Here is a 57,671-nt window from a genome sequence, read left to right as displayed (position 1 = left end):
ACAACTGCTACAGAGCATTGCCACAAATCCGGTACTCAATAAGGTGTGCGGTCTATAACCCTGTTGCAGCAACATGCCTGCGCCAAAAGTGCCCCCAGATTGGCCAGCACGACCATCGAGACCAGCATCCCTGCACGTTTTAAGTCCAGCCCCTGTTCAACATACAGTGTAGGCAGGAAGCCCGTGACAGTAATCCATTGACTGGTATAACAGGCGAAAATAATCGCCAGACAGATAATGGGAGGATGGGTCAGGGTAATTTTAACAATCTGCCAGAATGAGGTATTTCCGTAGTTGCCTGGGAAAAGTCGGGCTGTGTTATCAGGACAGGTTCAATATTTAAATATTGTTTGATCATGCCAGCAATGATAAGGCACAGGCAGCCCAAAATGGCCCAGATCGTTTGCCAGTCCAGATATTCAAGCAGGAGAGGAATCATCAATACGGCCAGACTGACACCGATGCCCATATAGGAACTCCAGAGTCCCATCTTGAAATTCAGGGTTTCAGCGCGGCTGGTACGTTTTAAAATTGCTGGCGCACACAAGGATATGGTTAAAAACCCGATTCCTTCCATAAAACGCAATACATATAAAGTGGCAGGCTGCGTAATCCAAAGCCCGGCAAGACTGCTCAGCCCTAAAATGATTAAGGCCATGATCAGGCAGCGCTTTAATCCCATTTTTTCCGAGAAGGCGCCAATGCATAGCGCAAACAGCATTCCGGCAGCCTGCACCACGCTAATGAAAAACCAGCCTGAGTAAAATTCAGGTTTAAATCCTGCTGCAACACAGGAATCACGGCCGAAAGTTTGCCGACATGGATCGCAGCCAGATAACCGGCCAAGATAATCCATACATCACGACATGATATTTTTGACATCTATCCGAATTGAGTCCATTTAAAGCATCTGCTTGTACATCAAGCATCATTCATATAGAGATATGAATAACATGAAAGTTTTATAAAATTTATAGGATTTAAGCCTAAGCTCATTAGTCGATAATAGGACATGGATTGACCGGGAGTGAGCTGTAAATGGTTCTAAATAAAGCCCTGTCCGTGGCAAGATTATTGATAATATAATGAGAAAATCATTTAAAATTGCTATGATATGTCACTTAAGTCGAAGGTAAAGTGCAGATCTTATAAATAAAACGAGTCTAAACTTGGAATTTGCATGAAAAAAACAATTAAAGCCTTGTTGAAATAAAGTAAATAAACTTTCATGGCCTGAGGTTTGTGATTACAATTGATTACTTAAATCAGATTTCCTGCTCCATTTTTTGAATTGAAGAATTAGACCGTGACCGACGCTCAGCAAAAACAGCCTAAACATGTCATGATGATGGCCGCAGGTACAGGTGGACATGTGTTTCCAGCGTTAGCTGTTGCCAAAGATTTACAACAACAAGGTATACAGGTCTCCTGGTTGGCCACACCCGCAGGCATGGAAAACCGTCTATTAAAAAACCAGAATATTCCCATTTATCAGATTGATATTCAGGGTGTACGGGGCAATGGTTTTGTACGTAAAGCCTTGGCCCCTTTTAAAATTATGAAAGCAACCCTGAGCGCCATGAAGTTCATGAAACAGCTCAAGGTCGATGCCGTCGCCGGCTTTGGTGGTTATGTAGCCGGGCCGGGTGGTCTGGCTGCGCGTATTTTAGGTATTCCGGTGCTGATCCATGAGCAGAATGCAGTCGCCGGTTTTACCAATACCCAATTGTCGCGTGTGGCAAAAACAGTGTGCCAGGCTTTCCCGAATACTTTTCCGGCCCAGGAAAAAATCGTCACCACCGGCAATCCGGTACGACAGGAAATTAGCGAAATTTTAAATCCGTCCTGGCGTTATCAGCAGCGTGACAAGGCTGGATTGTCTTTACGTATTCTGATCGTTGGCGGGTCCTTGGGGGCGCAAGCCTTAAATGAACGGGTTCCGGAAGCCTTAAAGCAACTGAATGTACCTTTAAATGTCTATCATCAGTGTGGGCAAAATCATGCCGAGGCGACACGGGCACGTTATGAAAATGCACCGGCCAATCTGCAAGTTGAAGTCCAGCCCTTTATTGAAGATATGGCCAACGCCTATTCTGATGCCGATCTGGTGATTTGCCGTGCCGGTGCATTGACCGTGACTGAAATTGCCACTGCCGGGGTCGCTGCGATTTTTGTGCCGCTGCCAAGTGCGGTCGATGATCACCAGACGGCCAATGCCGGTTTCCTGGCCAATATCAATGCGGCAAAGATTTGCCCGCAGGCCACTATGACCCCGGAAAGTTTAACAACATTATTAGAGCCGATGCTGAATCGCCAGCTGTTAATGGAAATGGCCGTGAAAGCACGCCGACAGGCTCAACCCGATGCGACTCAACATGTGGTCCGTTTAATTCAAGAATTGTAATCCGAGTAAACTATGTCTCCAACAACCCCAGCTGAACAAGCGAAAAAGTTAATTAAAGTGCCGGAAATGCGCCGTATCAAACACATTCATTTTGTGGGGATCGGTGGTGCAGGCATGTGTGGTATTGCGGAAGTGCTGAAAAACCAGGGCTATAAAGTTTCCGGTTCAGATATTAAGGCATCCAATACCACCGCACAGCTGGAAGCGAATGGCATTAAAGTCTATATCGGACATACTGCAAATAATATTAAGGGCGCCAACGTGATCGTGGTCTCTACCGCGATTGATAAAGAAAATCCGGAAATTAAAACCGCGATTGAAAACCGTATTCCTGTGGTTCGCCGTGCGGAAATGCTGGGTGAACTGATGCGTTACCGTCATGGAATTGCCGTTGCCGGCACGCATGGCAAAACCACGACCACCAGTCTGATCACCTGTATGCTGGCTGAAGAAAACATGGATCCAACCTATGTGATCGGTGGTTTGCTGAACCGTACCGGTATGAACGCAGCCTTGGGCGCCAGCCGCTATATCGTGGCCGAAGCCGATGAGTCAGATGCTTCTTTCCTGCACCTGGAACCGATGGCTGCTGTGGTAACCAATATTGATGCCGATCATATGGATACCTATGGCGGTAGCTTCGATGTCCTGAAAGATACTTTTATCCAGTTCCTGCAAAAACTGCCATTTTACGGCTTGGCTGTAGTCTGTGGTGATGATGCCAATATCCGTGAAATCATGCCGCGGATTGCACGTCCGTTACTGACTTATGGCTTCAATGAGGACAATGACATCCGCGCAGTAGATGTTGATCAGGATGGCATGCAAACCCACTTTACCGTATTGCGTAAAGAGCGTGAGCCATTGCGTGTAACGGTCAACCAGCCAGGTTTGCATAATGTGCTGAATGCCTTGGCCGCGATTGGTATAGCAACCGATGAAGGTGTGTCTGATGCTTCAATCTGCCGTGCACTGGAAGGTTTCAGTGGTGTGGGTCGTCGCTTTGAGGTTCAGGGTGAGTTTGCGATTGAGGGCGGTGACGTGAAACTGGTGGATGACTATGGTCATCATCCAAAAGAAGTCGAAGCGACGATTAAAGCTGCGCGTCAGAGTCATCCGGACCGTCGTCTGGTAATGATGTTCCAGCCACACCGTTATAGCCGTACCCGTGACTGTTTTGATGATTTTGTGGAAGTACTTTCTACTGTAGACCAGTTATTGTTATTGGATGTTTATCCTGCCGGTGAAAAACCGATTGTAGGGGCGGACAGCCGTACTTTAGCCCGCAGCATTCGTTTACGTGGCGAAGTTGAGCCAATTCTGGTCGATGCGGTGGACGGTAATCTGAATCAGATCATGAGAAAAGTATTGCAAGCAAATGACTTGTTATTAACCCAAGGCGCAGGTAATGTTGGAGCAATCTCAGTCGAACTTGCGCAAAATCACTTATATATAAAATAGTCATCTTGCATGACTGAATTGAATTGACCAGATTGAAAAAAGTTTAAGGATATAAACGTGTCAAATGCTTCAAAATTCGGAAAAGTTGCCGTGTTGCTTGGTGGTAAATCTGCAGAGCGTGAGGTTTCTCTAGACAGTGGTACGGCGGTACTTGAGGCATTAGTGCGTTCAGGGGTCAATGCGGAAGCTTTTGACCCGCAGCAACGTAGTGTCACAGAACTGGTAAATTATGACCGTGCTTTCATTGTATTGCATGGTCGTGGTGGTGAAGACGGTCAGATTCAGGGTGTACTGGAATGGCTAAATGTGCCCTATACCGGTACGGGGGTACAAGGCTCTGCAATCGGCATGGACAAGGTCAAGACCAAGCAGGTCTGGCAGGGTTCGGAATTGCCGACAGCGCCTTATCGTATTGTTACCAAAGATTCCGATGCGGCTGATATCGTCAATTCTTTAGGCCTGCCTTTGATTATCAAACCGGTACATGAAGGTTCCAGTATCGGCATGAGCAAGGTTGAAAAAATTGAAGACTTTGCAGAAGCAATTGCCAAGGCAACTGAACATGATGCCGTGGTGATGGCAGAACAATGGATTACCGGCCGTGAATTCACCATTGTGGTTTTAAATGGTCAGGCGCTGCCTGTGATTCGTCTTGAACCACCTCAAGATGTTGCTTTCTATGATTATGAAGCCAAATATAACCGTAATGATGTGCAATATGGCATTCCATGTGGTTTGACCGAAGCTGAAGAGCAACAGTTAAAAGCCCTGAGTCTGCGTGCATTTCAGGCAGTCGGTGCCAGCGGTTGGGGCCGGATTGATGCCATGCAGGATGAACAGGGCAACTTCTGGCTGCTGGAAGTGAATACCGTACCGGGCATGACCAGTCATTCTTTGGTGCCAAAAGCGGCAGCTGCAGTCGGTTATAGTTTTGATGACCTGTGTGTTGCGATTCTGGAACAGACCCTGACCGGGTCGGCACACTAAATATGGCTCAACTTCCTGTTTCCATGCGCCGTAAACGTGCTGCGATTACCTCAATTCACGACAAGCCGCCGACACGCAAAGAAAAGCTGTCCAATTTTGGTGGCTGGTTATTGTTGTGTATTGCAGTGCTGGTGCTGGCCTTTGGAATATTGGGCTTATATAAAGTCATGACCAATACTGAAGTGGCAGAGCTGGGCGTGTTAGGTACCCGCTCGGCTGCTGAACAGCGTCAGGTCATGCAATATGTGTCACCGGTTGTGACCGAAAACTATTTTACTTCGGATCTGGAAGCGATCCGCGATCGTACCCTGGAGCTGTCCTGGGTGGATCGGGTGGTGGTTTCCCGAGCCTGGCCAAATGGCATTCGGGTACGGATCATGCCGCATCATGCGATTGCACGTTGGGGTACAGGACGTTTATTGAGTGACAGTGGTGTCATTTTCACTGAAGTCACACCCAAGAATTATGAGGCATTACCGTTGCTACATGGGCCGGCGAGCCATGCAGAAACCATGATGCGTCGTTATAATGAAATTAATCAGTTATTTTTGCCACACGGCATTCGTCTAAAAGAACTCTATCTCACCGAGCGAATGACCTGGTTTATGCAGTTTGATTCGGGTTTAAGAATAATTGTTGATAAAGATCAGACCATGAGCAAGTTACAGCGCTTGAGCTATCTATCTCAAAGCGACTTAAAGCCGGTCTGGTCTAAAATTTCGGCCATCGACCTGCGTTATCGCAATGGATTGTCGATACAGTGGAAAAATTCAATTCCGCCTAAAATTGTAAATGGGCATTTTATTGTAACCATTGATGACACGGGCGTTGAGAATAATGTAACAGTAAAGCCATAATGATCGGCTTTAAAAAATAGAGGCATTCAAGCCATAAATCTAACAAACATGTAATGGTAGTAGTGAATAATGAGTGAAGCTGTTCCCTCGGTTGTGGCGATTGACATTGGGACACACAAAGTTTCAGTTTTGATTGGCAAGGTACACGCGCCAGACAATATCCAAGTGATTGGTATGGCCACCGCTCGTAACCGAGGCATGAGTAAAGGGAAAATTGTCAGTCTCGATAAAGTTATTACTGCAATTAAAAATGCCGTTCAAGAAGCAGAAGATATGGCGGAATGTCGTGTACATTCTGCCTGGGTCTCTATTCCAAGTGCCGAATTAAAAAGCTTTTATGCTTCAGGTCGCACCTCGATCGACAATAGCGAGCATGCGATTACCACCAGTGAAGTGGTGCGTGCACTGGAATTGGCTAAAGCTAGTCATTTGACTTCAGATCATTATCTGGTCAGTGCTGTGCCTCTGGGTTTTGAGCTGGACGACTCACCGGAATGGGTGTTAAACCCGATTCGGATGTCGGCACATAGCATGACCGGACACTATCATTTGATGATGCTGCCGATCAGTACCATGCAGAATATTGATCGCGCCCTGAAAGGTGCCAATATTGGTGTAGAAAAAATGGTGGTGTCGAGCTTGGCTACTGCTGAAGCCAGCCTGCTGAAAGACGAAAAAGAATATGGCGTATGCTTAGTAGATATCGGTGCCGGCACGACCAATGTTGCAGTGTATGTGGATGGTCGTTTGGCCTTAACCCATACCTTCCAACGTGGCGGTGAACATGTGACCCGTGATATTGCAGCAGTATTGCAAACCACGACCGAAGAAGCTGAACGTCTGAAATTATTGTATGGCTGTGTCGACCTGAAAGTGGTCAAGCCTGACCATATGATTCAGTTCCAGGGGATTGATGGGCCACAAACCATCAGCCGGATTGAACTGACTGAAATTATTATGGCTCGTTATGAAGAAATTCTGGGTCTGGTACGTGATGAGCTGGTGAAAAATGGTGCCATCCAGGGCTTGTATCATGGTGTGGTATTGACCGGTGATGCCAGTCATATCGAAGGGATGGTGAGTTTTGTTCGCCGTACCATGGGGGTCTCGGCGCATTTAGGTAATCCGCCGACTCAGGTGTATGCAGACGAACAACATCAGGCTGCTTTACGTCGCTCGCAATATAGTACGGTGGCTGGCTTGCTGATGTTTAGTCAGAGTGATACCCAGGACACGATTGTGGAACAGGATGATGTAGAGCGGTTGTCATTGGCTAAGCGGGTCAAAAGAGCCTTGTTTGGCTTTAATGACACCCTGAAATCAATCTTTTAAGTCGATTTTTATTGTGAATATTGTTGGGAAGATGTAGTTAATCGGGCTTGTACTTGACAAGTGAACGCATGAGCAGCATTCTTAAAAACAATTTTATTAAGATTAAGGCAGTATACGGGCTTAGTGACTGCCAATTATGAATTAGGAATATTATAGGTCATGGCCTCATTTGAATTTTTCGAAGACGATCATAGCGATAGCAATGGTCAAGCCCGTTTCACTGTATTTGGTGTAGGTGGTGCGGGTGGTAATGCGGTACAACATATGTTGCAGTCCGATATCCAGGGCGTAAAATTTGTTTGTGCCAATACGGACAAACAGGCATTGGATCGTATGGAAGCCGAATTTAAAATTCAGCTGGGCGAGCAAAGTACCCGTGGTCTGGGTGCAGGTGCAAATCCGCAAGTCGGCCAGACCGCAGCAGAAGAAAGCCGTGAACTGATTCGCCAACAGCTTGAAGGGACCGATATGGTCTTTGTAACTGCGGGTATGGGCGGTGGTACCGGTACCGGTGCAGCGCCAGTGGTTGCTGAAATTGCGAAAGAAATGGGTATTCTGACCGTTGGTGTCGTGACCACGCCATTTAACTTTGAAGGCAAACGCCGTCTACAGTCTGCTGAAAAAGGGATTGAAGCGCTAGAGCAGCATGTAGACTCATTAATCATCATTCCAAACCAGCGTCTATTGAAAGTCTTCCGTGATATTTCAATGAAAGATGCCTATAAAAAAGCGGATGATGTATTGTTGAATGCAGTACGCAGTATTTTTGATTTGGTAGTCCGTCCTGGCCATATCAACCTTGACTTTGCTGACTTAAAAACAGCCATGAGCACTCGTGGTTATGCCATGATGGGTGTCGGTCTGGGTCGTGGTGAGAACCGTGCACGTCAGGCTGCTGAGCAGGCAATCCGTAGTCCATTACTCGACAACGTGACTATCATGAATGCCAAAGGCATTCTGATCAACGTGACTGGTGGCGATGACGTGACTTTCGGTGAAATTGAAGAAATTACTGATGTCGTGAACCAGATTGTCGATTTAGATGAGGGTCAAGTGTTCTACGGTACCGTTTTTGATCCGGATGCGCGTGATGAAATCAGCGTGACTGTGATTGCAACAGGTCTCACCCGTCATGCAGCGGATTCAGTTGAACCGACCAAACGTACTAATGTACAGGCAACTCGTCCAGCAGCAGCTGCACAGGCTGTGGTGGAAGATGATGATGTACCGGCAATTCAGCGTCAGCAGCATGAAACAGGTGCAGCAGCGAATCCAGCGGCGGCTTCAGTTTCTAGCCCGTGCCCAACGCCAATGAGCATTCAGGATTATCTTAAGAATCAACAGCGTAAATAACATGTAACATCATGTGTTTAGCTAGATTAGACAGGAAAGGTGGCTTTTAAGCCACCTTTTTGTTTTTTATCAATAGCCAAATATGCTAACGTATAGCGGTTTTATAGATGAACAGATGATAAAAGCATGTTGAAACAACGTACCCTGAAACGTGTCGTGAAAGCGAGCGGAATCGGTCTTCACAGTGGGCAAAAAGTCATGATTAACTTTGTGCCGCACCATGCCGATGGGGGAATTGTGTTTCGTCGTATTGACCTGAATCCGCCAGTCGACATTCCTGCCGATGCCATGCTGATTCAAGAAGCCTTCATGTGCTCGAACCTGGTTCAGGAAAATGCCAAAGTAGGCACCATTGAACATGTCATGAGTGCGATTGCTGGTCTAGGCATTGATAACCTGATTATTGAAGTGTCGGCCTCTGAAGTCCCGATTATGGATGGCAGTGCAGGTCCGTTTATTTACCTGCTCATGCAGGGCGGTTTGCAAGAGCTGGATGCCGCTAAAAAATTCGTCAAGATTATTAAACCGGTTGAAGCACTCATTGATGACAAACGTGCCATTTTTAGCCCACATGAGGGCTTTCAGCTGAATTTCACCATCGATTTTGATCATCCTGCCTTTAAAAAAGAACATCAGTCCGCCAGTATCGATTTTTCTACTGAAACCTTCGTTTATGAAGTCAGTGAAGCGCGTACCTTTGGGTTTATGAAAGATCTGGATTATCTCAAAGCCAATAATCTGGCGCTGGGTGCCAGCCTGGAAAATGCCATTGGTGTAGATGAAACCGGGGTCGTTAATGAAGAAGGTTTACGTTTCTCGGACGAATTTGTACGTCATAAAATTCTGGATGCCGTGGGTGATTTATACCTGCTCGGGCATCAGATTATTGCCAAATTTGATGGTTATAAATCTGGACATGCCTTGAATAATCAACTTTTACGCAATGTGAGAAGTGATCCAAGCTGCTATGAAATTGTAACATTTGATGACGAAGCCAATTGTCCAATCATGTATGTGAATGTGACATAAGTCATTGTGTTTGTGTCTTTATGTTTTTGTTATTGCTTTAATACTGTGATACACATCACATAATGTTTGCTTTTTAATTTATTACATTTGATTGCTATGTTACTTTTTATTGCTTGCCAAACGTAGTAAAGCTTGGCTAAGCTTAGGGTCGCTTATAAAGTCAGCAGCACTACGAAGTAATTCCTGTGTTTCTGCATTTAAGGCTCTTTCAGGTGTTGCTGAAACAGGTGATGTTTGCGAAGGATTCCGCAAGCAAACTTGAAGTTTAGTGAGATCTGTTAATTCATTTATTTGAGAGAGTTGTGAAATGTATTGCTTTTGAAGATAGGCCAATTGACTGATCATGGCCTGGTTTTCACCGGTAATCGTTAACACACCATTTTGATAGCAGACAACTTGCCAGCGTTCCGGTTGGGGCAATAGCGGTTGTACGAGTTTCGTAAGTTTCTGCCAGGCAGCGACTTGTGATGAGAGAAACGAAAAGTTTCCTGTTTTTATCTGTTTTCTTGTTTGTTGAAAAACGTTGACAGGTTCCGACATACATGATTCCTACATATTTATGTCTTAATCTTATGCGCTTCTTTTAGTGGATATCAAGGATAGAGATCTTCAAGGAACTCGATTAAAGCAGTTTAGAGAGGTTTTTTATGCATATGCGACGTATTTTGTTGGCATTTTCTTTATCAGTTTCAGCGGCTTCGGTTGCGTTCGCAGATTTAGTCAATCTAAATCAAGAAAATGGTTCAACAGATCGTATCGAGCAATTGACGCGTACTCTGGCACAGGGTGCATATACTCATCCAGATGATATCGATATTCCAGCACAGACTAAATTGAATGTTCAACTTCGTGAGAAACCAGTTGAACTGAACAATCGAACGCTTGCTCAGAAGTATGCCAATACTTCATCCAATAAAGCGGCAGCAAACAGTGCTTATTCTTGGCTAATTTCTCATCCTTTACCTAATTCTCGCGTAAGTTCAAATTACGGTGGCCGTACCATGAGTGGCCGTGCTGAAAATCATTCAGGCCTTGATCTTGCAGCGCCAAGTGGTACACCAATCTATGCAACAGGTCCAGGAATTGTGACCAAATCAGGTTGGGGCACAGGTTATGGTCAATACGTTGAAATCAATCATGGCAATGGCTATTTAACGCGCTATGCCCATGCTTCACGTCTTATTGCACGTGTGGGAGAGCAGGTGCAAGCAGGTGATCATATTGCCAACGTTGGCTGTACTGGTCGCTGTACCGGTCCACACTTACATTATGAAGTAGTAAAAGACGGTCAACGTAAAAACCCATCTACTTATTTGGCCATGTTACCTTAAGTATAGACCTGAATAACAAGAAGCATCTCTATACATAAAAACCTCCAATAAGCATTTTAAAGCGTTTAAACTGCAGGCTCTTCAAGTCAACTTGAAGGGCTTTTTGTTTTATCACTTTTAAGTCTCATATTATCACCAACTATTATAATGATTGTATAATAAATCGCCTTTATTGACTATTTTTTGTTATGTAGTGTAATTATACGTCACCCATCATTTAGTTCCTAAATAGTACTGCTAAATCGCATTCAGCTAAGGCCATACCTGCAGAGGTCTTAAATATGGTACATATAAGACATTAGATTAGGCTTTTAGGAACTGTAGATTATGGCGTTTTATGGCGATACAGACGCGCAAGAAACCCAAGAATGGCAAGATGCATTTGACTCTGTTTTGCAGCACATGGGCACTGAGCGTGCAGCATTTTTGTTAGAAAAACTTTATCAACGCGCAATTGCAAAGCATGTTCCTATTCAGCGTTTAAATACTCCCTACTTAAATACGATTTCTGTTGAAGAACAGCCTGCAATGCCAGGCGACCAGGACATGGAGCGCCGTATTCGCGCGCTGATCCGCTGGAATGCCTTGGCAATGGTATTACGCGCGAATAAAACCGGTGACGATCTCGGTGGTCACCTAGCGAGTTTTGCTTCTTCCGCAACCCTTTATGATGTGGGCTTTAACCACTTCTTCCGTGCCAACAGCGACAGCTTCGGCGGCGACATGATCTATTATCAAGGTCACTGTGCACCGGGTATTTACGCGCGTTCATTTTTAGAAGGCCGCTTGACAGAAGAGCATCTGAATAATTTCCGTCGTGAAGTGGGTGGTAAAGGTTTGCCATCTTATCCGCATCCTTATTTGATGCCGGACTACTGGCAGTTCCCAACCGTATCGATGGGTCTTGGCCCAATCATGTCGATTTATCAGGCACATATTCAAAAGTACCTGATGAACCGTGGCCTGATCAAAGAAGAAGATCGTAAGGTTTGGGCGTATTTGGGTGATGGCGAGATGGATGAGCCGGAAAGCCTGGGTGCAATTTCTCTGGCAGGTCGCGAAAAGCTCGACAACCTGATTTGGGTAGTAAACTGTAACTTGCAACGTCTGGATGGTCCGGTACGTGGTAATGGCAAGATCATTCAGGAACTTGAGTCATTATTCCGCGGCGCAGGCTGGCGTGTGATTAAAGTTGTGTGGGGCCGTCATTGGGATCCACTACTGGATAAAGATAAATCCGGTGCACTGAAAGCAGTGATGGAAGAGGCAGTTGATGGCGATTTCCAGCGTTACCAGGTAAAAGGTGGTGCTTACGCGCGTGAAAAGTTCTTCGGCAAATATCCAGAAGCAGCTGAGTTGGTTAAAGACTTAAGCGACGAAGATATTGATAATCTGAACCGCGGTGGCCATGACCCGTACAAAGTCTTTGCTGCTTATGCCGAAGCTTGTACGGCCAAAGGTCAGCCGACCGTGATTCTGGCAAAAACAGTGAAAGGTTATGGTTTGTCGGAAGAAATCGAAGCAGTCAACAAAACTCACCAAATCAAGAAGATGCAAATCAATTCCTTGAAATATGTGCGTGACCGTTTCAATCTTCCTTTCACTGATGAACAGCTTGAAGAAGTACCGTTCTACCGTCCAAGCGAAAATTCCCCTGAATTGAAATATATGAAGGCGCGTCGTGAGGCGCTAGGTGGCTACCTGCCTGCACGTCGTAAGGAAAGCGAGCAACTGGCGATTCCTGGCCTTTCAGTCTTTGATGCGGTCCTGGCCGGTTCAAATGGCAAAGAGCAATCTACCACCATGGTCATGGTACGTTTAATCTCTGCACTGCTTAAAGAGAAAGCGATTAAAGACCGTGTGGTGCCGATCGTGCCTGATGAAGCACGTACTTTCGGTCTGGAAGGCATGTTCCGTCAGCTGGGTATTTATGCTGCACATGGTCAGAAATATACCCCTGAAGACCAAGAACAGCTGATGCATTACCGTGAAGCCAAAGACGGTCATATGTTGCAAGAAGGGATTAACGAAGCCGGTGCAATGAGTGCATGGGCAGCGTTGGCGACCAGTTATTCAACCAATAACCTGCCAATGATCCCGATGTACATGTATTACTCGATGTTCGGTTTCCAGCGTATCGGTGATATTGCCTGGGCAGCCGGTGATGCACAGGCACAAGGTTTCTTGCTCGGTGCAACTGCGGGTCGTACGACACTGAACGGCGAAGGCTTGCAGCATCAGGATGGTCACTCTCATATTCTGGCCAATACCATTCCAAACTGTGTCTCTTATGACCCATGTTTCGGTTATGAGCTGGCAGTGATCGTGCATGACGGTTTACAGCGTATGTATGTCAATCAGGAACGTGTGTTCTACTACCTGACCGTGATGAACGAAAACTACGAGCATCCGGAAATGCCAAAAGGTGTTGAAGAAGGCATCAAGCGTGGTATGTACTTGCTTGAAGAAGACGAGAAAGCCACCGTTCAGTTACTGGGTTCAGGTGTGATTCTGCGTGAAGTGATCAAGGCGGCGAAGATTCTTCGTGAGGAATATCAAATTCATTCAAATGTCTACAGCGTAACCAGCTTCAATGAACTGGCACGTGACGGCATGGCATGTGAAGAATACAACCGCTTGCATCCGCTGGCTGAAGACGTGAAAGAAGCATGGGTATCGAAACAGCTCCGCGGTACTGAAGGTATTGTGGTGTCTGCAACCGATCATATGCGTGCTTATAGCGAACAGATCCGTGCTTATCTTCCAGATGGTCGTCCATTCGTAGCGCTGGGTACTGACGGTTATGGTCGTTCAGATACACGTGCCAACTTGCGTAGTTACTTTGGTGTTGATGCTGCCCATATTGTGGTGGCAACTTTGAAAAAACTGGCAGATGAAGGTGAAGTTGATGCGCGCCTGGTAAAAGATGCGATTTCGACTTTCGAGCTTGATACAGATCGTCCAGTAGCTTGGGCACCGCAAGAAACCCCATCTGTACATGCTGTTGCTGACTACAAAGAGGAGAACTAAGCATGCAAATTACGACTCCTGATATTGGTGTAGATAAGGCAACAGTGGCCGAAATTCTGGTCAAAGTCGGTGATACGATCGCGATTGATGACAGCATTGTGTTACTTGAATCTGATAAAGCCTCTGTTGAAGTGCCTAGCACTTCAGCAGGCGTGGTAAAAAGCATTCTGGTCAGCCAGGGTGATGAAGTCGCTGAAGGCGCGGTACTGATTGAGCTACAAGCTGAAGACGGCAGCGCTGATGTGGTCGAGCCACAGCAAGCAGATGCCTCACAAAAAACTTCAGAAAATACTCCGACTTCATTGCCGGATCAGGAAATCATGCAGGAACTGGCTTCACATCAGCCTAAAGCTTCTGCTGCTCCTGAGGCTCAAGCGAGCTCACAGGTGGTTGATGTACAAATCCCCGATATTGGTGTAGAAAAAGCTACTGTAGGGGAAATCCTGGTCGCTGTCGGTGATGAAATCGAGGTAAATCAAAGTATCGTAGTGGTGGAATCAGACAAGGCGACTGTTGAAGTGCCAAGTACGGTTTCAGGCACGGTAGAGTCCATCGAGATTAAAGAAGGCGATACCATTAAAGAAGGTGTGGTCATTCTGAAAGTGAAAACGGCTGTTTCGGCAGCACAAGTACAGACAGAAGCACCTCAAGCACCAGTTGCTCAAGCGGCAACCCAAGAGAAAGCAGTTGAAGCGCCACAAACGCCAGCAGCACCTGCAGGTGATGTTGAAGTGAAGGTGCCTGATCTAGGTGTAGACAAGGCGGCTGTGGCTGAAATTCTGGTTCAGGTCGGTGATACGGTTGAAAAAGACCAGAGCATCATCGTGGTGGAATCAGATAAAGCGACTGTTGAAGTGCCAAGCACTACAGCCGGCGTGATTAAAGCCATTCATGTGGAACTGGGTCAAAATGTCTCTCAAGGCATTGCACTGGTGACAATTGAAGCTGAAGCGCAAGCAGCTGCTGCACCTGTTGCAGCCAAAGCAGAAGCGCCGAAAGCGCCTGCTGCAAAAGCAGCACCGGCACCTGCTGCATCTTCTACTCAAACAGTCGCGGCGTCGGATAATGCCGATAAGCTGACCAAAGAGCAGAATGTCGCTAACTCGAAAGTCTATGCTGGTCCTGCTGTGCGTAAACTGGCACGTGAACTGGGCGTTGTGCTGGCAGACGTCAAAGCATCTGGCCCACACGCGCGCGTCATGAAAGAAGATCTGAAAGCGTATGTCAAAACGCGTCTTACTACGCCACAGGCGGCTCCTGTCGCCGCTGCTGCTCAAGTCGCAGGTCTGCCAAAACTGCCAGACTTTAGCGCTTTTGGTGGTGTGGAAGAGAAAGCCTTGACGCGTTTGCAACAAGTATCTATTCCACAATTGTCGCTGAATAATTTCATTCCGCAAGTGACCCAGTTTGATGCAGCAGATATTACGGAACTGGAAGCATGGCGTAATGAACTGAAAGGCAACTTCAAGAAAGAAGGCCTGAGCCTGACCATTATGGCGTTCATCATCAAAGCAGTTGCGCACTTGTTAAAAGAAGAGCGTGAGTTTGCTGGTCACTTGGCCGATGATGGTAAGTCAGTCTTGCTACGTAACGAGATCCATATGGGTATCGCGGTCGCAACGCCAGATGGTTTGACCGTGCCTGTGCTGCGTCATCCAGATCAGAAGTCAATTAAACAGATTGCCACTGAGCTAGGAACCTTGGGTCAAAAAGCGCGTGACAAGAAATTGTCGCCGAAAGATCTGCAAGGTGCGAACTTCACTATCACTAGCTTGGGTTCAATCGGTGGTACGGCATTTACGCCATTGGTGAACTGGCCGCAAGTGGCAATTCTGGGTATTTCACCTGCAACCATGCAACCGGTCTGGAATGGTGAAGGCTTTGATCCACGCTTGATGCTGCCGCTTTCATTGTCCTACGATCACCGTGTGATCAATGGTGCAGATGCTGCTCGTTTCACCAACAAGCTGACCAAGCTGCTTAAAGATATCCGTACTTTATTGATCTAAAAAATCATGTATATGCCTTCTATTTTCTTCCTCTGGGAGAAATATAAAGAGGGTGTAAAGAGAAAAACCCTGCTTCGGCAGGGTTTTTTGCTGCTGCATTGAAAAATAATCTATTTGATTCTATACTTGACGCACTTCATTGGGGAGTAGCCGCCTTTTGCGCAAAGCAGAAGGGTGATGGTCAACATATTTGCTCAAACGAGCATGGTCATCATAGCAAAGAACCAAGTTAGCTTTTCCAAGCTTTCTTTTGTTGGCAAGACCTTTGATTTACCACTCTGCAGATTTTGGCTAGCAGGAGCGGTGAGTCATTGGTATTGGATGCTAGCCAGAGAAAGACCTCATGTATGAATTCTTACTGTCGACTGCAATCGTAGCACTGGCTGAAATGGGTGATAAGACCCAACTGCTGGCATTGCTGCTTGCCGCACGTTTTCGCAAACCTGTTCCTATTTTAGTTGCCATTTTATTGGCGACGCTGATTAACCACGGCCTTTCTGCGGCATTGGGACAATGGGTCACCACGGTGATCGGGCCAGAAGTACTGTTGTGGATCGTCTCGATTGGCTTTATCGCAATGGCTGTCTGGATGCTGATTCCGGATGAACTCGGGGATGAAAATGCCAGTATCAATAAATGGCAAAAGTTCGGGGTCTTTGGCGCAACCTTTATTTTATTCTTTCTGGCAGAAATTGGTGACAAAACCCAGATTGCCACAGTTGCACTGGCGGCACGTTTCGATAGCGTATTCTGGGTGATGCTCGGTACCACTTTGGGCATGATGCTGGCCAATGCACCTGCAGTATTTTTGGGAGATAAGCTGGCGAACAGACTCCCGATCAGCCTGATTCATAAAATTGGTGCGGCGATTTTCCTGGTGATTGGTGTTGCAACACTGGCTCAACATTATTTCTTTTAAATCATAAAATAATAAATTACATGAATTCTGAGCTAAAAACTCAGGATTTTTTATGGTTAAAATTATCTCAAAACCTTGATAAATAGTGTGATACGGCTAGTTTTATTGATTGTAATTTTGATTAATTCCTTATATTTTATAGGGGTATAAAAACGTTATTTTTATTATAAATTGGGGAATTTACATGGCTTTTGAACGCACCACATCGCAGGTTCTGTTTGATAACGGGACACATAAGTGCATCAGTTTTACCAGTCTGGTCAAAGGTGAAGGCGTTCAGGCAAACCAGTTTCTGATCATTGATCATGAGCGCGCAGCGGTACTTGATCCGGGTGGCGATTTAACCTATGTACCGCTGACCATGGAACTGAATAAATACACCCGTTTGACCAACCTGGATTATGTCATGGCCTCGCACCAGGACCCGGATATCATTACCTCGATGCCGCGCTGGCTGGTCTATACGGATGCCAAAGTGGTGGCATCCAAGCTGTGGGCGCGTTTCTTGCCGCACTTAAACTCGGCCTTTATGAGTGACCGGATGAAAGGTAACTGGTTGGACCGCTTGGTAGAACTTCCTGATCACGGTCAGATCGTTCCGTTGGGTCAATCACACATTGTGGCGGTGCCGGCGCATTTCCTGCATTCGGTGGGGAATTTCCAGTTTTATGATCCGATTGCCAAAATCCTGTTTTCCGGCGATATGGGCGCATCCATGGTCGAAGATGCAGCCAAGCCACTGGAAAACTTTGCTGCGCATATTCCAAAAATGAAAAGCTTCCATCAACGCTATATGTGCAATAACAAGGTGATTCGCCTTTGGGTGAAAATGGTACGCAGCATGGAAATCGAGATGATTGTGCCGCAACATGGCACGCCATTTATCGGCAAAGAGCAGATTACCCAGTTTCTGGACTGGATTGAAACGCTGGAATGCGGCACTGACCTGATGGATGAAACGGTTTTTACTTGTCCTGAATAGTTCACACAAAAAATAATTTTTTTCTTGTGTGGAAAAACAACATTTTTTATATTTCTTCTCCAAAAAACTTTTTTTTGATAATGAGAACTTATAAGAAATGTTGTCTCAAGTTCCAAAACCGGATGCGTGTTTAAGCTGCGGGGCGTGCTGCGCCTATTTCAGGGTTTCGTTTTATTGGGCTGAAGGAATTCATATGCCTGAGCACTATACCGAACCTGTGACAGCAGTCTATTCATGTATGGCTGGAACCAATCAAAAAAATCCACGCTGTATCGCACTTGATGGCACCATCGGCCAGCAGGTCAGCTGCGGCATGTATGAGCAGCGCAGTTCATCCTGCAAAGAAGTGCAGATTGCCGATGAGCAATGCAATAAGGCACGTGTGGCACACAATATGTTGCCCTTTGTCCAGATTGAAACTGATGAAGCCGACAATGATGACAGTTTTGAATATGTCAGCTAAATCCATCCAAAGCAGAGCTTAGGCTCTGCTTTTCACTTTATTAAAATGATCGGGGTATATTTTAAAATAGGGAACTTCATGATCGGACGTATTATTGATACTGTTTTAGCACCCACATAGATCTGCGTGTACAAAGCTTGAATAAAAAAATAATTTTGCAATTGCAATGAAATTTAAGCCGATATTTGTTTATAATAGTGCACGGAAATTACCAGTGAGACTGTTATGTTGACCATCGTTCAAGACGCGTTAACCTTCGATGATGTCCTATTACTCCCTGCCTATTCTACTGTTCTTCCAAAAGATGTCTCCCTAAAGACACGTTTAACTCGTGGCATTAACCTGAATATTCCTCTTGTGTCTGCAGCAATGGATACGGTGACTGAGTCCCGTATGGCAATTGCAATGGCGCAAAATGGTGGTATCGGTATTTTGCACAAGAACATGGATATCGCGGTTCAGGCTGCAGAAGTGCGCCGTGTGAAAAAATTCGAAGCGGGTATGGTCAAAGACCCGATTACAGTCACTCCTGAAACCACAGTACGTGAACTGATTGCGTTGACTCAAGCCAACAATATCAGTGGTGTACCCGTTGTGAAAGATGGCAAAGTGGTGGGTATCGTGACCGGTCGTGATACACGCTTTGAAACCAATCTTGAGCAGCCAGTCAGCAATATCATGACTGGTCAGGATCGCCTGGTGACAGTTCGTGAAGGCGAATCGAAAGAAAATATCCAAGCTTTATTGCAACAGCACCGTATTGAAAAAGTATTGGTGGTCAACGATCAGCAAGAGCTGAAAGGCTTAATTACGGTAACCGATTTCCGTAAAGCTGAATTGTATCCAAATAGCTGTAAAGATGACCTGGGTCGTCTGCGTGTTGGTGCTGCTGTCGGTACTGGTGCAGAAACGCCAAGCCGCGTAGAAGCCTTGGTTGATGCAGGTGTGGACGTGATTGTAGTCGATACTGCACATGGCCATTCTGCAGGTGTGATCGAGCGTGTACGTTGGGTTAAGGCCAATTATCCACAAGTTCAGGTGATTGGCGGTAACATCGCGACAGGTGATGCTGCGCTGGCGTTACTTGATGCAGGTGCGGATGCCGTTAAAGTTGGTATTGGTCCTGGTTCAATCTGTACCACGCGTATTGTGGCGGGTATTGGTATGCCACAGATCTCTGCGATTGATTCTGTTGCCAATGCGCTGAAAGATCAGATTCCTTTGATCGCAGATGGCGGTATTCGTTTCTCTGGCGATATGGCCAAAGCGATTGGTGCGGGCGCAAGCACGATTATGGTTGGTTCATTGATGGCCGGTACTGAAGAAGCACCAGGCGAAGTTGAATTCTTCCAGGGCCGTTACTACAAGGCTTATCGCGGTATGGGTTCATTGGGCGCGATGGCGGGTGCGACAGGTTCTGCTGACCGTTACTTCCAGGACTCCAAGGCCGGTGCCGAGAAGCTGGTTCCTGAAGGTATTGAAGGTCGTGTACCGTACAAAGGCCCAATGGGTAATATCGTACATCAGATGATGGGCGGCCTACGTTCTTCAATGGGTTATACCGGTTCTGCGACGATTGAAGACCTGCGTCAGAATGCCAAGTTTGTGAAAATCACTTCTGCCGGTATGTCTGAGTCGCATGTACATGATGTGACCATTACCAAAGAAGCACCAAACTATCGCGTAGGTTAATTTCCTGTGATTTAAAATTTTAAAAAGCCGTCATGCAAATGACGGCTTTTTTATTTTGGTGTAAAGTGTGACTCAAGGAAAAAAATGGGTGATATCAATCATCCGCTAAGAAGTGAGATAAAGATGAGTTATTTTGGTACGGATGGTATTCGTGGAAAGTTTGGCGAATTGCCGATTACCCCTGAGTTTGCCCTGAAACTGGGATTTGCGGCTGGTAAAGTTTTAAAACGTCATAGTAAAAAATCCAAACCATTGGTGGTTCTGGGTAAAGATACCCGTTTGTCTGGTTATATCCTGGAAGCTGCCTTACAGGCAGGTTTAAATGCCGCTGGCGTTTATGTTCACCTTTTAGGTCCACTACCGACACCGGCGATTGCTCACTTGACCCGTGCCTTACATGCCAGCTTGGGTATTGTCATTTCCGCTTCGCATAACCCGTATTTTGATAACGGCATTAAGTTCTTCTCTGCGGAAGGCAAAAAACTGCCAGATGCCTTGCAAGACGAAATTAATCAGGAACTTGAAAAAGATTTTGTGATTGAAGATACGGCGAATCTGGGTAAAAGTATCCGGGTTAAAGATGCCAATGGTCGCTATATTGAATTCTGTAAATCGACGTTCCCGTATCATCTGGATCTGAATGAACTCACCATTGTGGTGGATTGTGCCAATGGTGCAGCCTATAACGTGGGACCTGCAGTGTTCCGTGAACTGGGCGCACGTGTAATTGCGATTCACAATGAGCCGAGCGGTTTAAATATTAATGAGGGCTGTGGTTCAACGCATCCGGAAAGCTTGCAACAAGCCGTGATTCAACATCAAGCGGATTTGGGTATTGCCTTTGATGGGGATGCTGACCGTGTGGTTCTCGTAGATAAAGCCGGTAATCTGATTGATGGCGACCATATTCTTTATATTCTTGCGACTCAAAGCTCGAAAAAACCGGCAGGTATCGTCGGTACCTTAATGAGCAATATGGCGCTGGAACTGGCGCTAGAAAAAGCACAAGTGCCGTTATTACGTGCCAAAGTCGGCGACCGTTATGTATTGCAAGGTCTGGAAGAAAATGGCTGGGTAATTGGCGGTGAGCCTTCTGGTCATATTCTGACTTTAGACAAGAGCACCACAGGCGATGCGATTATTGCAGCCCTGCAAGTTTTAACCGTGATGGTTGAACAGAAAAAAGCTCTGCATGAACTTGTGGCTGACTTTAAACTGTTGCCCAATGTCTTGGTCAATGTACGTTTAAATGCCATGTTTGATCCTTATTCAGTGCCTGCACTGGCAGCTGAATTTGAAAAAGCCGAACAGCAGCTTAAAGGTCGTGGCCGTTTATTGATTCGTAAATCTGGCACAGAACCTGTCATTCGTGTGATGGTCGAAGGCGATGATCTGGCTGAAGTCACCACACTTGCAAACAGCCTGGCAGATGCTGTGCGTGCCAATGCCGCTTAACAGGAACATAGATGATGAGTGATCTGATCAAGGATCTAAGTGAACTACGCCTGAATTATGAAAAAGGCGAGTTACAGGAACAGCAAGTCAATCCGAATCCACATATGCAGTTCCTGCAATGGTTTAACCATGCACTGGAAGCAAAATTGCATGAACCCTATGCCATGTCTTTGGCAACAGCCAATGCACAAGGTCGTCCACATGTGCGTACGGTATTGCTACGTGGAGCGACTGAAGCGGGTTATGACTTTTATACCAACTATGATAGTCAAAAAGGTCTGGATCTGGCTGAAAATCCTTATGCCGAACTGTTGTTCTACTGGCAGGATCAGGAACGTCAGATTCGTATCTCGGGTCGTGTAATGAAAATATCAGAAGAAGAATCAACTGATTATTATCATAAACGTCCGCGAGAAAGCCAGATTGCCGCGCATATTAGTACCCCGCAAAGTGGCGTCGTGGCCAGTCGTGAAGAATTGCAGCAACGTTTTTGGGATTTACATACTCAGGTCGCGAATCAGCAAGAGTTGGACAAGCCGGTATTCTGGGGCGGTTATCGTCTAGAACCCGATTATTATGAATTCTGGCAAGGTCGTCCGAACCGTTTGCATGACCGTTTAAGTTATCGCAAAACCGATGCCGGCTGGACTTTAGAGCGCTTAATGCCATAACCATGCAAAAACTGGAAATCAAACAACGGCCCTTGCTAACCCGTCCTGAAAATTTTCAGGGTGTGCCGGCATTTGTGGCTGAAATTTTGGCCCGGCGTGGGGTAGAGTCCGAGCAGGAACTTGAGCTTAAGCTGAAGCATCTGCTGGCACCGACCATGAAAGGCTTGCCTGAAGCCATTCAATTGATGGATCAGGCGATTGATCATGGCCAGAAAATCGTGATTGTCGGCGATTATGATGCCGATGGCGCGACCAGTACTGCACTCATGGTGCTGGCACTGCGTGATATGGGCGCCAATGTTGAATATCTGGTACCAGACCGTTTTAAATATGGGTATGGATTGACGCCCGCAATCGCAGATCTGGCCTTTGTCAATTTCACGCCTGATTTACTGATTACCGTGGACAATGGCATTTCCAGCCATGACGGAGTAAAACAGGCGCAGGATCATGGCATGCAGGTGATCATTACTGATCACCATCTGACGACCAAGCCGACACCAAAAGCCGAAGCCGTGGTCAATCCCAATCAGCTCGGTTGCGACTTTCCAAGCAAAGCACTGGCTGGGGTCGGGGTGGCTTTTTATATACTGGCCAATCTGTCTACCCATCGCAAGAAACTTGGAAAATCCTCTACGGTAATTACCAATTATCTTGATCTGGTGGCACTCGGTACTTATGCCGATGTCGCGAGTCTGGACTATAACAACCGGATTCTGGTCGATGCAGGGTTGAAACGGATCCAGCAAGGGTTATGCCGAGCAGGAATCAGTGCGCTACTTGATATTGCAAAGCGTGATCCTGCTGGTCTGAAAGCTCAAGATTTGGGCTTTGTTTTAGGCCCACGGATTAACGCGGCTGGACGCATGGAAACCATGGATATCGGGATCGAATGTTTGCTGGCTCCTGATCTGACAACTGCTTATCCACTGGCTGAACAGCTGAATCAGCTCAATGTCGAACGCCGTCAGGTGGAAGGTAAAATCAAGCAGGAAGCCTTGCTTGAGCTGGATAAAATCCAGTGGGATGCCACTGAACTACCTGCTGCGTTGATCATGTTTGAACAGCATTGGCATCAGGGAGTGATCGGGATTGTAGCAGGGCGTTTAAAAGAGCAGTTCCATCGTCCGAGTATTGTTTTTGCCGCGGATCAGGATGGGATTCATATCAAAGGTTCGGCGCGTTCGATTGAAGGTATTCATATTCGTGATGCGATTGAACAGGTGGCAGAGCAATATCCTCATTTAGTCAGTCATTTTGGCGGACATGCAGCAGCAGCAGGTTTAACCCTGAAAAAAGAAAATTTCGCTGAGTTTAAGCAGGTCTTTGAAGCACTGATTGGTGTGATGGATGAGGATTTATTCACTGCGACTTTATGGACAGATGGAGAGTTGCCAGCTTCTGCTTTTCAGATCGAAACAGTCAATTTATTGCAGAATTTAAGTCCATGGGGGCAAAAATTCCCCCAACCGATTTTTGATGGTGTGTTCAAAATCATGGACTATCGCTGGCTTAAAGATGTGCATCTTAAGTTACGTGTGGCGTTGGAGAATGGGCAGGTCGTGGATGCGATCGCTTTCAATGCAGCGGATAAATATGATTTTGACCCGATGAAAGATACACGATTGGTCTATGAGCTGGATAAAAATGTATTTAATGGCAATATCAGCTTGCAAATGCGGATTATCCATTTAGAACAATAGGCCATAAAAAACCGCTCGAGTGAGCGGTTTTTTTTGCTTTTAATCGGAGAGATTAGAAGCGGAAAGTACCGTTAATACCGAAAGAGTCAGCACCGTCAGTAGTTGTATAGTTCACGCCAGCTGCAATTGCAGGTGTAAAGAATTTTTGTGCGCGTAAACCAAATACTGTATCTGAATCATCTTCTGTAGAATCCGCGATTGATACACCCACACTTAAAGTTGGATCGATATAAAGATCAGCGCCTAAACGATAAGTTGTTTCATCACCGAAATAAGTTAAACCTTCAAAATTGGCAAAATGATTACCAATCTGAGTCACATATTTTGCACGTAAAGATAGTGCAGTATCATCACCTACAGTAACAGCATTTAGGAGGTTAGGGACAAAACCATAATTTGCTACCTGAACTGGATCAACGCTTTCATTAGCTGCACCAGCTGCTAATAGTAGGCCATTAACTGGTAAGTAACCAACTTCAAAAGCATAGCCAGTATTGTCTTCACCAGCAAAGTCAACCTGGTTAATAGTGCCGCTTACATAAAATTGAGTATTTGGAATATAAAACTCGCCACTTACACCAAATACATCAATATCCTCATCGCCATCACCGCTTGCATTTGCATAACCTAAGCCAATATTGCTTGCTTTATTTAGGAAAGCCGCTTCTGCAAGTGGAGAGTTCTTAACTTGAACAGTGTTTAAGTAATATTTTCCATTGATGAAAAATGTATCTAGATCCCCAACATTATCAATATCTGTATTTTCATACCCGACATTAAGTTCAGCTTGGTAAGCATGTGCAGTTCCCAGGCCAGCAAGAAGCGCTGTAGCAAGAGCAAGTTTCTTAAGCATTTAGATTTCTCTCTTTGTTATAAAAATATGACTGTTTGATGAACAGTTGTAACAAATTGTACAGTTTATATTCGCCCCGTCAATGTGCAAAAATACCTAAATGCTTGTTAAGAGTGCAATAAAAAAACCCATCCGAGGATGGGTTTCTATGCATGACTAATTTTTGGTTTTAGATTAGAAGCGGTACTTCGCTGCTACACCAAAGGTATTGTAGTCATTGTTAAACTGTTCACCAAAGCCGACACGGCCTTCTAAGCTCACTTGCTGGTTAATGAACTTACGTGCATTGATACCAAATTCGCTCTTGTCGGTAATATCATTGTTGTGATAATCAGCACCGACACTCAAGGTTTTGTCGATGAAATAATCTGCTGCCAGATTGTATTCATCTAAATCACCAAACGCTGCACCTGCTTCCAGGTTGATGTCTTTACCGTTGCTAAGTGTAGTGACATATTTAGCACGCAATGTTGGATCTACGCCATCATCATTGTCGTTATCCCAACCTTTCACACCCGCCGCAATCAATAGGCCTGGCGCTGGTAGATAACCCACTTCTGCACCGTAAGTCGTTAAGTCATTATCTACCTCATTGTTATCTTGCAGATCATGACCATTTACATTACCGCTTAAGTAGAAGTCAGAATTCGGTACGAAGTACTCTGCACCTACGCCATAACGATGCGCTTCAGAATCACCAATTTCATTATATTGATATTGCGCACTCACGTTGCTAGCACGATCAAGGAATGCTGCTTCTGCTAATGGTGCATTACGTGTTTGAACTGGATTGAAGTAATATGTACCATCAACGCCGAAAGAACCGCTGGTTCCACCGTTGTCAGGATCAACCACTCCTGCTGATGCACCAATTTCTGCTTGGTAAGCATGTGCTGCTGTACCAGTCATTGCTATTGCTGAAAGTAGTGCCGAAGCAATCGCTAATTTTTTCATGGTTACTACCCCTCAAATCGTGAGTTAAAAACATTACACTTTTTGTTACAACTTTCAGTCTAGAGCAATTCCAAAGATCGTCAATCAAAGGAAAGTTACAGTAATGTGAATAGCGTAATCTTGTGTAATTTTTGCTAAACAAGTGACTGAATAATAAAATTAAATTTATAATGTAGTGTTTTATTAAAAGTGTGTAGATATTGTGGAATCTATTGAATTTGCTGATTTTTTATACAACACACTAAGAAATCCTAGATTATAAAATTAATTGCAAAATTATATTTCGGTCATAAAAACGAGGCTTAAAAGCTAATAAAAATTTCGGATAAAAAGACGTAAAAGAGCCTATGAAATGTTGAAAATTGGATGAGGAAAATACAGGTCTAAATACTCAAGACATTCGAGCTTTAGACTGAATGGATCGTTAAAATAGCGGAAATAGACTGTGCTATAATATTGGGCTAAGAATTTTGTGCCTAATTTTGATTGAGAGTAATTCACGTGGAAATTAATCCGTATCTAAACCAATTAAAAGACTTAAACGAACGTGGTCAAACACTACGGGGGTATCTTTGACTACGATCTGAAAAAAGAGCGTTTAGAAGAAGTCCTACGTGAATTAGAAGATCCAACCATCTGGAATGACCAGAGTCGTGCCCAAGCGATGGCCAAAGAGAAAGGCGAGCTTGAAAATGTATTAAATGTGCTGGATCGCTTAAGTACCCAGCTTGAAGATGCACAGGCTTTGCTTGATCTGGCGGTTGAAGCGGATGATGAAAGCTTGCTAGAAGATGTACAGGCTGAACTGAGCACGGCTGAAGAAGAACTGGCCAAGCTTGAATTCCGCCGTATGTTCAATAATCCGATGGATCCAAATCCTTGCTATCTGGAAATTCAAGCTGGTTCAGGCGGTACAGAAGCACAGGACTGGGCGTCTATGTTGCTACGTATGTATCTACGCTGGATTGAACGTCATGGCTTTAAAGCAGAAGTGATGGAAGAATCTGATGGCGATGTGGCCGGCCTTAAATCTGCGACGATTCGTGTGGAAGGTGAGTACGCCTATGGCTGGTTGCGTACCGAATCAGGCGTACACCGTTTAGTGCGTAAGTCACCATTTGACTCAGGTAACCGTCGTCATACCTCGTTCTCTGCCGTGTTTGTATCGCCTGAAGTTGATGACAATATTGAGATCGAAATCAATCCGTCCGATGTTCGTACCGATACCTATCGTGCATCAGGGGCGGGTGGTCAGCATATTAACAAAACAGATTCTGCCGTGCGTTTAACCCATGCACCGACCGGAATTGTGGTGGCCTGTCAGAACCAGCGTTCACAACATGCCAACCGTGACCACGCCTGGAAGCAGTTACGTGCCAAACTTTATGAGCTCGAGATGAGCAAACGTAACGAAGCGGCACAAGCACTGGAAGATTCCAAGTCTGACATTGGGTGGGGTAGTCAGATCCGTTCTTATGTCCTGGATGATTCACGTATTAAGGATTTGCGTACAGGTGTGGAAAATTCCAATACTGGCGCAGTTCTGGACGGTGATCTGGACAAATTTATCGAAGCAAGCCTGAAACAGGGCTTGTAAGAAGTTGTTTAAATAGCTGGCGTAACCAAGCTTGTACAGATTGTGACTCTTATATCTAAATTATTCGATATATAAATCGTAAAAATACGATATAATGGTCGCAGATGCTGAATAAAGTTTCGTTGCGCCACTGATTGTGATGTGCCTATGGACCTTGATCTAATTTTTAAAGCCTTAGCCAATCCGACCCGTCGACAAATTCTGGAGTGGTTAAAATCTCCGGAGCAATATCTGTCTGCGGAAGAGTGTGGTGGCTTTCAACGTGGGGTCTGTGCAGGTCAAATTGAACGTTTGGGCCAGGTTTCCCAGTCCACCATGTCCAATCACCTGTCGGTGTTACAGCAGACTGGCCTGATCACTGCGACCAAGCATGGACAGTGGTCATATTTCTCCCGCAATGAAACTTTGATTCAACAATTTATCGAACACCTACAACAACACCTTTAACAGGTGGGAGTAACGATGGCTGAATTAAATTCTCCTTTAACGCTCGGTGCGTTAGAGCTTAAAAACCGTGTCATCATGGCGCCGCTGACCCGTAACCGCGCAACTGCTGATCGCGTTCCAACCCCAATGATGGTTGAGTACTATGCGCAACGTGCAAGTGCTGGCCTGATTATTTCTGAAGCCACAGTGATTTCTGAAGAAGCCAATGGCTATTTAAATACTCCAGGATTGTTTACCGATGCTCAGGTCGAAGGCTGGAAAAAGGTTACTCAAGCGGTTCATGAGAAGGGCGGTCTGATTGTTGCCCAGCTTTGGCATGTTGGTCGTGTATCGCATCCGGATCTGTTAAATGGTGAAACACCAGTCTCTGCAAGTGCAGTACAACAGGCGGGTCATGTCAGCTTGTTACGTCCAAAACGTCCTTATGTGTTGCCGCGTCCGCTGGAAATTTCGGAAATTCATGCCATTACCGAGCAATATAAGCAAGCCGCGATTCGTGCTAAAGAAGCCGGTTTTGATGGTGTTGAATTACATGCTGCCAATGGTTATCTGATTGACCAGTTCTTGCAAAGCAAAACCAATCAGCGTGAAGATGAATACGGCGGTTCAGTGGAAAATCGTACACGTTTCCTGCTAGAAGCAACTGATGCACTGATTGAAGTATGGGGCGCAGATCGTGTAGGGGTGCATTTTGCGCCGCGTTGTGATGATCATGACATGGGCGACAATGATCCACGTGAAACATTTGGCTATGCCATGGAGCAGCTGGGTAAGCGCAAGATTGCCTTCTTCTTTACCCGTGAATATCTGGCAGAAGACAGTATTTCTGAATATATGAAACAGCGCTCAAATGGAGTGCCTTATATTGCCAATATGCGCCTCAGCCGTGAAGATGCCATTGAATTACTGGCTTCAGGCAAGGCTGATGCGGTGGCTTTTGGTAAGGCGTATATTGCCAATCCGGATCTATACGAACGTCTGCTCGAAGATGCGCCGCTGAATGAACTGAAGCTGGAAAATATGATCGGAACCAATGTCGCGGAAGGCTATATTGATTATCCGACATTGGCTGAAGCAGAAGCTTTAACTACAGTAGAATAATCTAAAAATGAGCCACATTGATTAACATGTTGATGTGGCTCTGCTATATTCTGCCCATTGAATCTTTGGACAGGGGCGCAATGTGGCCACTCCATTTTGGTATAACGCAGCCTTGGCGCTGGTTAAACCCTTATATCAATCGCGTATCCGTAAACGTGCGACCGATCCTGAACAATTACAACAAGAACTGACAGAACGTTTCGGCCCGTTTCAGCCACCCAAAAACCTGCATGCCATCTGGTTTCATGTGGTGTCGGTGGGTGAAACCAATGCTGCCCAACCGTTAATTGAACATTATTTAAAACTTGGCCATCCGGTGCTGGTCACCAATACCACCAAAACCGGTCAGGCACGCGCTAAATCACTTTTTTTAAAAGCGCCTTATCTCGATTTGTTTCAAGCCGTGTATTTGCCTGCTGACCAGAAAACTTTAATTCGTGAATTTTATCAAAAGTATCAGCCGAAACTTTTATTGCTGATGGAAACCGAGCTTTGGCCTAATCTGCTGGATCAGGCACCCCAGTTTAATGTGCCAACTGTATTGTTGAATGCGCGTCTGTCTGAAAAATCTGCCAAAGGTTATACCAAGGTCAAAGGTCTGACTAGAGGCATGCTACAGCAGTTAACCCAGCTTTTGGCACAGGATATTGCCACCCAGCAACGTTATATCCAGTTAGGAATAGCAGCCGAAAAAACCCAGGTTTTGGGCAATATCAAATTTGATATTACTGCGCCCGAGCGCTTTATCCAGCAGGCAGATCAATTGACACAGGAGTGGCAGTTAGGGGGGCGAAAGATCGTCACGTTAGCTAGTACTCATGCTCCTGAAGAAAAAGAAATTCTGAGTGCTTTAAAAGCTGCTTTAGAAGCTGATCCATATTTGGTCTGTATTGTGGTACCGCGCCATCCGGAACGTTTTGATGATGTGTTCCAGGCTGCACAGTCTTTGGGATTAAAAACTCAGCGTCGTAGTTTAGGGCAACGTATCGAAGCAGATACCCAGGTTTATTTGGCCGATTCGATGGGTGAAATGTGGCTCTGGTATGCTTTGAGCCAGGCCTGTTATGTCGGTGGTTCTTTAAATGAGCCAGGTGGTGGACATAATATTCTGGAGCCGATTGCGCTGAATGTGCCGACTGTTTTAGGCAAAAACTATTTTAATTTTCAGACCATCGTGGATGAGTTTGTTCAGGCAGACGCAGTCGCAGTAGTGCAGGATGCTAAACAGGCTGCTGAGACTTTGCTAGAAATTCTGAATAATTCAGCTAAAGCTGAAAGCTTGAATACTGCTGCACAAAAGATTATGCAGCAAAATCAGGGTTCACTTGAAAGGCATATTCAGGTGATTGATCAGTATCTTTAATTTATATTGATAAGTAACAGATATTGGATTTACCAAGACGGCAGGGATGCCGTCGTTAGGCTGATGATACAGGGAAGTATCATCAACCTAACAAAAGCGTTTTGCCTACTTTTACGCTGTAAAAAGTAGTGAGAAGCCTACACGATGATAAGTCACTATAGAGCTTTATTTAAGGCTTGTCCTACAATAACCGAGTTTCGATTTGGCTTAGTATTTCTTTGTATTTCTTTTTCAAAGTGATTACCTTACTTTTGTCGGGCCATGAAGGGCATACCCTGCAAGACAAAAGCCCTTTATTTCACTGATGCTGCATCCCTGCAGCACAGTGAAATTGGCGACATCCCTGTCGCCACCCTCTAGCCAATAGAGGGATATATCATATTTTTTTGGTCTTCTTTTTTATGAACATCATCCTGCTTGATTCACGTCAAACCGAAACTGAACTTTGGTCCATTACCTCAACTCGGCAACTGGAACATTTACAGCAGCATCTACAGATTCAGGTGGGAGATACGTTAAAAGTCGGAATTCGGGAAGGTCTGCGTTACCTGACTGAGATTGTCGAAATCTCTGAAAAAGCAGTGCGCTTGAAACCGCTGCAAGAAGAAGCTGTTCCAGAAAAATTGCCAGTGACTTTAATTGTGGCCTTGCCACGTCCGAAAGTACTGCGCCGTCTGATCATGGACAGTGTCACTTTGGGCGTTGAAAAAATCATTTTACTGCATAGCTATCGCGTCGATAAAAGCTATTGGCAAACCCCATTTTTACAGCAGTTAAATCATTATATCGAGCTGGGACTGGAACAGGCAGGCGATACGATTGCTCCGAAAATCGAGCTATATAAACGCTTTAAACCCTTTGTTGAAGATATCTTGCCGGGTTTGATTAGTACGGATGGTCCGGCTTATGTGGCACATCCTTATGCAGAGCAAGCGATGCCATTTGCGATTGAGCATCCCTGTACGATTATTATTGGTCCGGAGGGTGGATTTATTCCATATGAAGTTGATTTACTCGTAAAAAACGGCTGCCAGGCTGTGAGCCTGGGCAACCGTATTATCCGTACAGAAACCGTGATTCCTTATGTTTTAGGTCGACTGTTTAGCACGGGCTGAAGCCTCTTCATTGCCCTCACCACGATAGACTTTGACTTCCTGTACCGGATACGGAATCGAAATATTATGCTCGGCAAAAGCCTGAATCACACGTTCCTGCACCGCACTGATTGAAGTTCCGGTGCCGGTTTCAGTGGTATCGACCCACCAGAAGGCTTTCAGGGTAATGGAAAAGTCAGCCAGCGCCGTCACATTGACACTAAAGCCCGGTTGGCTGAGGATGGTCGGATCTTTATCTAAAATAGCGGTAATCAGGTCCTTGGCTTTCTGGATGTCATCTTCATAGCCGATACCCACGACGAATTCGCAGCGGCGACGGGTATAGGCGGTATTCACCGTAACCGCACTGGTGTAGACGGTCGCGTTTGGAATGACGATACGGCGGCCATCCGGTGAGCGTAAAAAGGTTGCACGAATCTGGATATCTTCAACCGTACCTTCCATGCCATTCACGATAATATCGTCGCCAATCTTGAACGGTTCACTGAGCAGAATTAACACGCCAGAGAGCAGGTTCTGGAAAATATCCTTGAAGGCAAAACCGATCGCGACTGAACCAATTCCGAGGGCACTCATCAGCTGACCCGGGGTAAAGCCAGGAACAGCAATCACCAGTCCAATCAGAATACCAAAGAAAATAATAAAGGTACTACCGACACGGTTGAGTACTAATACCAGATTCTGGCGGGTATAAGAACGGTTTTCCAAAGTTTTACGTACAAAAAACTTGAAGACTTTGGAGAGTAACCAGAAAATCGTAATTACGATTAGCGCGATACAGAAATAAGGCACACGTTCCCAGAAACCTTCCATGATCTTGTCAATGGTGCTGTAGGCATCATTATACTTGGCGGTATGTTCAATCACGGTCTGGGTCGTTTTCTCAGTTGCCTGATGTAACAACTCCGTGGTGCCCTCAGTTACCTGGCTTAAGGTATTGTTTTGCTCTGCCACAAAAATTCCACAATTCAAATTTCGCCTATTTTGCCTGATGTTCAGCAAAAAATTAATAAGGGCTCGAAGTCACCATTGGATAATTTTAAAAATAACGGCGCTGTTGTTAAAAGTATTTGGTGGTTTTTTGCATCATTTCCGTGGGGGTAGGGGTTTGTTCTTCACCGCTCATATAACTGAATAAAGCGATAGATCCCAACAAGCTAAGCAGGGTCAGGATAATCATCAGCCAGGCCAGAATTTTTTCCCAGAGCAAGGTGATCCGTGCCGGACCATACTGATTAGTGCCTCGATCGCCCGAACCAAAAACGATATAAAGCCATACAAAAATGTTTACTAGCGGCAGCAAAAATAATAGCGCCCACCAGCCACTGCGGTTCATATCATGCAAACGGCGAACGGTCACCACTAAAGCGAAATACACATAGACCAGAACCATGGCCAGTACAACAATACTGGCCAAACCTTGCAGTGAAATCAGCCAGTTGGGATCCATGGAGTGGGTAGAAATATTCACAATATCAATGCTGAGACCCAGTGCGATACTGCCAAATAAAAAAATGAAATACAGAAATGCCGACCAGGCAATAAAGCTCAAGCGCCCGAAGCGACCTTTCATCGACAGGGGATGATCGGTTGCAGGCAGCGCAGGCGGGTTAAAGTAGGGAGATTCAGGCGATTTCATAAAGTGTATCCTGCTAAATCAGATGAAATAACTACAAGCGATCAATTTTATTTTTAAAGGGCTGTGCTACAGATCATACACAGTTGCGCAGAAGATTTTGTACTGTAAGTTGTGGTTTATTTTGATTGAATTTGTATAAATAATCTACGACGAAAGCATGATTGCCGGATTCGAAATAAGCAGGCCATACTGCCATTATGCATAAAAAACAATCAACAACGCAGCATTAACCTCTCGTGATGAGATAGAACAAAATCAAGGAAGTGACCTATGCAAGAGATCTATCCAGTACCCGAAGAATTTAAAAAAACAGCACGTACGCTCGAAGACCAGTACTTTGAACGTTATCAATATTCTATAGAACAGCCAGATAAATTTTGGGCAGAACAGGCGCAACGTCTGGACTGGATCAAGCCCTTTACCCAAGTCAAAAATACCAGCTTTAACAAAGACGATTTTAAAATCGAATGGTTTGCCGATGGTCAGCTCAATGTCAGCGCCAACTGTCTGGATCGGCACCTGAAAGAACATCCTTATAAACCGGCCATCATCTGGGAAGGGGATCATCCTTCGCGGCACAAGATTATTTCCTTTGCCGAGCTGCATGATGAAACCTGCCGTTTTGCCAATGTGCTGAAGAAAAATGGCATCCAGAAAGGCGACCGGGTCATGCTGTATATGCCGATGGTTTCTGAAGCTGCGATTGCTATGTTGGCCTGTGCCCGGATCGGGGCGGTGCATTGCGTGGTATTTGGTGGTTTCTCGCCAGATTCTTTGGCCAGCCGGATTGAAGACTGTCAGGCGAAAATGGTGATTACTGCGGATTCCGGCATGCGCGGCGGTAAGGCCATTCCACTGAAAGCCAATGTCGATGAAGCACTGAAACTGGCGGGTACAGACTCGATTCAAAATGTAATGGTGGTACACCGCACCGGTAACCCAATTGAAATGCAGGAAGGACGTGATCTGTGGTATCACACGGAAATTATGTCAGTGAATGACATCTGTCCACCCGAACCGATGAATGCCGAAGATCCGCTGTTTATCCTGTATACCTCAGGTTCCACCGGCAAGCCAAAGGGCGTGATGCATACCACTGGCGGTTATCTGACCTATGTGAATTGCACCTTCCGTGAAGCGTTTGATATCAAGCAGGATGATGTGTTCTGGTGTACCGCAGATGTCGGCTGGATCACTGGACATTCCTATGTGCTGTATGGGCCACTTTCGAATGGGACCACCACTGTGATGTTTGAAGGTGTACCGCAATATCCAAGCTGGGCGCGTACCGGACATATTGTCGATAAGCATAACGTCACCATTCTCTACACTGCACCGACCGCGATCCGCGCCATGATGCGTGAGGGCGATGCTTTTGTGCGGGAAAGTGATCGCAGTAGCCTGAGAATTTTAGGTTCAGTCGGTGAGCCAATTAATCCGGAAGCCTGGAACTGGTACTACACCGTGGTCGGTGAAAGCCGCTGTCCCGTCATCGATACCTGGTGGCAAACCGAAACAGGCGGTTTCATGATTACACCATTGCCGGGTGCGACTGATTTAAAACCGGGTTCTGCGACACGGCCTTTCTTCGGGGTACAACCGGCTATTGTCGATGCCGATGGCAAGGAACTGGAGGGTGAAGCTGAGGGAAATCTGGTGATTAAGGATTCCTGGCCAGGTCAGATGCGCACCATTTGGGGAGACCCGGAGCGCTTTATTGAAGCTTATTTCTCGACCTATCCAGGTACTTATTTTACCGGAGATGGGGCGCGTCGCGATAAAGATGGTTATTACTGGATTACCGGCCGTGTCGATGATGTCCTGAATGTATCTGGACACCGCTTAGGTACTGCAGAAATTGAAAGTGCACTGGTGGCGCATGAATCGGTGGCTGAAGCCGCTGTAGTCGGTATGCCGCATGACATTAAAGGTCAGGGCATTTGTGCCTTTGTGACCTTGCAGGCTGATGTTGCCAGTTCAGATCAATTACGTGCGGAACTGGTCAGCTGGGTACGCAAGATTCTCGGGCCAGTGGCGACTCCCGATGCCTTGCACTGGGCGCCGGCATTGCCAAAAACCCGTTCCGGCAAAATCATGCGTCGGATCTTGCGAAAAATTGCAGCCGATGAGCTGGACAGTCTAGGAGATACTTCGACCCTGGCTGAACCGCAAGTGGTGGATCATCTGATTGCAGAAGTACAGCGTAATAATGCTTAAATTTAAACTTTTTAAATGCCGGCGTCCTGCCGGTATTTTTATATCGGGAATAAGCTCTGCATGCTTTCGGATATAGTGACAGGCTGCAATCTGCTAAGCTCGAGCCATGCTGAATATAGGTCCAAAAACAATGAATATACGACAATCATATCTCGATCGGTCGCCCTTAGAGATTGCCCGGCAACTGGCTGAAACTTTTGCCCAGACTGCAGCAGAGCGGGATAAACAGGGGGAGAATCCCAAAGCCGAGCGTGACCTGATTCGCCAGAGTGGCTTGCTTGGCCTGTCCATTCCAAAGCAGTACGGCGGTCAGGAGGCGGATTGGCAGACTATTTTTAGCACCATTCAGACCATTGCCCAAGTCGACAGTTCATTGGCCCATGTCTACGGCTTTCACCATTTGCTGATTGCGACCGTTCAATTATTTTCTCAACCTGAACAATATGGTGCGTGGTTTGAACAGACTGCCCAAAATAATCTGTTTTGGGGTAATACTCTAAATCCACTGGATCGTCGTACCACAGCCATAAAAGTTTCAGAAAACGAATATATTTTCCATGGTGATAAAAGCTTCTGCTCGGGTTCGATCGATTCAGATATGTTGTTGTGTTCGGGCTATAACGAAGCCGGAAAATTGCTGATAGGTGTGATTCCGACCCAGCGAGAGGGTGTGAGTTTTCTGGGTGACTGGAACAATATGGGCCAACGCCAGACCGACAGTGGTACCAGCCATTTTGAGCAGGTCAACATTCATGAAGATGAATTGCTGTTAAATCCAGGTCCACTGAGTACGCCGTATTCCAGTCTACGGCCTTTGATTGCCCAGCTGATTTTCGTGCATCTGTTTTTGGGCGTGGCAGAAGGAGCATTTGAAATCGCCAGACAGGGCGTACAGACCCAAAAAGCCTGGTCCAAATCACTGGCAGACGATGCAGTGAATGATCCTTTTACCCAGAAGCATTTTGCCGAGTTCTATGTACAGCTAGAAGGTGTACGCTTACTCGCAGATAAAGCAGTTCAGGGTTTACAGGCAGCCTGGGAGCTTGGGAATGATTTAAGTGCCGAACAGCGCGGTGAAGTCTCGGTTGCCATTGCCACAGCTAAAATTGCTGCAACCAATACCTCTCTCTATATTACCCAGAATATTTTCCAGGTGATGGGTGCGCGGGCCACCACGGCCAAGCTCAATCTGGACCGTTTCTGGCGCAATGTCCGCACCCAGACTTTGCATGATCCGATCGATTATAAATATCAGGAAGTGGGGGAATGGGTGCTGACTGGAAAAATGCCTGATCCGAGTTTTTATTCCTGATCTAAAAATAAAACAGCCTCTTTATCGGAGGCTGTTTTATTCGGGATGAAAAATTTGGTTTTAAATTTGCTTAAACGCTTCAATCGCTCTTACACGAGAGGCTTTTAAATCCACGATCGGTTTTGGATAATCCAGTTCAAGATCCGGATTTTTGGCATAGGGTTCATGAATAGATTTAGCATCCAGATGCCCCAGTTCCGGCACCCAGCGGCGAATATAATCCCCATTCGGATCAAACTTCTGTGACTGGCTGACCGGATTAAAAATCCGGAAATAGGGTACGGCATCCATGCCAGTCGAAGCACACCATTGCCAACCGCCATTGTTCGCCGCCAGATCACCATCAATCAGATACTGCATAAACCAGCTTTCTCCCAAGCGCCAGTCTATCAGCAGGTTTTTACACAGGAACATTGCAGTAATCATGCGTACCCGGTTATGCATCCAGCCAATGGCTCGCATTTGCCGCATGCCAGCATCGACAATCGGAATCCCGGTTTGTCCTTGTTGCCAGGCAGCCAAATCATCTGGTGCATTGCGCCACTGGATTTTATCGGTATTTTCCTTAAAAGGCCGATGTCTGGATACACGGGGAAAATCAAACAGGGTATGCAGATAAAATTCGCGCCAGAGCAGTTCATCTAGCCAAGTCTGCTGACCGATATTATCAATCTGGAAATATCCGTCCTTAAACAGGGTCTGCATACATTGACGGATCGAGAGAATACCGATATTCAGATATGGTGACAGGCGGCTGGTACCATCGACTGCAGGTAGATCTCGCTCAGTTTTATAGTGAGCCATTTTCTCCCCGATAAAATCATCGAGCAGCTCAAAGGCAGCTTGATCTTTTGCAGGCCAGAGCTGGGCAGCATGATCGACAGAATAATCAGCCGCAAATTTTTGCAGATCAAAACTGGTCAGCTGGTCTGGTAATTCAAACGGATCTTGAGGCTGAATGGCAGGATAGCAGCCCGGTATATTCTGAATCAGTCGCTCATAGCATTTTTTCTTGAATGCGCTATAGACCTGATAGGGTTGATTGGACTGATTGCGGATACTGGTTAGTGGAAACAGGCTGCGATCATGATACAGCTCGACCCGGATCTGCTGCTGTTCCAGCATCTGCTGTACCTGTGCATCACGTTGCAGTTCATTCACGCCCACTTCAATATTGGCATGTAGCGTATCAATCTGCAGTTTTTGGCACAGGCTTCGCATTTCGGCAGGCAGGTCTTGCCATAAGGGAATATTTAAAATGATTAATGGAATATTCAGCTGCGTTAACTGCTGCTTTAAGATGCTGAGGCGGCGCAGATAAAAATCGATTTTAATCCGGGCATCCTGATGCAGTTTCCATTGTTCGGGAGAGAGAACCACGAGAGCAAAACAGGGTCCTTGCTGCGTGGCATGCCAGAGCGCGGCATGATCATGAATGCGGAGGTCTTGACGAAACCAGATCAGTTGCATTATTAAAATTCTTGGAAAGTCGTTAGTGCAGAATTTTAAGGAATTGCTGGTCTCAAACCTAGCCAGACAACAATTTTATCACATAAAAAAATCCCCCAAGCCGAGCCTTGAGGGAGGGAGTGAGTCTGCTGAGATTTATTGGAATGATTATACGGGCTCAGCTTCTTCTTGCTGCACAGGTGTTGCCTGTTGTGCTTCAAGCTCACGGACCAAAGGCAGCACCTTCTGGCCAAAATATTCAACCTCTTCAATAAAGTGCAGGAAGCCTGACAGAATCAGATCAACGCCCACTTTTTTCAGCTCGATAATCCGTTCAGCAATCTGCTGCGGTGTCCCGATCAGATTGGTGCGGAACCCGTCATTGTATTGCACCAGATCTTCAAAGGTGGATTTGGCCCAGTTGCCTTCACCTTCCTGACTTGCTGCGCCGGCTTCACGGGTCGCTTCACCAAAAGATTTCACTGCCTGCACATTGGCCTTGCTAATAATTTCCTGCAATACGGCCTGGGCTTCTTCTTCGCTATCCCGTGCAATCACAAAGGCATTTACACCAATTTTCACCGAGTGGTTGTTGGCCTTGGCTTTTTCACGAATATCATCGATCTGTTTTTTCAGTTCTTCCGGGGTATTGCCATTGGTAAAGTACCAGTCAGATACACGGGATGCCATATCACGTGCTGCCCGGGAACTGCCGCCCTGAAAGATTTCAATATGCGGTTTTTGTAGTGGTTTCGGACTCAAGGTATAGTCTTTAAATTGATAATATTTACCGTCAAAATTAAAGTTGTTCTGGATCCAGACCCCTTTCAGGCTACGGATAAACTCTTCCGAACGGGCATAACGCTCGTCATGTTCCGGCCATTCTTCACCAATCGCATCAAACTCACCACGGAACCAGCCACTGACCACATTGATCGCGATCCGGCCATTGCTCAGATGGTCAATCGTTGCCAGTTGTTTGGCAGCCAGTGCTGGCTTCCATGGACCCGGCAGAATCGCAGCAATGACTTTCAGGCGTTCTGTTTTGGCCAGAATGCCATGACTGAAGCTGACGGATTCATGCTGGTTTTCTGCATTATAGCCGGCGGTAAAACGGATCTGGGTCAGAGCATAGTCGAAGCCTGCCTGTTCAGCGGTTTGTGCCAGACACACGTTATAGTCATAACTCCAGTCAGTGCGCTGCTCGATGTTACTGACCACCAAGCCACCGCTGACATTCGGCACCCAATAGGCAAATACGATATTTTTATCATTCGACATATTCATCACCCTCTGCAATGCTCTGTTCAAGCCACTTGAGTCTTTGGTGCTTTCTTGCTGTGTAAGCGCGATTCTGCGGCATCCAGGCTCGGCACGGCTGCTGAAGGCAGCACTTCTTCTTGTTCAATTTGCTTGTTAATGCCTAGATTTTGACTCGCCTGAATGGTTTTTTCTTTGATGACTTCAGCACGTTGTCCCTTGGCTGGTGCCCATTCCAGAATCGGCAATGCACGCGCCACAGCCAGGGTAATCCTGTCGCGGAGCAATTCACTGTGAATGGTATATTCAGGGGTGAAATCGCGGTCGGTGGCATAGACCCCAATCGGTAAAGTCTGTGCCTGAAAGAAGCTGAATAAAGGACGCAGTTGATGTTCAAGCACCAGCGCATGACGGTCACTGCCACCAGAAGCTGCCAGTAATACCGGAACATCGACCAGCGCCGTTTGCTCGACAAAGTCAAAGAAATGCTTGAACAGGCCGGTAAATGAAGCGCGGTACACAGGAGTGCCCACAATCAGCGCATCTGCGGCTTCTACTGCTGCCAGGTCATCCTGAACACGTTGTGGCAACTGATTGCGGTAAATTGCACCGCCCAAGAGCGAACCAATTTCGCTAAATTTAATGAAATGCACATTGATCGGTGTCGCTTCACCCAGCTCATCCAGAATGGCCTGAACCAAGGCTTCGGTTTTTGAAGGATGATTTAAACCGCCAGATACGGCCACAATATTTAAGGGTTTTTGCGCATTAAAATTAGACATATTTAGAACCTGAAAAATAGGGGTAATCTCGGAATGACCCTATTAATCCTCATTCAGCGAAGGGCTGTAAAATAACGAAAAGCTGAAAAGTTATCTGATTTTGCGATATACGACAAAGGCCTGATTTTTAAGGAGGGTTTTGTGGATAAGTGAATGATTTTTATATTTATATTGAATAGAGATAAGCTTTTTTAGTAAGGAATAAGTGATATATAAAAAAGTGATGAGAATTAAACAATTATTGCAATAGTGCAAAAATGGGCAATTTTGAAGAAAAACTGCATATTATTTTAAAAATTGTAGTGTCTTGCATATCCTTAACTGGGTTGTGTGGTTAGAATAGGGGCTACCGTGCCAAGATCTCTCTCACGTTGCCTATGAATATTTTAATCGTTGATGATCATCCACTATTTCGTCATGCCTTGATTCAAGCTGTACGTTATAGCCTGCCACAAGCCCAGATTCATGAAACTGCGGCAGTCAATGAATTTTATGAACGTCTAGAAAATGGCCCTGAGCCTGATCTTGTGCTGCTGGATTTAAACCTGCCGGGCGCTTCCGGCTTTTCTGCCCTGGTGCATGTCCGCGCACAGTATCCGTCTTTACCGATTATTGTTGTGTCTGCACATGAAGAAGTCAGCATCATCCAGCGTGCGATCGCGCATGGTGCGATGGGCTATATTCCTAAATCTGCTCACCCAAGCCATATCGGTGAAGCGATTCGTGAAGTGCTGGAAGGTGAAATCTGGTTACCACCAAATCTGCCAGCCAATATGAATTTTGATCCGCGTGCTGCCGATGAAACGGCTTTGGCAGAACGGATCCAGTCTTTGACGCCGCAACAGTTCCGGGTATTGATGATGGTGGCTGAAGGTTTATTAAACAAGCAGATCGCTTATGAACTGGATGTGTCAGAAGCGACGATTAAAGCGCATGTGACGGCAATCTTCCGTAAACTCGGAGTACAAAACCGGACACAAGCGGTATTGGCCATTAATGCACTGAATATTGAAGACCGCAAAATGTAAGTTCTGCATAGCCGAATTGAAAAAGACCTCCTTGGAGGTCTTTTTTTATGGGTGAAATCTGAAAAATTGAGTGCAAAGGCCTGAATCAGCTAGGCGATATAATCCTGCTTGCGGGTGAAATCATCACAAAACAATGGATTTAAGGCACATTGCAATTCGTCAATCTGCTCTTCGGTGACATAACCTTTCGATTTCAGATATTCCGCCACGCGATCATCACGCAGACTCAGGAAAGTCGCATCATAAACACCGAGATCGACAAATAGTGCTGCAGTTTCCAGACTGTTAAAACGATCCAGATAAACTTCATTGTCATACATCAGGAAGACATGTTCGTCGCGCGTATTCGGATCGACATGTAAACGTTGTGCCAGTTCATGTGGGCAGGTTTTGATAAATAACAGATCAGACAGCTCATCAAACTGGCTGGTGTCCAGACAATCTTCTTCATTTTTGACTTTACCCAGCCAGGCCTTAAAGACCAGTACCGCGCCACCACGCAGCAACATGCTCCAGATCTGATGACGGGTCTTTGCCGGAAGATCCTCTGTTTCAGCTTCTAAAGACTGAATCAGCTTGTCTTCCTGTTCAGCAATCTTTTCAAATAGACCCAGACCTTGCGGCTTGTAGGCATAAGGTTCAAAGACATCAAAATGTAATTCATCAAAGACTTGCAGTGCCAGAGGGACTGCACTCTGATACAGCGTTTCCAGTGCCTGATACTGGGCATCATTCAGCTTGCTGTATTTAAAGATCTGTGCCCAGTCAATGCTTGGCAATAAGGCATTGGCGCCATATTGACGGTGAAACTGCTGGGTCTGATTCAGGCCATGGTTTTGATCTATGTTCATGTGAAGAACTCCGATATGCAGAAATAGATCAGCGACCAAAAAATTAAGGCTGCATGAGATGGGAACTGATCGTTTCTTATTCCTCTATTTTTAGAGCCAAGTACAAGGGATAAAAATACGACTAAAGTTATAGTAGTGGAAAATTACTCTTTAATTTTTATTAAAAACAATAAGATAATTAATTGTAACTAAGTGTACACATGTACATTAATACATTCGTCAGTTTTTGCCATAGTGAATTAAAAAATGAGCATTTTGGTCAATTTATTCAGCTGTATTTTCGGCATATTTGCTGCTTTTAGCACATTAGAATAAATTTTATGCAAGCTAGGTAAGTTTATGTGGCAGTTGAGTATAAAAAATGCCCATTTCAGGGTGTGAAATGGGCATTGATCAGATCGTTATCTACTTAGGAGTCGGAAATTTTCAGTCCAGATAACCATGAACGTAATGAGGCCGGTTTTAGCGGTTTTTTCAGCAGAACAATGTTTAGCTCTTTTAGACGTTGCGGCAATTCCGGATCGGAATCGGCGGTAATCAATGCGACCGGAATATCCTTCGAACGATGTTCCAGAATGAAATCCAGACCGATCTTGTCCTGATTCAGATGTTGATCCACCAGCCAGACCTGAATATTTTCCTGCTGAATCAGCATGGCTGCTTGTTCAGGTTCAGTGGCTTTAAACACCTGATAACCCCATTTGGTCAATAAGGTCGACATGCCTTCCAGAATGGTTTCATCATTATCCAGACATAGAATCTTAAAGGCTTTGCTCTTTAAAGGTACGGCCTGAACCGGTGCTGCGACCACTTTCGGTGCTTCGATCACAGGCACTTCAATCATAAAGCAGGAACCTTTACCCAGCGCAGAAGACACATGTACCGGATAGTCCAGCATGCTGGTCATGCGTTGTACGATCGCCAAACCTAGGCCCAGACCCTGTTCACCCCAAGGCGAGGTGTGGCCGCAACGTTCAAATTCCTGAAACAGTTTGATGCGCTGTTCTTCGGCAATGCCCGGGCCAGTATCCCAGACGCCAATACGGATATGATTCGGTCTGCTGCTCGAACGTAATACACCGACCACCACTTTACCTCTGGCAGTATAACGCAACGCATTGCTGACAAAGTTCTGGATAATGCGGCGAATCCATTGTGGATCGGTATCAATCCAGAACTGTGCATCATGCACACTGAACTTGATACCACGCTGTGCAGCGATGGATTTGAACTGGAGTTCCAGATCGCTGAGCAGGTCATGCAGCGGATAAGCCTGACGTTTCGGCTGAATGGTGCCGCCTTCCAGTCGGGCAATATCCAGCAGGGCAGACAACATGCTTTCTGCACCATGCAAAGCACGATCCAGTTGTTGTAAGGTCTTGCGGTCTTCATCATTCTGCACGCTTTGTTCGAGTGCGGTACTGAACAGGCGCGCGGCATGCATTGGCTGCAACAGGTCATGACTGGCGGCTGCAATGAAGCGGCTTTTTGACATATTGGCCTTATCGGCCTGTTCACGCGCCAGTTGCTGCTCGGACAATGCATCGGCCAGCTGCTGGGTACGGTCCTGAACGCGGGCTTCAAGCACGGCTTCATTTTCACGGAAGGCAGTAATATCGGCGAAAGTGGTAACGAACCCGCCGCCTTCGATCGGATTGCCGCGCATCTGAATGACGCGGCCATCTTTACGAATCCGTTCAAATTCATGGGCACTGCCGACCTGCATCCAGTGAATCCGTTTCCGTACATGTTCTTCAACCGAGCCAGGGCCACATTCACCACGTTCAGCGTTATAACGGATCAGGTCTGCGATTGGACAACCGACATAGACAATATCGGTCGGATAATCGAACAGTTTCAGATACTGATTGTTCCATGCGACCAGACACATGTTTTCATCGACTACGCTGACCCCTTGGGTCATGTGATCAATCATGGTCATGATCAGGTTCTGATTAAAGCGTTGCCATTGCGAGGCCTGATCGAGAATATTGGCGACCTGACCCAAGGCCAGGCCATTGTTGACCATGGCTGTGGTGAGCAGGGTACGTGCTGAAGCTGCCCCGATAGTCCCCGCCAGATACTGTTCAGTGAAACGCCACCACATGCCATTGGCACTGCTGTTTTCATTCAGTTCAACACTGTTTTGGGTACAAAACTGCTGGAAAGCGCGTGTGGTTGGGCCTTCGCCGGTAATGCGTTTGGCCAGGGTAATCAGGTCACCAACTTTTAAACGGGCGACATCCTGATGCGAATAGCTGACCTCGGTAGAAGGACTCTGCGAGGGTAGTGGCTTGGTTTCATAATAGAAGAAACTTTCGGCCTGAATCTGTTCGGCAATACTCGGACGGAAAATACGGGAAATCCAGATATACAGCAGGGTATTTAAGCCCAGTGCCCAGACTACTCCATGCGTCAGCGGATCAAAAGACTCAAAACCAATCAGGGCTTCCGGTCTTAACCAGTTCCAGCCACAAGGACCTTGATTCAGCAAGCTTTGGCTAAAGCTGCTATAGGCTTCGGGTAGGCTGCGCAAAATGGTCGGAAACAGCAGGGTATAAGCCCACAAGGCAAAACCGGTCAACAGTCCGGCATAGACACCCTGTTTACTGCCGCCACGCCAGTACAGGCCGCCGATCAGGGCAGGGGCGAATTGTGCCACCGCACTAAATGCCAGCAGACCAAAAACCGAGAGCTGGTCAATATCATTAAAGAAGTTGAAGAACAGGAAGCCCATCAACATCACGCCCAGAATACAGACCCTGCGGGTAAATTTCAGTACCAGCGGCAAGCGTTTGTCATGCCGGGAAATCAGCTTTAAGCGCCACAACGCCGGCATGATCAGGTCATTACTGAGCATGATTGACAGTGCCACGGAAGACACCAGCAGCATCCCGGTAGAGGCAGAGAAACCACCCAAGAAGGCTAATAAAGTGAGCCAGTCCTGATTATAGCTGAGTGGCAAAGAGAGTACCGCCACATCCGGAATGGCCAGGTATTGTGGTGCAGCATGTAGCGCCCAGCTGGCAATGGGAATAATCGCCAGGGTAGTCAGAATCAAATAGACCGCAAACCAGCGCCGCGCACCGCGGATATGTTTTTCATCGCGCAGCTCAACCACCGCTACATGGAACTGGCGCGGCAGGCAGATAATGGCCAGTGCCGCCAGCAAGGTCTGAATCCAGAAACTTTGTGGTACGCCAAACAGTTGCACATCATGAAAAGTGGTACTGATATCGCTACTGATCTGTGCCAGATTTTCTGGTGCTTCAAACATAAAGAAACAGGCAACTGCCAACAGGGCAAAAAGTTTAACAAAAGACTCAAATGCCACGGCCAGCATCAACCCGCCATGCTGTTCAGTATTGGCAATCTGCCGGGTACCAAACATCATCGCCAGTATCGCCAGAACCCCAGTCAGAAACAGCACGCCATTGGTCGTGCCGGTTACACCTGCGGAAGGTTCCAGGATGACGGCGGCACTTAAGGCAATCGCACGTAACTGCAAGGCCAGATAAGGCACAATCGCTACCACCGCCAGAATGGTTACCAGCGAGGCGAGGGGACCACTTTTACCATAGCGTGCTGCGACAAAGTCAGCGATCGAAGAAATGGCATGATGCTGTCTCACCCGTCCCAGACGGCGCCAGATGTCATAGCCGACAGCAACAAAGAGTAGCGGACCCAGATAGATCGGCAGGAAAATAATCCCTTCACGTACCGCAGCACCCGTGGCGCCGTAAAAGGTCCAGGAGGAGCAGTACACTCCTAAAGTTAAACTAAACAATAGCATACGCCCACGGGTACTCAGCCGGCTGGCATGTTTTTCCCCGTAGAAAGCGCAGATAAAGAGTAATGCGATATAGAGGGCGAGTACCCCTATGATGAGCCAACTGTTCATATAGCCTGATGTGTACTGAGCATGCCGCTATGATAACGCATCGTGAACGCTACAGTTTAAATTGATCATTTTTTAACGACCAAAGTCTAAATTACAAGCACCTACGATTATTGTTAACTTGCAACAGTGATAATTCGAATTAAAAAATAGGCAGCCCAAGGTTGGGCTACAGGAGTAGTAATTATGGATGAGGTACAAGTAGATCGTATTCTACAAAATCCAAAATTCAAGGAAATGGTCCGCAAGAAAAGTATGCTCAGCTGGACGTTGACCGGCATTATGCTATTTGTCTATGTGGGTTTCATGTTGCTGGTTGGTTACAACAAAGAATTTCTATTGTCTTCAATTTCAGGTGGTGTGACTACGTGGGGTATTCCACTCGGTCTGGGTATCATTGTCCTGTCGTTTATCTTGTGTGGTGTGTATTCCTACATTGCCAATAACAAACTTGATCAATTGACTGAAGAAGCAATCCGTGAAGTCGAAGCGATTGCTCATGAAAAAGGACACCACTAAGATGAAATGGAATTCTCTTATTGCTCTTGCTGCAACTGCAATGGCCTCAGGTATGGCTTTCGCTGGTCCTGATCTGGGTGCAGCAGAACAGCAGGCGACCAACTGGCACGCGATTATCATGTTTGTGATTTTCGTCGGTGCAACACTGTTCATTACCAAATGGGCAGCGAAACAAACCACCAGCACCACAGATTTCTATACGGCCGGTGGCGGTATTTCTGGTTTCCAGAATGGCCTGGCGATTGCCGGTGACTATATGTCAGCAGCATCATTCCTGGGTATTTCCGCGATGGTGTTCCTGTCAGGCTTTGATGGCTTGCTGTATTCACTGGGCTTTATGGTCGGTTGGCCGATCGTATTGTTCCTGGTGGCAGAACGTCTGCGTAACTTGGGTAAATACAACCTGTCAGACGTAGTGTCTTTCCGTCTACAGGAAAAACCGGTACGTACCTTGGCTGCTTTAAGTTCACTGGTTGTGGTCGCGTTCTATCTGATTGCACAGATGGTGGGTGCAGGTCAGCTGATCAAACTTCTATTCGGTCTGAACTATAACATTGCAGTCGTGATCGTTGGCTTGTTGATGATGGCCTACGTGATGTTCGGCGGTATGTTGGCAACCACTTGGGTACAGATCATCAAGGCGGTGATGTTGCTGTCTGGTGCAACCTTTATGGCATTCATGGTTATGAAAGGTGTGGGCTTCAGCTTTACCAACATGTTTGAACAGGCGATTGGTGTCTACTCAAAAGTGCATGACTTGAGCCTGGCAGATGCGACCAAGATCATGGGTCCGGGTAGTCTGGCGTCTAATCCGATTGATGCGATTTCTTTAGGTCTGGCATTGATGTTTGGTACCGCAGGTCTGCCACATATCCTGATGCGTTTCTTCACGGTAAAAGATGCCAAAGAAGCGCGTAAATCAGTCGTAGTTGCTACAGGTTTTATTGGTTATTTCTACCTATTAACCTTCATCATTGGTTTCGGTGCGATTCTATATGTATCGAACAACCCGCAATTCCTTGATGTTGCGAAAATGGCTGTGACTGGCAAGCTGGAGCTGGTGGGTGGTAATAACATGGCGGCGGTGCACCTGTCTGATGCAGTGGGCGGCGACCTGTTCATGGGCTTCATTTCTGCAGTTGCATTTGCCACGATTCTTGCAGTCGTTGCTGGTTTGACCCTGTCAGGTGCTTCAGCAATTTCGCATGACTTGTATGCCAACGTGTTGAAGAAAGGCCAAACCACGCCTGAATCTGAACTACGTATGTCTAAAATTGCGACTTTAGGTCTTGCGATCTTCGCGATGATTCTCGGGATTCTGTTCGAGAAACAAAACGTAGCCTTCATGGTCGGTCTGGCATTCTCGGTTGCGGCATGTGCCAACTTCCCGGTACTAGTATTGTCTATGTTCTGGAAAGGTTTGACGACACGTGGTGCAGTTATTGGTGGTGTTGCCGGTCTGGTAACCGCAGTAACCTTGATTGTGCTGTCTAAAGCAGTATGGGTCGATACTTTGGGTATTTCTGATACGCCAGTGAACCCGTTCAATGGTCCTGCAATCTTCGCGATGCCATTGTCATTCTTGTGCTGCTGGTTGTTCTCTGTGACGGATAATTCGGCACAGGCTCAGGCAGAACGCAAAGCCTTTGATGCGCAGTTTGTACGCTCACAAACCGGTATTGGTATCTCAGGCGCATCGGATCACTAAGATCTGCGCTACGCTAAAAAAGCCCCGTCAGGGGCTTTTTTATGGAGATATCATCAAGTTTTTTCTTTAGGATAAATGCCGTATTGCATTGAGCTGGCTGGATTTGTGCAGTGTTATTTCAGTAATTTTCATACAAATCGTATATCTGCAAGTGGCTTTGAGCATGCTATGTTAAAAGCTGTTAACAATAACAATGTATTCCCTACATGAAGATAGTAACAAGAATAGCAACAAGAAGGGCATTATGAAGCAATCTCTGCAGCAGTTCTGGAACAGCTTTACCCATTTGCCTTCGGCATGGCTGTTGTGCCTGCAATTGCTGATCTTGCTCTTGTCGGTATTGAGTTATGGAAGCATGTCTTATCGGGCGGGAACCTGGGTACTGGGTGTTCTGGTTTTGCTGGTGATTGCCAGAGTCATTCGCCAGACTCCGATGTTTACCATTTTAGGACTCAGCTTTGTCGCCGGCGCAATTCTCTTTTCCTCCCTGATTGTGCTGGGACTGCGTTATACCTGGATCCATGTCACCGCCCACCTGTTTGAAGCTGGTGCTTATTTTAGTGCAGCCTATGGCCTACTGCGTTATATGTTTCATGACCGTTATCTTACCAAGGATGAACTCTTTGCCGCTGGCGCAGTATTTACCTTGCTGGCCTGGGGCTTTGCCTTCCTCTACAGTATCTGTCAGCTGCTGGTGCCGTACAGCTTTTCAGACCCCGATCTGCAAGCCTATCAACCCTGGCTGGATCTGATTTTTCTTAGTTTCAGTGTGCAATCTGCAACAGGACTGTCTGATATCATGCCGGTCAGTCCGGTCGCACGGATGCTAGCCATTATCCAGATGTTTGTCGGGGTGATGTATCTGGCGCTGATTGTATCCCGCTTAATTGCCTTGCAATATATCGCACGTCTACCGCATAAAAAGAACGTGAAAAATAGAGAAAACCCGCCTGGGCAATGAGACTCATCCTTTTATTGTATTTGTTACAGTAACTTAACGGCTTTATTTTGTGTCACATCCTAAAATAGCAGGAGATCTAGCTCCCATAGACTGAATCTGTCTGATCATTTTGACCTTACCAATAATTATTTGACGCTGTTTGTCGATCCAATTTTTAAAAAATGGAGGATGTATGCCTTCCACAAAACCATCCTGTTTTGCCAATATCAATCCAAATGTTTTTATCAGTACTGTCGCCATTATTGCGATATTTTTAGCGTTGGTCGTATTTGCACCCGATGCTTTTTCAGTTTTTACCCAGCAACTGAACCAGTGGATTACCACGTCCTTTAGCTGGTTCTATGTATTGTCGGTGGCGATATTTATCATCCTTCTGGCTTATATTGCCCTGTCGGATATGGGCAAAATCAAACTGGGGCCCGAGCATAGTCAACCGAAATATAGCAGTGCCTCCTGGTTTGCGATGTTATTCACCGCAGGCATGGGGATTGGCCTGATGTTCTTTGGTGTGGCCGAACCGGTGATGCATTATGTTACGCCACCTGCCGGTGAACCGGAAACTGTACTGGCTGCACAACAATCTATGCGGGTCACCTTTTTCCACTGGGGCTTACATGCCTGGGCCATTTATACGCTGGTTGGCCTATCGCTAGCTTATTTTGCTTACCGGCATCAATTGCCTTTAAAAATCCGTTCGGCCTTATATCCGCTGATTGGTCAAAAGATCTATGGTCCGATTGGAGATGGCGTAGATACCTTTGCCACCATTGGTACGGTATTTGGTGTGGCCACCACACTGGGTTTTGGGGTCACACAGATCAATTCAGGCTTGAATTACCTGTTTGGTGTTGAACAGGCACCTAGCACTCAGGTGATTCTGATCATTGTCGTGAGTACCATGGCAGCGACTTCCGTATTTTTTGGATTAGATAAAGGAATTAAACGTTTATCTGAACTAAATTTGGTGCTTGCACTGCTGTTGCTGATCTTTGTCTTTGTGGCAGGTCCGAGTATTTATCTGTTACAGACGACTATTCAGAATGCCGGCCAGTATGTCTCTAATCTGTTTAGCATGACCTTTAATCTGTATGCCTATCAGCCAAGTGGCTGGATTGGCGGCTGGACCATCATGTACTGGGCCTGGTGGATTTCCTGGTCGCCATTTGTCGGGATGTTCATTGCCCGGGTCTCGGAAGGGCGCAGTATTCGTGAATTTATCGTGGGTGTATTGCTGATTCCGACCGGATTTACCCTGATCTGGATGGGTTTTATGGGCAATGCCGCGCTGTATAGCATTATGCATGAAGCCAATACCAGCTTGCTAGAAGCAGTTCAGCGTGATTCATCTGTGGCTCTATTCGAATTTTTAGCTAATCTGCCTTTTAGCTCAGTAACCAGTATCATTGCGACTTTACTAGTGATGCTGTTCTTTGTGACTTCTGCCGATTCAGGGGCATTGGTGACTGATTATCTGACAGCAAAAAGTGAAAATTCACCGACCTGGCAGCGTCTATTCTGGACCGTGCTCATGGCTTTGTTAGCCATCATCCTCTTGCTGGCGGGTGGCTTAGAAGCCTTGCAATCGGCCACGATCATGAGCGCCTTGCCATTTACCTTCATTATGCTGCTGATGTGCTGGGGATTAATCAAAGCCTTACATCTGGATGTTACCAAAATGCATGCGCTGCAAGCCGCACGGATTACCCCGCGTGCGATCCAGAATCCGCGCAGCTGGCAACAGCGATTAGGCCTGATTATGCATTATCCGCACACTCAGGAAGAGGTGCAGCAGTATATTCACAATACAGTGAATAAGGCATTTCTCAGCTTTCAAAGTGAATTGAAACGGCGCCGATTACACGTGGTGATTAGCCCGCTAGAAGACGGTATACAGCTCCGTGTTGATCATCAGGATGAAATTAATTTTATCTATCAGGTCAATGCCACCCAGACTTTAAGTCCAAGCTTTATGTCTGAACTGGAGAATGCGAGCGTAGATTCCTATCAGGCAGAAGTCTTTTTAAGAGAAGGTGGGCAGGGTTATGATGTGATGGAGTGGACGCAAGAAGATCTATTGCAGGACATCATTGACCAATATGAACGTCATTTGCACTTCTTAAGTCTGGTACGTACACCTGAGTAAACGAAGTCATAAAACAATAAAAAAGGACGCAATATGCGTCCTTTTTTGATTCAGAATCTAATCAGAAATTAGAAACGGAATTTGGCATTTACACCAATCGTTTGTGTATCCAGTGCTTGGCCTTCAGCATTTGCATTTACATAAGATGCGCCAACTGCAACAGCAGGAGTGATGAAGTAGTTTACGTTCGCGCCCCAAGCTTTGTCTGGAGAACCAGCAAAGCTAGATTCCATATAAGATGCGCCAACGCTTAACTGTGGGTTAAGGAAAAGAGTTGTACCTAAGTTGTAGGCAGTATCTTCACCATAAACCAGGCCACTTTCAAAACCGATTGACATGTTGGTTCCGTCAATCGCGCCTACATATTTAGTGCGGGCAGTGATTGCGTCTTGGTCTTCATTGATTGTGCCAGATTCAAGAGCAGCTTTAGCAACACCGTTGTTAAACATGTTGAAAGCATCATAAGAAGTTTGGTCAGCAACGCTGGTATAACCCACAGCAACCAAGAAGTTAGGGATTAGTAATGCACCTAGTTCTAATGCATAACGGTCACCATTGCCGTCTACGTCGCCCGCTTTGTTATCCGCGATGGTATGGCTATAAGAAGCGCTTGCATAAGCAGGAACAACGTTAGTCGGGATATACGCTTCACCTTTTACACCGAAAGTATGGTGCACAGTGCGATCACCAAATTCTTGTCCGTCTTCGCCGTATGTATAAGCAGCAGAAACATTAGATGCTTGGTTTAAAAAAGCAGCTTCAGCTAAAGGACCTTTAGAAGCATCAACATTGTTGAAGTAGTAAGTACCTTGAACTGCACCAGTGAAGTCTTGTTCATTTGCAGTGTTGTCGATGAACTCTGATTGACCTTGAACTTCAAATTGATATGCTTGAGCACCGGTCATGGCTAATAATAAAGCAGTGGCTAAACCGAGTTTTTTCATGATATTTACCGTTTTGTTACAAGATGTGTACAACTTTTGAACATATTGTATTGTAACAATTTACTAAGTCAATCCAATTCGAAATCGCTATTTTTTTAAGCTAAATCATTGTATTAATTTTGTGTAAAATTTAAGTATTAGGCTCCGAAGCTATTTTATATAAAAACTCTTGTATAACAAAAATCTAGACTTTAAATATAGAATCGGGACTAAAGATTAAGGAGAAATTATGTTGTTATTTTAATCAATTAATACGATTAATTATAATATATTTATCTATTAAAATAATTAATAATGGGTGAGTTAATTCATAAATGTGTCAAGAAGTGCAAAATGTCTGGCGCATCAGGTCTTTGATTGGATTGCTTGATTTTAAAGCATCATCAGCTTGGATCTTAGAATAGGTGTCTGTTTTTTGAGCTAAATGGGCATGTTTTATAATCTTGACTGGAGCAATCGGCTTTACATTTTGAGGGGAATTTTACATAATATGAAAATCAAGTTAGAGTTCACACTTTTATAGTGATTTAGCCTGATTCTCCACAATTTTTTGTTTTATCGCCCAGCTTTCCCCAAGGTTGGGCTTTTTTTTGTCCAGTATTTTTTATTTCGGATCATTCCGTTTCTGAAAAACCTTTAATTAAAAAGATCATAAGAAGAAATATTATAATAATTTTAAGCACCAAAATAGTGCATATTAAAAAGTAAAAATGTAGGTCTAAAATTCAATAGCTAAAAAAAACCCCAATTTTCATAGAAAATCGGGGTTTTTTCGCCAAAATTTGCGGGTAAACTAAAATATCTGCTGAGGAATAATTTAACTCGCCCTAATGCGGTGCATTATGCACCTATTTGTTGCAGGTGTAAATAGTGCAGAAAGCAAGTTTTTATATTTTTTAGCTGCTTAAATTCCCTTGCTTTTGTAAGACTTTATAGGGAATTGTGGTTATGAAACCCTGCATTAAAGTTTCAAATGAACTAACTTAAGTATCTGAAAATAATAGATGATAAAAATTCATTAAAAACATAAGTGAAGTAAGACTAAAGGCTTTAAGACCATCCTGTTTTATTTGTATAATAATCAATCTATTTAGCTTTGCTTGTCATATTGGGGCGTAATACAACAGCATGAATACCTTACGCTCTGAGTGGATCAGTAAACGTTTGTACTGGTCGATGTCGATTATTATTTTATGTTTACTTTGTATCTGTATTCCCTTAATTGTGAGTAGCAGTCAAAGTTATTTAAAATCCAGACAAACCTATCAACAATTGAATGCATTGCAGCAGGTCGCTGACCTGGCAAATAAAATTTCGCGTGAGCGTGCGCCTGCCAATAAGGCCATGTCCAGTTCGGTGCAGGAATTTGCCCAGCATCAGCAAGAGTTAATCAGCTACCGTCAACAGGTGGATCGGCAGCTCTCCCAGACGGCTGATGTCTTGACGGAGGTCGGTTTTAACAACCTGAGTCAGCAACTTTCACAGCTTGAGAATAGTTTGAAAAAAGGGCGTGCACAGGTTGATGCCTATACCCGGATGCCACGTCAGCAACGTAGTGCACAAGAACTTGATCAGGCGATTCTGGCGATGTTTGCTGCCTGGGAAAGTTGCCGTGAACTTTTGCGTGACGTGGCGGTGGCTTCAGATAGCTCATCGACCCCTCTGAATAACTATATTAGCCAGATTCTATTTTTATCTGATTTACGTGATCAGGCCGGTCGTGTGGCCTCGTCTATCATGGCGCATGTGACTTTTGAAGCTCCGCTTCCCACTGAAAATATTACCCGCTCTTTACAGACCCAACATCAGGTGCGTTATTTGTGGGCCTTGATTGATACCATTCAACCTGTTAAAGATAAGACTGAGGAATTCATTCGTTTACATCGACGGGTAGAAACCGAGTTTATTCAGCAAGGCTTATCGATTGTGAGTGAGCTGATCAGTGACAGTCTGGAGCAACGTGACTACCGTTTGAGCGGAACAGAGCTGACTGAAGCGATCGTAGATAAATTTGCGACTGTGGTAGACCTGCAAACTTACCTGCTGCAATATAGCAGAGATGCTGCTATTCAAGAGATGAACAGCAATATGCAGCGTTTGATCTGGAGCGTGTTGGTATCGCTGATTTCATTGCTGACCGCGATTTCAACCATGATTTTTGCACGTAAACAGGTTTTTCTGCCGCTAATTCAGGCACGCCGCATGTTGTTGAGTTTGTCTAAAAACTTGGGTCGTCAGAAAATTGATATGCGGCTGCGTGAAGTGAATCATTCTGATTCTTTATTCGCTGCCATTCAGAAATTGCAACAGATGTTGCAAGAACGTGATGCGCTAGAGTTCCGTTTAAAGAATATTGCCCATTCCGATTCTTTGACCGGATTATCCAACCGTTTCGCGCTAGAAGAATATATTCGTTTTATGGAAAATCAGCCGGGTCAATTGAGCCAAACCTGTTTGATGATTATTGATATTGATCATTTTAAACAGGTGAATGATCAATATGGGCATATTATTGGCGATCAGGTGATTCAGCTGGTGGCCGAGCGTTTAAAGGCCAATGTCCGTGCTACAAATTTGCTGGTACGTTATGGGGGGGATGAATTTCTGGTGCTGATTGAAAATATCCAGATGCAGCAGGCATTGATTGTGGCCGATAACATTCGGGCTGAAGTGGCTGAGCGTCATATTGTGACTGCAGCAGGAGACGAGATTCAGATTTCGGTCAGTATTGGGGTTGCCATTGGTGCCTTGTCCTGGATGGCTTTATTGTCAAATGCAGATGATGCTTTGTTTGCAGCAAAGGCCAAAGGACGTAATGCGGTGGCAGAGGTTTAGTTCAAAAGACTGTTTTCTCTACTTTTGAACTGCACAAAAGTAGCAAAATGCATTTGTTCGACTGATGCTAAGTCCCTTTAGCACAGTCGAACGGGCGACATCCATGTCGCCAGTCATGTGATCTAATTTGGATGATCTCTGGTTTTGTCGATCAGATAGTTAATAAAATTTGTGCAGGCAACAAGCATAAATTTTGCATCGATATAAGAAAGATTTGATTCGTCTAACATTGCATGGCGAATACCATCTGCATCGGATGTATAACCATATAAAGATTTAATACTGGCTTTTAATGCAGGATGTATTGGATATTGTTTTTCAATTTGACCAATTGCATCACCTAAAGTTACTTTGTCCTTCTTTAATATTTTTTGACACATACCTTCTAATGCCGAAACAGATTCTTTAATTGAATTTCGATAGTCAGGCTTTTGACGATCTGACATCAGTTTTAAAGCTTGATTTAAATGTTGTTGAACACCTAAATATTGATTTGTATTTTCTAAAGCAGTTTCGATGGATTGAATTTCTTGTTCAGATGTAATTTCAATAACATGCTCATTAATTATTCTATAAGCGCTGTTTTCTCGTTCTAAAACATTGTTTAGATCATCTATAAATTTGAAGTTAGGCGATACATACCATGTTGGATAATATTCTATTGTATTTTCAATAAAATCATAAGTTTCATACCATTTGAAATTGAAAAAATATTTTCTAATTTGTTGTAATGCTTCTTCAAATTCTTCTGGTATAAGGTCTAAAGGTAATTGAAAGAAGGTTGACCAATACGATTTTATAAGCTTACCGAGATGTGAGTCTAAAGTGCAAAAAGACTCTTGATTGCTGAAAGCTCTCTCCCATAAACATTCATGCAATACATTCCAAAGACTAACTCTTAGACGTTCATCCATACTTTCTTTTTGAATAATACTACGAATAGGCTTATATCCATTCCGTTCCGAAAACCGCATATTTTTCCTAAATAAAAAAACGGTGAATGATTCACCGTTTTATCATACTTATTGGGTGGATAAAATCTCCCCTAACCCTAAGTCCTATATGACGCCAGATAAAGAGAAAAGCCCCCTCCTTTTTCAAAGGAGGGTTGGGGAGGATTTAAAAAATTAAATCACTTCAACAACGGCTTCAAGAATTTACCCGTATGTGAAGCTTTGACTTTCACGACCTGTTCAGGCGTACCTTCCGCGACAATCATACCGCCACCCGAACCACCTTCAGGACCTAAGTCCACCACCCAGTCAGCAGTTTTAATCACATCCAAATTATGCTCAATCACCACGATGGTATTGCCCTTGTTACGGAGCTGATGCAGGATATCCAGCAGTTTGGCAATATCATGGAAATGCAGACCTGTAGTCGGTTCATCCAGAATATACAGGGTTTGACCGGTATCGCGTTTGGCCAGCTCACGCGCCAGTTTGACCCGCTGTGCTTCACCACCAGAAAGAGTGGTCGCAGACTGACCCAGACGTATATAGCCCAAACCGACCTGATGTAATGTTTCCAGACGACGGTGAATCACCGGAATCGCATCGAAGAAATGCATGGCATCTTCAACGGTCATCTGCAAGACATCGGAAATATTCTTGCCCTTATAGTTTACTTCCAGCGTTTCACGATTATAGCGTTTGCCATGACAGGCATCACATGGCACATACATATCCGGTAGGAAGTGCATCGCTACCTTGATCATGCCGTCACCTTCACAGGCTTCACAGCGGCCACCTTTCACGTTAAACGAGAAACGACCGGCAGCATAACCGCGTGCCTTGGCTTCTTGCGTCTGTGAAAACAGTTCACGAATCGGGGTAAATAGGCCGGTATAAGTCGCCGGATTGGAACGTGGGGTACGTCCAATCGGACTCTGGTCAATATCCACCACTTTGTCGAGGAACTGTAAACCATCAATCGATTCAAACTTCTCCGAAGTTAAAGTGGTGGAACCATTGAGCTGGGTCGCCGCCAAAGGTAACAAAGTCCGGTTAATCAAGGTCGATTTACCTGAACCGGACACCCCGGTAACACAGGTCATAATACCTAAAGGAATGGTCAGATCGACTTTTTTCAGGTTATGCCCGGATGCTCCCATTAGCTTGATCTGTTCTTTAGGCTTAGGCGGTTGAATCCGTTTTTTCGGCACTTCAATTTTTAATTTTCCGGATAAATATTTTCCGGTCAGCGAGTCCGGATTGGCCAGAATTTCATCATACGTTCCTTCGGCAATCACATGCCCACCATGCACACCGGCACCCGGACCGATATCAATAATATGATCGGCGGCACGAATCGCATCTTCATCATGCTCGACCACCAGCACGGTATTGCCCAGATCACGCAGACGGATCAGGGTTTGCAGCAGACGGTCGTTATCACGCTGATGCAGACCAATTGACGGCTCATCCAGCACATACATGACGCCCATCAAACCGGCACCGATCTGTGAGGCCAGACGGATTCGCTGCGCTTCACCACCAGATAAAGTTTCGGCAGAACGGGACAGGCTGAGATAATTCAGGCCGACCGAAACCAGAAAGTGCAGACGTTCACGGATTTCCTTGAAAATCTTGTCGGCAATTTCTCCACGGGCACCTTCCAGATGAATGTCTTGATAATAGCTTTCAGCATCGCCAATCGACATACGGGTAATATCGGCAATGGTCTTGTCCAGAATTTTCACATTACGCGAAATTTCATTCAGACGTGAACCATCACAGGCATCACAGGCAGCATTGGATAAATACTGCGCCAGATCATCACGGACATAATTACTTTCAGTTTCACGATAACGGCGTTCCAGATGCGGCAAAATTCCTTCAAAAGGAATGACCCGATTATGACGTCGGCCACGTTCATCGATATAACTTAGATCAATTTTTTCTTTGCCAGTGCCGTACAGAAATTTTTTCTTGGTGTCAGCATCCAGTTCATTCCATGGAGTTTCCAGAGAAAAACCAAAATGCTCGGCGACTTTCTGGATCATGCTGTAATAGTAA

43 protein-coding genes, 1 pseudogene and 1 riboswitch (2 of these 45 running past the window's edge) are annotated in these 57,671 nt (G+C 45.5%); of the genes and pseudogenes, 30 read left to right on the top strand and 14 right to left on the bottom strand.

Annotation, left to right across the window (positions count from 1 at the left end; genetic code table 11):
• Positions 1-882 (bottom strand): annotated as a pseudogene (locus tag NI468_RS04200) (MFS transporter); it reaches 318 nt to the left of the window's first position.
• A gap of 424 nt (positions 883-1,306) precedes the next feature.
• Between NI468_RS04200 and murG the strand changes: the two are divergent.
• The 7 genes from murG (at position 1,307) to lpxC (ending at position 9,423) form a co-directional block, all read left to right on the top strand.
• Complete coding sequence (gene murG / locus NI468_RS04195) at positions 1,307-2,404, top strand: undecaprenyldiphospho-muramoylpentapeptide beta-N-acetylglucosaminyltransferase (RefSeq protein WP_253100143.1); 1,098 nt, start codon at positions 1,307-1,309, stop codon at positions 2,402-2,404.
• A gap of 12 nt (positions 2,405-2,416) precedes the next feature.
• Entirely contained in the window at positions 2,417-3,865 is a 1,449-nt protein-coding gene (gene murC, locus NI468_RS04190; protein WP_253100141.1) for a UDP-N-acetylmuramate--L-alanine ligase, read from the top strand.
• A gap of 57 nt (positions 3,866-3,922) precedes the next feature.
• Positions 3,923-4,852: a D-alanine--D-alanine ligase gene (locus NI468_RS04185; protein ID WP_005173261.1), complete on the top strand. Its 930-nt coding sequence runs from the start codon at positions 3,923-3,925 to the stop codon at positions 4,850-4,852.
• A 2-nt stretch (positions 4,853-4,854) separates the two neighbouring features.
• Positions 4,855-5,709, top strand: coding sequence for a cell division protein FtsQ/DivIB (locus NI468_RS04180; protein ID WP_005173259.1), 855 nt, complete (start codon positions 4,855-4,857; stop codon positions 5,707-5,709).
• Between the two features lie 69 nt (positions 5,710-5,778).
• Entirely contained in the window at positions 5,779-7,041 is a 1,263-nt protein-coding gene (ftsA, locus tag NI468_RS04175; RefSeq protein ID WP_004647239.1) for a cell division protein FtsA, read from the top strand.
• Positions 7,042-7,200: 159 nt separating this feature from the next.
• Positions 7,201-8,394: a cell division protein FtsZ gene (ftsZ, locus tag NI468_RS04170; RefSeq protein ID WP_253100137.1), complete on the top strand. Its 1,194-nt coding sequence runs from the start codon at positions 7,201-7,203 to the stop codon at positions 8,392-8,394.
• 126 nt (positions 8,395-8,520) lie between these two features.
• On the top strand, positions 8,521-9,423 hold the full coding sequence (gene lpxC / locus NI468_RS04165) for a UDP-3-O-acyl-N-acetylglucosamine deacetylase (RefSeq protein WP_253100134.1): 903 nt from the start codon (positions 8,521-8,523) through the stop codon (positions 9,421-9,423).
• Between the two features lie 99 nt (positions 9,424-9,522).
• Here lpxC and NI468_RS04160 read toward each other — a convergent pair whose 3' ends face one another.
• Positions 9,523-9,963: a DciA family protein gene (locus NI468_RS04160; protein ID WP_004647242.1), complete on the bottom strand. Its 441-nt coding sequence runs from the start codon at positions 9,961-9,963 to the stop codon at positions 9,523-9,525.
• A 107-nt stretch (positions 9,964-10,070) separates the two neighbouring features.
• Between NI468_RS04160 and NI468_RS04155 the strand changes: the two genes are divergently transcribed.
• The 10 genes from NI468_RS04155 to recJ all read left to right on the top strand — a co-directional run bounded on the left by NI468_RS04155 (position 10,071) and on the right by recJ (position 23,678).
• Positions 10,071-10,754 (top strand): M23 family metallopeptidase, encoded by a 684-nt coding sequence (locus NI468_RS04155; RefSeq protein WP_004281322.1) that lies wholly within the window; start codon positions 10,071-10,073, stop codon positions 10,752-10,754.
• Between the two features lie 327 nt (positions 10,755-11,081).
• Positions 11,082-13,784, top strand: a complete 2,703-nt coding sequence (gene aceE / locus NI468_RS04150; protein WP_253100132.1) for a pyruvate dehydrogenase (acetyl-transferring), homodimeric type — start codon at positions 11,082-11,084, stop codon at positions 13,782-13,784.
• Between the two features lie 2 nt (positions 13,785-13,786).
• Complete coding sequence (locus tag NI468_RS04145) at positions 13,787-15,793, top strand: 2-oxo acid dehydrogenase subunit E2 (protein WP_253100130.1); 2,007 nt, start codon at positions 13,787-13,789, stop codon at positions 15,791-15,793.
• Between the two features lie 129 nt (positions 15,794-15,922).
• Positions 15,923-16,064, top strand: a riboswitch (yybP-ykoY riboswitch).
• Positions 16,065-16,136: 72 nt separating this feature from the next.
• Entirely contained in the window at positions 16,137-16,712 is a 576-nt protein-coding gene (locus NI468_RS04140) for a TMEM165/GDT1 family protein (protein WP_180087148.1), read from the top strand.
• Between the two features lie 184 nt (positions 16,713-16,896).
• Positions 16,897-17,694: an oxygen-binding di-iron domain-containing protein gene (locus NI468_RS04135; protein ID WP_180087147.1), complete on the top strand. Its 798-nt coding sequence runs from the start codon at positions 16,897-16,899 to the stop codon at positions 17,692-17,694.
• A 97-nt stretch (positions 17,695-17,791) separates the two neighbouring features.
• Complete coding sequence (locus NI468_RS04130) at positions 17,792-18,157, top strand: YkgJ family cysteine cluster protein (protein WP_114540945.1); 366 nt, start codon at positions 17,792-17,794, stop codon at positions 18,155-18,157.
• 225 nt (positions 18,158-18,382) lie between these two features.
• Positions 18,383-19,849, top strand: a complete 1,467-nt coding sequence (gene guaB, locus NI468_RS04125) for an IMP dehydrogenase (protein WP_004281332.1) — start codon at positions 18,383-18,385, stop codon at positions 19,847-19,849.
• A 123-nt stretch (positions 19,850-19,972) separates the two neighbouring features.
• The gene (glmM, locus tag NI468_RS04120) at positions 19,973-21,304 is read left to right on the top strand and encodes a phosphoglucosamine mutase (RefSeq protein WP_004281334.1); all 1,332 of its coding nucleotides are present in this window, start codon (positions 19,973-19,975) and stop codon (positions 21,302-21,304) included.
• 14 nt (positions 21,305-21,318) lie between these two features.
• Positions 21,319-21,975, top strand: coding sequence for a pyridoxamine 5'-phosphate oxidase (gene pdxH, locus NI468_RS04115; protein WP_195725297.1), 657 nt, complete (start codon positions 21,319-21,321; stop codon positions 21,973-21,975).
• A 2-nt stretch (positions 21,976-21,977) separates the two neighbouring features.
• Complete coding sequence (recJ, locus tag NI468_RS04110; protein WP_253100127.1) at positions 21,978-23,678, top strand: single-stranded-DNA-specific exonuclease RecJ; 1,701 nt, start codon at positions 21,978-21,980, stop codon at positions 23,676-23,678.
• 52 nt (positions 23,679-23,730) lie between these two features.
• Here the strand turns inward: recJ and NI468_RS04105 are convergent, their stop codons facing one another.
• Both NI468_RS04105 and NI468_RS04100 read right to left on the bottom strand, forming a co-directional pair.
• Positions 23,731-24,531 carry a putative porin gene (locus NI468_RS04105; protein ID WP_004647251.1) on the bottom strand — a complete coding sequence of 267 codons (801 nt, stop codon included), beginning with the start codon at positions 24,529-24,531 and terminating at the stop codon, positions 23,731-23,733.
• Positions 24,532-24,705: 174 nt separating this feature from the next.
• Positions 24,706-25,485, bottom strand: coding sequence for a putative porin (locus NI468_RS04100; RefSeq protein WP_253100124.1), 780 nt, complete (start codon positions 25,483-25,485; stop codon positions 24,706-24,708).
• 501 nt (positions 25,486-25,986) lie between these two features.
• Between NI468_RS04100 and prfB the strand changes: the two genes are divergently transcribed.
• From prfB to NI468_RS04075, 5 genes are all read left to right on the top strand, one after another.
• A protein-coding gene (gene prfB, locus NI468_RS04095; protein ID WP_253100121.1) for a peptide chain release factor 2 occupies positions 25,987-27,082 on the top strand; the annotation gives its coding sequence in 2 pieces (ribosomal slippage) (positions 25,987-26,058 and positions 26,060-27,082; 1,095 coding nt in all).
• A gap of 147 nt (positions 27,083-27,229) precedes the next feature.
• Positions 27,230-27,529 carry an ArsR/SmtB family transcription factor gene (locus tag NI468_RS04090; RefSeq protein ID WP_004281346.1) on the top strand — a complete coding sequence of 100 codons (300 nt, stop codon included), beginning with the start codon at positions 27,230-27,232 and terminating at the stop codon, positions 27,527-27,529.
• Positions 27,530-27,544: 15 nt separating this feature from the next.
• A complete protein-coding gene (locus tag NI468_RS04085; RefSeq protein ID WP_148335088.1) occupies positions 27,545-28,630 on the top strand; it encodes an alkene reductase in 1,086 nt (361 codons plus the stop codon).
• 82 nt (positions 28,631-28,712) lie between these two features.
• Positions 28,713-29,993, top strand: coding sequence for a 3-deoxy-D-manno-octulosonic acid transferase (locus NI468_RS04080; RefSeq protein ID WP_253100118.1), 1,281 nt, complete (start codon positions 28,713-28,715; stop codon positions 29,991-29,993).
• A 401-nt stretch (positions 29,994-30,394) separates the two neighbouring features.
• Positions 30,395-31,108, top strand: a complete 714-nt coding sequence (locus tag NI468_RS04075; RefSeq protein WP_253100115.1) for a 16S rRNA (uracil(1498)-N(3))-methyltransferase — start codon at positions 30,395-30,397, stop codon at positions 31,106-31,108.
• Here NI468_RS04075 and NI468_RS04070 read toward each other — a convergent pair.
• Both NI468_RS04070 and NI468_RS04065 read right to left on the bottom strand, forming a co-directional pair.
• Positions 31,082-32,062, bottom strand: coding sequence for a mechanosensitive ion channel family protein (locus NI468_RS04070; RefSeq protein ID WP_004281355.1), 981 nt, complete (start codon positions 32,060-32,062; stop codon positions 31,082-31,084). The two genes, NI468_RS04075 and NI468_RS04070, sit on opposite strands and share 27 nt — an antisense overlap.
• Before the next feature lie 106 nt (positions 32,063-32,168).
• Positions 32,169-32,747, bottom strand: a complete 579-nt coding sequence (locus NI468_RS04065) for a DUF805 domain-containing protein (protein ID WP_253100113.1) — start codon at positions 32,745-32,747, stop codon at positions 32,169-32,171.
• A gap of 270 nt (positions 32,748-33,017) precedes the next feature.
• On the opposite strand from NI468_RS04065, the gene acs reads away from it, so the two are divergent.
• The gene (gene acs / locus NI468_RS04060) at positions 33,018-34,964 is read left to right on the top strand and encodes an acetate--CoA ligase (protein WP_253100109.1); all 1,947 of its coding nucleotides are present in this window, start codon (positions 33,018-33,020) and stop codon (positions 34,962-34,964) included.
• Positions 34,965-35,094: 130 nt separating this feature from the next.
• A complete protein-coding gene (locus tag NI468_RS04055; protein WP_253100106.1) occupies positions 35,095-36,276 on the top strand; it encodes an acyl-CoA dehydrogenase family protein in 1,182 nt (393 codons plus the stop codon).
• 60 nt (positions 36,277-36,336) lie between these two features.
• Here the strand turns inward: NI468_RS04055 and NI468_RS04050 are convergent, their stop codons facing one another.
• From NI468_RS04050 to msuE, 3 genes are all read right to left on the bottom strand, one after another.
• Entirely contained in the window at positions 36,337-37,746 is a 1,410-nt protein-coding gene (locus NI468_RS04050) for a cryptochrome/photolyase family protein (protein WP_253100103.1), read from the bottom strand.
• A gap of 147 nt (positions 37,747-37,893) precedes the next feature.
• The gene (sfnG, locus tag NI468_RS04045) at positions 37,894-39,006 is read right to left on the bottom strand and encodes a dimethylsulfone monooxygenase SfnG (RefSeq protein WP_253100100.1); all 1,113 of its coding nucleotides are present in this window, start codon (positions 39,004-39,006) and stop codon (positions 37,894-37,896) included.
• 26 nt (positions 39,007-39,032) lie between these two features.
• Entirely contained in the window at positions 39,033-39,767 is a 735-nt protein-coding gene (gene msuE / locus NI468_RS04040) for an FMN reductase (RefSeq protein ID WP_004281368.1), read from the bottom strand.
• Positions 39,768-40,144: 377 nt separating this feature from the next.
• On the opposite strand from msuE, the gene NI468_RS04035 reads away from it, so the two are divergent.
• On the top strand, positions 40,145-40,795 hold the full coding sequence (locus NI468_RS04035) for a response regulator (protein ID WP_004281370.1): 651 nt from the start codon (positions 40,145-40,147) through the stop codon (positions 40,793-40,795).
• Between the two features lie 89 nt (positions 40,796-40,884).
• Here the strand turns inward: NI468_RS04035 and NI468_RS04030 are convergent, their stop codons facing one another.
• A complete protein-coding gene (locus tag NI468_RS04030; protein ID WP_004647267.1) occupies positions 40,885-41,646 on the bottom strand; it encodes a hypothetical protein in 762 nt (253 codons plus the stop codon).
• Positions 41,647-42,055: 409 nt separating this feature from the next.
• Positions 42,056-45,547, bottom strand: coding sequence for a hybrid sensor histidine kinase/response regulator (locus NI468_RS04025; protein WP_253100097.1), 3,492 nt, complete (start codon positions 45,545-45,547; stop codon positions 42,056-42,058).
• Positions 45,548-45,730: 183 nt separating this feature from the next.
• On the opposite strand from NI468_RS04025, the gene NI468_RS04020 reads away from it, so the two are divergent.
• The 4 genes from NI468_RS04020 (at position 45,731) to NI468_RS04005 (ending at position 50,875) form a co-directional block, all read left to right on the top strand.
• Entirely contained in the window at positions 45,731-46,063 is a 333-nt protein-coding gene (locus NI468_RS04020) for a DUF485 domain-containing protein (protein WP_004281374.1), read from the top strand.
• A 1-nt stretch (position 46,064) separates the two neighbouring features.
• The gene (locus NI468_RS04015) at positions 46,065-47,771 is read left to right on the top strand and encodes a cation acetate symporter (protein WP_253100094.1); all 1,707 of its coding nucleotides are present in this window, start codon (positions 46,065-46,067) and stop codon (positions 47,769-47,771) included.
• Between the two features lie 244 nt (positions 47,772-48,015).
• Entirely contained in the window at positions 48,016-48,732 is a 717-nt protein-coding gene (locus tag NI468_RS04010) for an ion channel (RefSeq protein ID WP_005105364.1), read from the top strand.
• 172 nt (positions 48,733-48,904) lie between these two features.
• Positions 48,905-50,875 (top strand): BCCT family transporter, encoded by a 1,971-nt coding sequence (locus tag NI468_RS04005; protein WP_253100091.1) that lies wholly within the window; start codon positions 48,905-48,907, stop codon positions 50,873-50,875.
• Positions 50,876-50,943: 68 nt separating this feature from the next.
• On the opposite strand, the gene omp33-36 is transcribed toward NI468_RS04005, so the two are convergent.
• Positions 50,944-51,819, bottom strand: coding sequence for a porin Omp33-36 (gene omp33-36 / locus NI468_RS04000; RefSeq protein WP_224217009.1), 876 nt, complete (start codon positions 51,817-51,819; stop codon positions 50,944-50,946).
• Between the two features lie 1,128 nt (positions 51,820-52,947).
• On the opposite strand from omp33-36, the gene NI468_RS03995 reads away from it, so the two are divergent.
• Positions 52,948-54,654 (top strand): GGDEF domain-containing protein, encoded by a 1,707-nt coding sequence (locus tag NI468_RS03995; RefSeq protein WP_253100088.1) that lies wholly within the window; start codon positions 52,948-52,950, stop codon positions 54,652-54,654.
• 122 nt (positions 54,655-54,776) lie between these two features.
• Here NI468_RS03995 and NI468_RS03990 read toward each other — a convergent pair whose 3' ends face one another.
• Both NI468_RS03990 and uvrA read right to left on the bottom strand, forming a co-directional pair.
• Positions 54,777-55,628, bottom strand: a complete 852-nt coding sequence (locus tag NI468_RS03990) for an AbiJ-NTD4 domain-containing protein (RefSeq protein ID WP_253100085.1) — start codon at positions 55,626-55,628, stop codon at positions 54,777-54,779.
• A 158-nt stretch (positions 55,629-55,786) separates the two neighbouring features.
• On the bottom strand, positions 55,787-57,671 hold the 3' portion of the coding sequence (gene uvrA / locus NI468_RS03985) for an excinuclease ABC subunit UvrA (RefSeq protein ID WP_253100081.1). The gene runs 947 nt beyond the window's last position; only the last 1,885 of its 2,832 coding nucleotides appear in the window; its start codon lies off the right edge, out of view; its stop codon occupies positions 55,787-55,789.

Origin of the sequence: Acinetobacter lwoffii, assembly GCF_024129355.1 — a bacterium.
Taxonomy (GTDB): domain Bacteria; phylum Pseudomonadota; class Gammaproteobacteria; order Pseudomonadales; family Moraxellaceae; genus Acinetobacter; species Acinetobacter lwoffii_I.
Note: the sequence above shows the minus strand (reverse complement) of the source record. Positions and strands in the feature narration are given on the sequence as shown.

Excerpts from the sequence above, each read along its gene's own strand:
- murC (WP_253100141.1), top strand. The coding sequence starts at position 2,417 with ATGTCTCCAACAACCCCAGCTGAACAAGCGAAAAAGTTAATTAAAGTG.
- NI468_RS04180 (WP_005173259.1), top strand. The coding sequence starts at position 4,855 with ATGGCTCAACTTCCTGTTTCCATGCGCCGTAAACGTGCTGCGATTACC.
- ftsA (WP_004647239.1), top strand. The coding sequence starts at position 5,779 with ATGAGTGAAGCTGTTCCCTCGGTTGTGGCGATTGACATTGGGACACAC.
- ftsZ (WP_253100137.1), top strand. The coding sequence starts at position 7,201 with ATGGCCTCATTTGAATTTTTCGAAGACGATCATAGCGATAGCAATGGT.
- lpxC (WP_253100134.1), top strand. The coding sequence starts at position 8,521 with ATGTTGAAACAACGTACCCTGAAACGTGTCGTGAAAGCGAGCGGAATC.
- NI468_RS04160 (WP_004647242.1), bottom strand. The coding sequence starts at position 9,963 with ATGTCGGAACCTGTCAACGTTTTTCAACAAACAAGAAAACAGATAAAA.
- NI468_RS04155 (WP_004281322.1), top strand. The coding sequence starts at position 10,071 with ATGCATATGCGACGTATTTTGTTGGCATTTTCTTTATCAGTTTCAGCG.
- aceE (WP_253100132.1), top strand. The coding sequence starts at position 11,082 with ATGGCGTTTTATGGCGATACAGACGCGCAAGAAACCCAAGAATGGCAA.
- NI468_RS04145 (WP_253100130.1), top strand. The coding sequence starts at position 13,787 with ATGCAAATTACGACTCCTGATATTGGTGTAGATAAGGCAACAGTGGCC.
- NI468_RS04140 (WP_180087148.1), top strand. The coding sequence starts at position 16,137 with ATGTATGAATTCTTACTGTCGACTGCAATCGTAGCACTGGCTGAAATG.
- NI468_RS04135 (WP_180087147.1), top strand. The coding sequence starts at position 16,897 with ATGGCTTTTGAACGCACCACATCGCAGGTTCTGTTTGATAACGGGACA.
- NI468_RS04130 (WP_114540945.1), top strand. The coding sequence starts at position 17,792 with ATGTTGTCTCAAGTTCCAAAACCGGATGCGTGTTTAAGCTGCGGGGCG.
- guaB (WP_004281332.1), top strand. The coding sequence starts at position 18,383 with ATGTTGACCATCGTTCAAGACGCGTTAACCTTCGATGATGTCCTATTA.
- glmM (WP_004281334.1), top strand. The coding sequence starts at position 19,973 with ATGAGTTATTTTGGTACGGATGGTATTCGTGGAAAGTTTGGCGAATTG.
- pdxH (WP_195725297.1), top strand. The coding sequence starts at position 21,319 with ATGAGTGATCTGATCAAGGATCTAAGTGAACTACGCCTGAATTATGAA.
- recJ (WP_253100127.1), top strand. The coding sequence starts at position 21,978 with ATGCAAAAACTGGAAATCAAACAACGGCCCTTGCTAACCCGTCCTGAA.
- NI468_RS04105 (WP_004647251.1), bottom strand. The coding sequence starts at position 24,531 with ATGCTTAAGAAACTTGCTCTTGCTACAGCGCTTCTTGCTGGCCTGGGA.
- NI468_RS04100 (WP_253100124.1), bottom strand. The coding sequence starts at position 25,485 with ATGAAAAAATTAGCGATTGCTTCGGCACTACTTTCAGCAATAGCAATG.
- NI468_RS04090 (WP_004281346.1), top strand. The coding sequence starts at position 27,230 with ATGGACCTTGATCTAATTTTTAAAGCCTTAGCCAATCCGACCCGTCGA.
- NI468_RS04085 (WP_148335088.1), top strand. The coding sequence starts at position 27,545 with ATGGCTGAATTAAATTCTCCTTTAACGCTCGGTGCGTTAGAGCTTAAA.
- NI468_RS04075 (WP_253100115.1), top strand. The coding sequence starts at position 30,395 with ATGAACATCATCCTGCTTGATTCACGTCAAACCGAAACTGAACTTTGG.
- NI468_RS04065 (WP_253100113.1), bottom strand. The coding sequence starts at position 32,747 with ATGAAATCGCCTGAATCTCCCTACTTTAACCCGCCTGCGCTGCCTGCA.
- acs (WP_253100109.1), top strand. The coding sequence starts at position 33,018 with ATGCAAGAGATCTATCCAGTACCCGAAGAATTTAAAAAAACAGCACGT.
- NI468_RS04055 (WP_253100106.1), top strand. The coding sequence starts at position 35,095 with ATGAATATACGACAATCATATCTCGATCGGTCGCCCTTAGAGATTGCC.
- NI468_RS04050 (WP_253100103.1), bottom strand. The coding sequence starts at position 37,746 with ATGCAACTGATCTGGTTTCGTCAAGACCTCCGCATTCATGATCATGCC.
- sfnG (WP_253100100.1), bottom strand. The coding sequence starts at position 39,006 with ATGTCGAATGATAAAAATATCGTATTTGCCTATTGGGTGCCGAATGTC.
- msuE (WP_004281368.1), bottom strand. The coding sequence starts at position 39,767 with ATGTCTAATTTTAATGCGCAAAAACCCTTAAATATTGTGGCCGTATCT.
- NI468_RS04035 (WP_004281370.1), top strand. The coding sequence starts at position 40,145 with ATGAATATTTTAATCGTTGATGATCATCCACTATTTCGTCATGCCTTG.
- NI468_RS04030 (WP_004647267.1), bottom strand. The coding sequence starts at position 41,646 with ATGAACATAGATCAAAACCATGGCCTGAATCAGACCCAGCAGTTTCAC.
- NI468_RS04025 (WP_253100097.1), bottom strand. The coding sequence starts at position 45,547 with ATGAACAGTTGGCTCATCATAGGGGTACTCGCCCTCTATATCGCATTA.
- NI468_RS04020 (WP_004281374.1), top strand. The coding sequence starts at position 45,731 with ATGGATGAGGTACAAGTAGATCGTATTCTACAAAATCCAAAATTCAAG.
- NI468_RS04015 (WP_253100094.1), top strand. The coding sequence starts at position 46,065 with ATGAAATGGAATTCTCTTATTGCTCTTGCTGCAACTGCAATGGCCTCA.
- NI468_RS04010 (WP_005105364.1), top strand. The coding sequence starts at position 48,016 with ATGAAGCAATCTCTGCAGCAGTTCTGGAACAGCTTTACCCATTTGCCT.
- NI468_RS04005 (WP_253100091.1), top strand. The coding sequence starts at position 48,905 with ATGCCTTCCACAAAACCATCCTGTTTTGCCAATATCAATCCAAATGTT.
- omp33-36 (WP_224217009.1), bottom strand. The coding sequence starts at position 51,819 with ATGAAAAAACTCGGTTTAGCCACTGCTTTATTATTAGCCATGACCGGT.
- NI468_RS03995 (WP_253100088.1), top strand. The coding sequence starts at position 52,948 with ATGAATACCTTACGCTCTGAGTGGATCAGTAAACGTTTGTACTGGTCG.
- NI468_RS03990 (WP_253100085.1), bottom strand. The coding sequence starts at position 55,628 with ATGCGGTTTTCGGAACGGAATGGATATAAGCCTATTCGTAGTATTATT.